Source organism: Planococcus sp. TJ-307 (genome assembly GCF_058268435.1).
Map to the genome: position 1 here is coordinate 1 of NZ_JBZDOJ010000007.1, position 55,463 is coordinate 55,463.

The following is a 55,463-nucleotide window of genomic DNA, read 5'->3' on the forward strand; positions in this document are numbered from 1 at the left end:
TTCGCGGTCCGAAGACGCGCGATTCGCTCGTGATCTGCATAACGCTGATCAGTAGTTTTGCGCGGGCCGTTTTGCGCGGCCGTTGCGTTTTGTTGACGTTTTGCTGTTCAGTTTTCAAGGTTCAATTGGTGTGCCGCCGTTTCGTTTATGTTGTTCGTTGTTGCTTGGCGACTTTTATTATATTAAAGCATGTTTATATCTCTGTCAACACTTTCATGAAAGTTTTTAATGAAAGTGAGTTTTTCCTTCTGTACTCACTGCGCATGCTACCTGATTGACTCTTTTCTCCCTTACTCCCACCAGCATTCTCTTACTATTCAACTGTTTTTCCCAAGACATAAAAACCATTCCTCCGCCGGCCTGAAGCCTGCAGAGGAATGGTTTTATTTTTTGGAAACTGTCTGTGTTTGTGCTTTTCTTGCTGCGCGCCGCTCTTCCAGTTTCTGTCGGTCGACATCTGATTGGGCATTGTATTTCGGCAATACCAATAGCTGATACGCATTTACTGCCAAGAATGGAAACAGCAATAAAGTAACCCAGCTGTCGATATTCCCTTCTTCCACCATTAATGCTGGCAGCCATTCTACCGTCGTGATCACAATCATGAAAAATAATGCAGAAATAAATGTTTCTTTGTTGGTCCACTTCGCTTTCAAGTAAGCTGTCACGACTCCAGTAACGATAAGAATCGTCAACAAAGTCCCATACAGCCAAACCTGCTCAGTTGTTTCCGCATTTGGCGCGAAACGGAATAAAATCAAATCGGTAATAACCACGCCAATAATCAAAAGCTGAACCCAGTTCCACAAACGCAATGTCCGGAAAATATTCATCCCTATTTGATGTACCGTCAAGTAAGCAAAGAAACACAGCTGGCTAATAATGCTCATCGTTAGTCCGATAATGACCAACCAGATGAACCCTGCCAGAAACTCGCCCCACTCACCCGCATGAAACGGTTGAGCAAATACATCATCCCAGCGAACAAATAACCCGAGCACTCCGGTGACGACTCCACCTATTAAAAGAGCTTTTAAAAAAAACTTAACCCAATTTCGTATTGTCAATTGAATGCCTCCGTTATTTAAAGTCCTTCTAAGATTGTACCAACCGGCTATTGAAAAATCCATTCACCATGCACGACAGATTGTGAACAAAACTTGAAAGTCGACGTTTTGTTGCGGATTCGCCATATCCTGTTGCGCTTTGCCCAAAATAAAAGCCCGAAAACCAGTTAAGGTTTCCGGACTGTTTTCGTTTTTATTTTTTATCGGCAAACTGCTTAAGCACTTGTTGCGCGATATCTTCGTAAATTTTGCCTGTCGGATGATCCTCAAGATAAACAGACGGTGCAAAGTCTTCTTCGTTCCAGTCTGGCTGGCCGAGTGGAATCTGTCCGAGCAGCGGCGTTTGCAATTCTTCTGCAAGTTTTGGTCCGCCGCCTTGTCCAAACAAGTATTCTCTCTTGCCGGTCTCTTTGCTTTCGAACCATGACATGTTTTCGATAACACCCAATACTTCGTGGTCGGTTTGAAGTGCCATCGCCCCTGCACGTGCTGCAACAAATGCAGCAGTCGGGTGAGGTGTCGTGATGACGATTTCTTTGGAAGCCGGAAGCATTTGGTGAATGTCGAGCGCGACGTCCCCGGTGCCAGGCGGCAGATCCAATAGAAGGTAATCCAAATCTCCCCACTCTACATCGCGGAAAAATTGGTCAAGCACTTTGCCGAGCATTGGACCACGCCAAACGACTGGCATATTGTCTTCCACGAAAAAGCCCATGGAAATGACTTTTACACCGAATCGCTCAACCGGAATGATCGTTTGTCCGCGGACAACCGGTGATTTGTCGATACCCATCATATCCGGCACGCTGAATCCGTAAATATCGGCATCAATCAAGCCAACTTTTTTCCCGAGACGCGCTAAGGCAACTGCCAAGTTAACCGATACAGTAGATTTGCCGACGCCGCCTTTACCGCTGGCGATTGAAATAAACTCAACTTTATTAAGTGGAGACAATAAATCCTGTGCTTCTGATTCGTTTGCGGTTCCGCGGAACTGTGCCAACGCCTCAGGCGGAAGCTCTTCAAAACGGATGCCAACAGATCCGGCCCCCGCTCCTTTCAAAACCTCAACAACTTTCATTTGCAGCTGCATTTGTTCAGGCGTGTTGGTTTTGGCAATCGCCAATTTAACGCTGACGTGATTCTTCTCTTCTTTGATCGTTACGGACGTGATGCCGTTTGTTTCAGTTAACGATCTATGTAAAAACGGATCTTCTAGCGTTCCGAGTAATTCGCGTACTTGTACTTCAGTTACCATATCGATACACTCCCTATCCATTTTGCTCACCATAAAGTATAGCACAGTAAATCTAATTTTTAATCTATTCGGGCTTACAGGAAAAATGAAAAACCACTCTGCTCCAGGGGTTATAAACGATTCGGCAAAGTGGCATTTTATATAGACGAGTGAGACAGCGCAAAATCCAGGCTATGAATCCAGCTTCAACATATCGTTTTCATCGTACGTAAAGTCAGGGCCCCATGCCACTTCCCAGTAGTAGCCGTCTGGATCTGTGAAATAACCGGAGTAGCCGCCCCAAAAAACTTCTTTTGGTTCTTTGACGATTTTTCCGCCAGCCGCTTTAGCCAGGGCCATTGTCTGATCCACCTCTTCTTTGGATTTCACGTTGTACGCCAAGGTAATGCCCGAAAATCCGGTGCCGCTCGGCGGGTTGTTGTCGTCAATATCTTTTGCCAAATGCTCCAGTGGGTACAACTCCAATTTTGTGCCCGATGAGTTAAAAAATACAATTTCAGGATTGTCGCCTTTTTCTGCTGTTTCAAACCCTAGCCCGTCTCTGTAAAACTTTACTGAGGTTCTCATGTCTTTGACTCCCAAGCAAATTAAGTTAATTCGATTCATTGCCAACTCACTCCTTTGACTTTCTTTCTATTTTACCTGTTCACACCTGCATTTGAATACAAAAAAACACTTTCCGAATTTCTTCGGAAAGTGTTTTGGAAACGAAAATCGAAATTAACGTTTTGAGAACTGAGGTGCGCGACGTGCTGATTTAAGACCTGGTTTCTTACGTTCTTTCATACGTGGGTCACGTGTTAACAACCCAGCAGATTTCAACGCAGGACGGTAAGCAGGGTCTACAGTAAGTAGAGCGCGTGCGATACCATGACGGATTGCTCCGGCTTGGCCTGTGAATCCACCGCCGTTTACGTTTACAAGGATGTCGTAGCTTCCTAGAGTATCCGTAGCAACTAGTGGCTGTTTGATGATTTGTTGTAATGTTTCGTAAGGAACGTAGTCCGCTACGTCACGTTTGTTGATTGTAATTGTGCCGTCACCCGGTACTAACCGTACGCGAGCTGTTGAGTTTTTACGACGACCTGTCCCAATATATTGAACTTGTGCCAAAGGTGTATCCTCCTCTAATTTACTAATGTATTATCCGCGAAGCTGGTAGTTTTCTGGTGTTTGTGCTTGGTGGTTATGTTCTGGGCCAGCATAGACATGCAGCTTTCTGAACATTTGGCGTCCTAGAGAGTTCTTTGGAAGCATCCCTTTGATAGCCAATTCAAGCATTTTAGTTGGGTATTTTGTGCGCATTTCAAGTGCAGTACGCTGTTTCAATCCACCGCTGTATTGTGTGTGGCGGTAGTAGATTTTGTCAGTAAGCTTTTTACCTGTAAGGTGAATCTTTTCAGCGTTGATGATGATCACGTGATCACCAGTGTCAACGTTTGGTGTGAATGTTGGTTTGTATTTCCCGCGTAAGATTGAAGCGACTTCAGAAGCTAAACGTCCAAGAGTTTGCCCTTCTGCATCGACAACTAACCATTTACGCTCTACTTCGTGACCCTTAGCCATGAATGTTGTACGCATGTATATTGTCCTCCTAATAAATCGTCTGTTTTTGAATTCTTTTACAGTGTTCCGCTGTTCCGTTTTTTCGTTATCCCTAAACACAAATAACCTTCCGGGGCATATCGTGGGGGTAATGAAAATACCATACATCATGTTATAACGCCAGCGCTAAAAAGTCAAGGGGTTTTCTAAAAACACCAGGAAAAGTTGCTTCAGCTCTTATACATCACGTTTTCCAGGTACAGTCCATGCGCTGCCGCTGTTTTTCCGGCAGCATCCCGCTCCGCTGCAGACACAATTCGTCCCAGCTCTTCGGCCTTTCTTTTGCCGATGCCAACTTCCGTCAATGTCCCTGCAATAATCCGCACCATGTTATACAAAAAGCCCGAACCTTCAATGACCATATGCAGCTCATTGCCGTGCTCCTCAAAATCCACACGCCATATCGTGCGCACTTTGTCGACTACAGCCGTATTTGCGGCACAGAAACTCGAAAAATCATGTGTGCCGATCAAAGACTGTGCAGCCGTCCTCATCGCCTCTACATCAAGCGCCTGCTTCGTGTGCACCATGTAATTGCGCGTGAATGGGCTGATAATCGCGCTGCGGTCCCATTTGTAGCGATAAGTCTTGCCGGTCGTGTGGTAGCGCGCGTGAAAAGACGAATCCACTTCTTCGATCGAATGGACCCGGATATCTTCCGGCAACAACACGTTCAAAGCTTTTAGCCAGCCGCTTGCAGGAATGGAAAACTCCGTATCAAAATGGATGACCTGTCCTGTAGCATGCACTTTGGCGTCAGTCCGCCCACTTGCTACAACCTGGGTCTCCCTGCCTTTGTGAATGGTTTTCAGCACTTTCATTAATTCAACTTGAACCGTACGCGACTCCGGCTGCACCTGGTAACCCGCAAATCCGGAACCGTCATAGGAAATGGTCGCTTTTAATCGTTTCATCACGTTCTCTCCTTATACCCGGAAATACCACAGCATGCCCGCGAGTCCTGCCAGTACCAACAGACTCAGGCTATCCACAAAACGCCAGTCCAACTGGCGATAACGCGTCCTGCCTTCGCCTCCCCGGTATCCACGGACTTCCATCGCTGTAGCCAAGTCTTCCGCCCGTTTAAAGGCGCTGACGAACAATGGGATCAATAGCGGCACGACGGCCTTGATGCGCTCTTTCATCGGCCCTGAGCCGATGTCTGAGCCTCTCGCCATCTGTGCTTTGAGGATCTTGCCCGTCTCGTCCATCAAAGTCGGGATAAACCGCAAGGAAATGGACATCATCAATGCCAATTCATGCACCGGCAGCTTGACTCGTTTGAATGGGCCAAGCAGTACTTCAATGCCATCAGTAATGGAAATCGGCGACGTCGTCAAAGTCAGAATGCTGGTGATGAATACCAACACAAGGAAACGCACCGAGATGAATATTCCCTGCCGCAGTCCTTCTTCGTAAATTTCAATAAACCCAATGTCCAACAATAAATCGCCTTCACGCGTAAAGAAAATATGCAGCAAAAAGGTGAAAATCAATAGAATAAAGACCGGCTTCAATCCATTTATCAAGAAATACAAACGAATTTTAGACAGAAACACAACCAATAACGTGAATCCCAGCAAAATGCCGTAAGTCACTGCACTATTGGCAATAAAGACAATGGCGATAAACACAAAGACAAACGAAATTTTTGCTCGCGGATCCATTTGATGAATGATCGAATTGCCCGGAATAAAACGGCCAAAAATCATTTTCTCCATCATTCGGAATCACGCCCTTCCAATAAAGCCAAAGCGATGTTCTTAGCCAAAGCTTCTTCCGTCAATGAAATGGCACCAAGCTTGATGCCAGCCTTCGCCTCAAATTTCCGCTGCAGACGGATTGTCCGCGGCGGTTCCAAGCGATAATCACCCAATTGCTCTTCATTGGAAAAGATCTCCTCAGGCTCTCCAGTGACCACACAGTGGCCATTGTGCATAATGGCCACACGGTCTGCGTAACGCGCCGCATCTTCCATGCTATGGGTCACCAATACCGTTGTCAGGCCTTTTTGGATATGCAACCGGTGGAACAAGTCCATGATTTCACGGCGGCCGCGCGGATCGAGTCCAGCGGTTGGTTCATCCAGCACCAGCACATCCGGTTCCATTGCCAGAACGCCGGCAATGGCGACACGCCGCATTTGTCCGCCTGACAAATCAAACGGGGATTTCGTCAATACTTCTGGAGGCAATCCAAGCTGTTCGACCAGCTCGTGCGCACGGCGGCTTGCTTCTTCTTCCGGCACGCCGTAATTCAACGGGCCGAACATAATATCCTTCAATACGGTCTCGTCAAACAGCTGCTGTTCGGGAAATTGAAAGACAATCCCGACTTGGCGGCGAACATCGCGCAAATTTTTCGCTTTTACGCCCGCTTCGATTTTGCGTTCGCCAATCATAACTGACCCTTCTGTCGGCTTTAGCAAAGCATTGAGATGTTGAAGCACCGTCGATTTGCCCGATCCCGTATGTCCGATAATTGCTGTATAGGAACCAGAAGGGATATGAAGAGACACATCCGTCAACGCCCGCTTTTCAAATGGCGTGTCTTTTGCGTAACTGTACCCTACTCCCTGGAGTAATATGTCCATAGGTCATCCACCAATTCGTCTTCTGTCATATGTTCCGCTTCGAGCTCGACGCCAGCTTCCCGCAGCAAATGCGTCATGCGCATCGCAAACGGCAAGTCCAAGCCTAAAGTCGTCAGTTCATTGCCGGAAAGAAACACAGCTTCCGGTGTACCTTCCAACTGCTTGTGTCCCGCATTCATGACTAGGATCCGGTCAGCCATTGCGGCTTCTTCCAAGTCATGCGTGATCGAGATGACCGTCAGACCCGTCGCTCTTCGAAGTTCACGGATGGTTTCAATGACCTCCATGCGCCCTTGCGGATCGAGCATGGACGTCGCTTCATCCAGTATCAACAGGCGCGGACGAAGTGCCAGAGCACCTGCTATCGCCACACGCTGCTTTTGGCCGCCCGATAAATGATGAGGTTCGTGATCGAAATAAGCTTCCATTTTCACCTGGTGCAACGCCTCTTTGACACGCAGCACCATCTCAACATGCGGCACGCCATTGTTTTCCAACGCAAACGCCACATCGTCTTGGACCGTCGCCCCGACAAATTGGTTGTCTGGGTTCTGAAATACCATGCCCATTTGCGAACGGATGTCCCACAGGCTGTCTTCAGCCATCAAGCGGCCCATCGCAGACACTTTGCCGGCTTGTGGAAACAATAAACCGTTCATCAATTTGGCGATGGTTGATTTTCCTGACCCGTTATGGCCCACTAAGGCAATCCATTCGCCGTCTTGAATGGCAAATGACAACTCCCTTACAGCCGGTTTCACCGTGTCATCTTCTGGTGCATATGTAAATGTCACATTTTCAAATGACAATATGTTCGAATTCATCTCAGCTGACCTCCTCTAACACTTGCTCTGCTATTCTCTACTCTACTGGGTTTCAACAGCTTTTGTAAAACGGTAAATAAATAAAAAAAGCGCGCACCTCATTCAGAGAAATGCGCTTTTCTGTCTCTATGGCTTCCCCGGTTGCTTAAGCCAGGGTTGAATGAGGTGCGTAGAGCTAGACGAGACGCCGCCTTTCGGCTCGCTCATCATAACACTCAGCTTTTCATATTGTCGTATAAATCATAATGCTAAAAGAAGAGGGCTGTTGACCCCCTTCAAGTAAATCAATTATGCCTCGGCATAATTGCGTCCGGATTTTGAATTGCGCTAGCGCAATTAATTCCTTTCAAAATCCGTGACATCCGCCGGAGGCTTTAATTTGAATCTATTGATTCAAATTAAACCAATTCGATAATAACGATAGGTGCGCCATCTCCGCGACGAGGCCCCATTTTCATGATACGAGTGTAACCGCCTTGACGGTCAGCGTAACGTGGTGCAACATCATCAAACAATTTCTGCAATGCATACGTTGTTGTTTCGTTGCCTTCAGCGTCTGCAGTTGTTACCAACTCACGGCGCATCCATGCTGCTGCTTTACGGCGAGCGTGAAGATCTCCACGTTTACCAAGCGTAATCATTTTTTCTACAGTCGAACGCACTTCTTTCGCACGAGCTTCAGTCGTTTGAATGCGTTCATGTACGATTAAGTCTGTTGTAAGGTCACGTAATAGTGCTTTACGTTGAGAACTTGTACGTTGAAGCTTTCTCATTGAAGTTTCCCTCCTTTGTTGAATAGTTCGGATCCGATCTCAACACTCAGTCTTCTTTGCGAAGGCCGAGTCCTAAATCTTCCAATTTCACTTTAACTTCTTCAAGTGATTTGCGTCCGAGGTTGCGTACTTTCATCATGTCGTCTTCCGACTTGCTTGCCAGTTCGTGTACCGTATTGATACCCGCACGTTTTAAGCAGTTGTAAGAACGAACCGAAAGATCAAGTTCTTCGATGGTCATCTCCAACACTTTTTCTTTTTGGTCTTCTTCTTTTTCAACCATGATTTCAGCCGTTTGTGCCTCATCTGTTAATCCCACGAAGATATTTAAATGCTCAGTAAAAATCTTTGCACCAAGTGCAATTGCCTCTTTAGGACCAATGCTGCCATCTGTCCAAACATCAAGAGATAATTTATCGAAATGAGCCAGTTGACCCACACGAGTGTTTTCCACTTGGAAATTAACGCGTGAAACTGGAGTGTAAATAGAGTCAATCGGGATAACGCCAATCGGAAGATCTTCACGTTTGTTCTGATCTGCACGGGCATATCCACGGCCTCTGTTTGCATACATGCGCATACGCAAGTGGCCGTTTTTAGCGATTGTTGCAATATATAGATCCGGATTCAGAATTTCCACGTCACTGTCGTGCGTGATATCTGCAGCCGTAACCGTTCCATCACCTTTTACATCAATTTCAATGACTTTTTCTTCGTCAGAGTAAATTTTCAAAGCCAGCTTCTTGATATTCAAAATAATCGTTGCTACATCTTCTTCTACACCTTCGACAGTGGAGAATTCATGCAGTACGCCATCAATTTGAATGGAAGTAACAGCTGCGCCAGGTAAAGATGAAAGTAAGATTCGACGTAAGGAGTTTCCTAAAGTGGTTCCATATCCACGCTCAAGAGGTTCAATAACAAATTTGCCGAATTTGGCATTGCTATCGATCTCAACCGTTTCAATCTTTGGTTTTTCTATTTCGAGCATTCAGTTTACCCTCCTTCAAAACGTCGGTTTTTTTTCGCTTCATCAAAGAATTCGATAGTCACAGACTTTCGCTACGATTCAGAACCCATCCAGTAAGTCGTGATGTTCAAAAATCCTATTCAGATTAACGATTATACGCGACGGCGTTTTGGCGGACGGCAACCGTTGTGAGGTACAGGAGTTACATCTTTGATAGCTGTAACTTCTAGTCCGGCAGCTTGAAGCGCACGGATTGCAGCTTCACGACCTGAACCAGGACCTTTAACTGTAACTTCTAGAGTTTTAAGACCGTGTTCGATTGATGTTTTTGCAGCAGTTTCAGCAGCCATTTGAGCAGCGAAAGGAGTAGATTTACGTGAACCTCTAAATCCTAGAGCCCCTGCACTTGACCATGAAACAGCGTTACCCTGCATATCAGTGATAGTAACGATTGTGTTATTGAATGTTGAGCGGATGTGAGCAATACCAGATTCGATATTCTTTTTCACACGACGCTTACGAGTTTGTTGTTTACGTGCCATGTTAAGAAGAAACCTCCTTTACTGATTATTTTTTCTTGTTAGCTACAGTTTTACGAGGACCTTTACGCGTACGCGCATTGTTCTTCGTATTTTGACCGCGAACAGGTAGTCCACGACGATGGCGGATCCCTCGGAAGCTAGCAATTTCCATCAAGCGTTTGATGTTCATTGAAACTTCACGGCGTAGGTCACCTTCGATTTTGTATTGATCTAATTGTTCACGGATATTGTTCAACTCATCTTCTGTAAGATCACGAACGCGTGTCTCTTCAGAGATACCAGCAGCAGAAAGAACTTTCTGTGCAGTTGTTTTACCAACACCGAAAATGTATGTTAATGAAATAACAACGCGTTTGTCGCGCGGAATGTCAACACCAGCAATACGTGCCATGTGTGCGATGCACCTCCTTCAAATTAGCCTTGTCTTTGTTTGTGTTTCGGATTTTCACAGATTACCATTACTTTACCGTTTCTGCGAATAACTTTACATTTTTCACAGATCGGTTTTACAGATGGTCTCACTTTCATCTAACCCAACCTCCTTAGTAGTCCGGAGTGCAAAAGATTATTTAAAACGGTATGTGATACGACCGCGTGTTAAATCATAAGGAGAAAGTTCCACTGTCACTTTATCTCCTGGCAGAATGCGGATGAAATGCATGCGAATCTTGCCTGATACGTGCGCAAGAATCGTATGGCCGTTTTCCAATTCCACTTTAAACATCGCGTTAGGCAAAGTCTCAACGACAGTTCCTTCGATTTCAATTACATCGTCTTTCGCCATCGACCCAGTCTCCCTTCTGTATACAAATCAGGTTCTCATCTTCAAACAGTATTTGCTGATTGAATAGTAATACTACATTCATTCACAAGAAATGCATGAGTGACATTCGAAAGACATTCTCCGAGTCCCGCAATACGCGGGCCGGGGTAAATCCGGCAAAGCCAGTCTGTCTCATGTATCCTCGACTGCCCGGACTGCTTTGGATGAGTTCCAAACCCGTTACACAGATGCTTCCACGAAACTCATTATACTAGGTTCGATGCGCAATTGCACTAAAGCGCATTTTGCATCAACTTTCATACCCTGAGTCTTGTTTGCTTTTGCAGCTCTCGAAAATTGAAAATTCATATCTCCGGTGCTCCTTAAAGCCACATGGAGGCAACTAACTGCGCCCGGCGCCGGGGATTAGCCTCGGTCGCCCTTTAGAAGAGCATCAATGTCAGCAAATACTTTTTGAATGTCCTGCTGTCCATCTATATTTTGCAGCACGTTTTTGCTTTCATAGAAATCAAGAAGCGGCTGCGTTTGTTGCATATTTACTTCTAAACGCTTAGTGACGGTTTCAGGCTTATCATCTTCACGCTGGTAGAGTTCTCCGCCATCTTTGTCGCACACGCCAGCTGTTGCCGGTGGGTTAAACACAGTATGGTAAGCAGTTCCACAAACTTTACAGATCCATCGGCCTGTTAAACGTGCAATTAATTCGTCTTGTTCGACTTGGATATTTACGACATGCTCGATTCGCTTATCAAGATCGGCCAAAAGAGATTCCAACGCTTCTGCTTGAGGAACTGTTCGTGGAAAGCCATCTAATAAGAAGCCCTCTTCACAATCCTTTTCGCTTAGTCGTTCCCGGACAATGCCGATAGTCACTTCATCGGGCACTAGAGCACCTTGATCCATGAATGATTTAGCTTTCAAGCCCAGCTCCGTTCCACCTTTTATAGCAGCTCGGAACATGTCACCTGTAGAAATATGAGGGATGTCGTACTTCTTAACAATTTCGTCTGCTTGAGTACCTTTTCCGGCACCTGGCAAACCCATTAATACGATATTCATACGTTTTCCCCCTCAAACAATTGGACAAGAGACGCTTTCACGTCCCTCTAGATCCCACTGATTATTTCATAAAGCCTTTATAATGACGTTTTACAAGCTGAGATTCCAATTGTTTCATCGTTTCAAGTGCTACCCCAACAACAATCAATAAACTTGTTCCGCCGATTTGCGCCGATTGCGGTAAATTCGCAATGTTGATGAAGAAAATCGGTAGAATAGCAATGACTGCAAGGAAGATGGCACCGACGAATGTCAATCGGTATAACACACTTGTTAAATAATCCTGCGTATTTTTACCCGGACGGATTCCCGGAATATATGCGCCTTGCTTTTTCAAGTTATCCGACACGTTCTCAGGATTTACCTGAATAAATGCGTAGAAGTACGTGAATGCTACGATCAACGCGACATAAATGATCATGCCGACAGGGCGCGTATAATCAAACGTATTCGTAATCGCTTCTGTAAACGCGTTGGCACCAAAGAAAGAAGCAATGGTTTGCGGCGTAATGATAAACGCTACTGCAAAGATTACCGGGATAACTCCGGCCGCGTTCACTTTCAAAGGTAAATGCGTTTGCTGCCCACTTGTTGTCTGGCCACGGCCAGCAACGCGTTTTGCATACTGAATCGGTATTTTACGCAACGCTTGTTGAACGTAAATGACCAAAACCGTAATGGCAACAACAGCTAATGCAAGCAATGCCATGATGGCAATATTGATCGGAAGCTGATCTCCAGCTCCTTCAATCTGCTGTGCATATAATTGATTCACAGCGCCTGGTACTGCAGCGACAATCCCTGCGAAGATGATAATCGAAATACCGTTCCCCACACCTTTTGCCGTAATCTGCTCACCAAGCCACAGTAGAAACGCCGTACCAGCAGTCAATACAATGGCGATGACAACATACGTTGAAATCGAGTCGTTCTGGATTAAAGAACCGCCGTACATTTGGTTAAACCCATAAGACATACCGATTGCTTGAATAAAGGCAAGAACGATTGTGAAGTAGCGAGTGAATTGAGCAAGTTTCCGTCTTCCGACTTCACCTTGTTTCGCCCACTCTGCAAATTTCGGTACAACATCCATCTGCAATAATTGCACGATGATTGACGCTGTAATGTAAGGCATAATTCCCATCGCTAAAATCGAAAAGTTAGCAAGGGCACCTCCACCGAAAGTATTTAAGAATCCGACCAGACCCATCTGGTCAGTAGCTTGCAAAACCGAAGCGTCAACATTCGGTACTGGAACAAAAGTTCCAATACGGAAAATGATGAGCATCAGTAATGTAAAGAATATTTTATTTCGAATATCAGTCACGCGCATAAAATTAGAGATTGTCTGAAACATTAAACCACCTCGGTTTGTCCGCCAGCAGCTTCAATCGCTTCTTTAGCTGATCCAGAGAATTTGTGAGCTTTTACTGTCAATTTCTTTTCCAAGCTACCATTGCCGAGAATTTTAATTCCAGAACGTTCATTGCTCACAACACCTGTTTCAATCAACAATGCAGGTGTAACTTCTGTGCCTTCGTCGAAACGATTTAACACTTCGATGTTCACGACTGCATAGTCTTTACGGTTAATGTTGGTAAATCCACGTTTTGGCAAACGACGGAACAAAGGGTTTTGACCACCTTCAAATCCAGGGCGAACACCGCCGCCTGAACGTGCGTTTTGACCTTTATGACCTTTACCTGATGTTTTACCAGTACCTGAACCGATACCGCGTCCGATACGCTTTCTCGAGCTGCGTGAACCTTCTGCCGGTTTTAATTCATGAAGTTTCATTTGGTTGGCACCTCCTTCTATAGAAATCCGTAATTAAACTTCTTTGATAGTTACTAAGTGAGCGACTTTATCAAGCATTCCGCGAACGGCTGCATTGTCTTGGTGCTCAACAGTTTGGTGCATTTTGCGCAATCCCAATGATTGAACAGTTTTACGTTGTGGCGGTTTAGCACCGATCACAGATTTTGTGAGGGTAATTTCCAATTTAGTTGCCATGTGATTTTCCCTCCTATCCTAACAGTTCTTCTATTGATTTGCCGCGAAGTTTTGCAACTTCATCAGCACTTTTCAATTGAGTTAAACCGTTAATAGTTGCACGTACCATGTTGATTGGTGTGCTTGAACCTAGAGATTTAGATAAAATATCTTGTACCCCAGCTAATTCAAGTACCGCACGAACAGGTCCGCCAGCAATTACACCAGTACCCGGAGAAGCAGGTTTGATTAGGATTTGGCCTGCGCCAAAACGACCAATTACTAAGTGTGGAGTAGTACCTTTAACCATTGGTACTTCAATAAGGTTTTTCTTCGCATCTTCGATGGCTTTGCGGATAGCATCTGGAACTTCTTGAGCTTTACCAGTACCAAAACCAACATTGCCATTTCTGTCGCCTACAACAACTAAAGCGGAGAAACGGAAACGACGTCCACCTTTTACAACTTTAGCTACGCGATTGATTGTAACTACGCGTTCTTCAAGTTCAAGTTTGTTTGGGTCAATACGACTCATGAAATGTGTCCCTCCTTCTTTTTAAAATTGTAAACCATTTTCGCGTGCAGCTTCTGCTAATGCTTTTACGCGTCCATGATATAAATAACCACCGCGGTCGAAAACAACCGATTTCAAGCCGTTTTCAGTAGCGCGTTTTGCGATTGTTTCGCCGACTTTAGCTGCCGCTTCCACGTTGCCAGTTGATTCTACTGAGAAATCTTTCTCCATAGATGATGCACTTGCAAGTGTAACGCCATTCGCGTCGTCGATCAATTGAGCATAAATATATTTATTTGAACGGAATACGTTTAAACGCGGGCGTTGTGCTGTACCCGTAATTTTAGAACGTACGCGTGCATGACGTTTTTTACGAGATGCGTTTTTATCGAGTTTCGTAATCACTGAGGTCACTCCTTTCAGCCTGCCTAAGCAGCATTATTTACCTGTCTTACCTTCTTTGCGGCGAACTGCTTCTCCTTCGTAACGAATACCTTTGCCTTTATACGGCTCTGGTGGACGCGTTGCGCGGATGTTAGAAGCAAGAGCTCCAACACGTTCTTTATCAATGCCTTTAACAATGACTTTTGTGTTAGCTGGAACTTCAACTGTGATTCCTTCTTCCGGTGTGAATTCTACCGGGTGAGAGTAACCAACGTTAAGAACCAATTTTTGTCCTTGCAATTGAGCACGGTAACCGACACCAACTAGTTCAAGTGAACGTTGGAATCCTTCTGAAACTCCAGTGACCATGTTCGCTAGCAAAGCACGAGTTGTACCGTGGTTTGTGCGGTGATCTTTAGAATCTGAAGGACGTGTCAATGTTAGCACGTTATCTTCTTGTGCGATTGTAATATCTTGGTTAAATGTGCGAGTCAACTCGCCTTTAGGGCCTTTAACAGTTACGGTATTCTTGTCTCCAAGAGTTACGGTAACGTTAGCAGGCACCTCGATTGGTTTTTTACCTACACGTGACATTCTGTTGCACCTCCATTCGCTTGTTGCTTATTACCAAACGTATGCTATGATTTCTCCGCCGATTTGTTTCGCGCGGGCTTCTTTATCAGTTACCAAACCTTGTGATGTTGAGACTAAAGCGATTCCAAGACCGTTTAGTACACGTGGCACCTCATTAGTTTTAGCGTAAACACGTAATCCTGGTTTTGAAATGCGTTTCAATCCAGTAATAACGCGTTCGTTGTTTGCTCCGTATTTAAGGAAAATCCGGATCATGCCTTGTTTATCATCTTCAACATATTCTACGTCACGAACGAAACCTTCACGCTTAAGGATTTCAGCGATGTCTTTTTTCACATTAGAAGCCGGAAGCTCTAATTTCTCGTGACGAACCATGTTTGCGTTACGAATGCGTGTCAGCATATCTGCAATCGGATCTGTCATTGTCATTACTTTTACCTCCTTCCCAAATTAGGGGATTACCAGCTGGCTTTTTTGACGCCAGGAATTTGTCCCACATATGCAAGTTCACGGAAACAAATACGGCAAAGTTTAAATTTGCGTAATACTGAATGCGGACGTCCGCATCGTTCACAGCGTGTGTACTCTTGTACTTTAAACTTTGGCGTGCGTTTTTGTTTTGCGATCATAGATTTTTTAGCCACGTTTACGCCTCCCTCACGTTTACTTTTGGAACGGCATTCCGAATTGTGTTAATAACTCACGAGCTTCTTCATCAGAGTTCGCAGTTGTTACAATTACGATGTCCATACCGCGTACTTTGTTCACTTTATCATAATCGATTTCAGGGAAGATTAACTGTTCTTTCACGCCAAGTGTGTAGTTACCGCGTCCGTCGAACGATTTGTTCGATACGCCACGGAAGTCACGTACACGTGGAAGTGAGATAGCAATCAATTTATCCAGGAAGTCGTACATACGCTCTCCGCGTAGTGTAACTTTACATCCGATAGGCATACCTTCACGAAGACGGAAGCCAGCGATCGATTTCTTAGCTTTAGTAATAACTGGTTTTTGACCAGTGATCGTTTGTAATTCTTCAACAGCAGAGTCAAGTGACTTCGTGTTTTGAACAGCTTCGCCTACACCCATGTTGATGACGATTTTGTTTACTTGGGGTGCCTGCATTACCGATTTATATTCAAACTTGCTCACTAGAGCAGGAGTGATTTCATTCACATATTTTTCTTTTAGGCGGTTCATGTGTGTACCTCCCTTCATTCAGGAATTTTATTTATCTAATTTTTCGCCGGATTTTTTTGCAACACGAACTTTTTTACCATCTTCAACCTTATATCCTACACGAGTCGGCTCGCCGGATTTAGGGTCAAGTAACATTACGTTAGAAACGTGAATTGCTGCTTCTTGGCTGACAATTCCACCTTGTGGGCTTGCCTGGTTCGGTTTTGTATGCTTTTTGATGATGTTTACACCTTCAACAAGCACACGGTCTTTCTTAGGTAAAGCAGTCAAAACAACACCTGTTTTGCCTTTGTCTTTGCCTGAGATTACCTTAACTGTATCGCCTTTTTTAACATGCATTCTGTCGCACCTCCTTGGTATGGCACATTGATTTATTAAAGAACTTCAGGAGCAAGTGATACGATTTTCATGAAGCTGTTATCGCGAAGTTCGCGGGCAACAGGTCCGAAAATACGAGTTCCGCGTGGACCTTTGTCGTCACGGATGATGACACATGCATTTTCATCAAATTTGATATAAGTACCGTCTTTACGGCGAGCTCCGCTTTTCGTGCGAACGATGACAGCCTTAACGACTTCACCCTTCTTAACAACGCCACCTGGTGTTGCTTTTTTCACGGTACAAACGATTACGTCTCCGATGTTTGCAGTCTTGCGACCAGAACCACCAAGTACTTTAATCGTTAGTACTTCACGAGCACCCGAGTTGTCTGCAACTTTTAAACGACTTTCCTGTTGGATCACTTAGGTAACCTCCCTCCGGAATTTCTTAGGTTCCGAAATTATTTAAATTAAATGATAACCGCTTTTTCTACAATTTCCAATACGCGGAAACGTTTTGTAGCTGATAACGGACGAGTTTCCATGATGCGAACTACGTCGCCCATTTTCGCTTCGTTTAGCTCATCATGAGCTTTATATTTCTTAGAGTATTTTACACGTTTGCCATAGAATGCGTGCTTCTTTTGAGTTTCAACCATTACTGTAACGGTTTTGTCCATTTTGTCAGACACAACACGGCCTGTGTATACTTTGCGTTGGTTACGCTCAGTCATACTTGCAAACCTCCTCTCGATTTATCAGTTATTGCCACTGAGTACTCTTTCGTGAATCACAGTTTTCATACGGGCAATCGCTTTACGTACTTCGCGGATGCGAGCAGTGTTTTCTAATTGACCAGTAGCCAATTGGAAGCGAAGGTTGAAAAGCTCTTCTTTCAGTGATTTCACTTTTTGTTCAATCTCAGCAGTGGTTAGGTCACGGATTTCATTAGCTTTCATTCGATTCACCACCAATTTCTTCGCGTTTGATGAACTTCGTTTTGATCGGAAGTTTGTGAGATGCTAGGCGCAATGCTTCGCGTGCCACTTCTTCAGATACTCCACCAAGTTCGAACATGATTTTACCAGTTTTGACAACGGCTACCCAGCCTTCAGGTGAACCTTTACCAGATCCCATACGAACCTCTAGAGGCTTTTTCGTATATGGTTTATGAGGGAAAATTTTGATCCAGACTTTACCGCCACGTTTCATGTAACGAGTCATGGAAATACGTGCTGCTTCGATTTGACGGTTAGTGATCCAAGATGATTCTAAAGCTTGGAGACCAAATTCGCCGAATGCGATTTCTTTACCGCCTTTAGCTTCCCCGCGCATCTTGCCTCGGTGCTCTCTACGATATTTAACGCGTTTAGGCATTAACATATTATTTGCCTCCTTCCTCAGATTTCTTCTTAGTTGGAAGGACTTCACCGCGGTAGATCCATACTTTTACGCCAAGCTTACCATAAGTTGTGTCTGCTTCAGCATGCGCATAATCAATGTCAGCGCGAAGTGTATGGAGCGGAACAGTACCTTCACTGTAGTGTTCAGCACGCGCAATGTCAGCGCCGCCTAGACGTCCAGATACTTGAGTTTTGATTCCTTTAGCGCCAGAACGCATAGTGCGTTGGATTGCTTGTTTTTGTGCACGACGGAAAGATACTCGGTTTTCCAATTGACGTGCAACACTTTCAGCAACCAATCTTGCATCAAGGTCAGCTCTTTTGATTTCGATAATGTTGATGTGTACACGCTTGCCAGTCATAGAGTTCAGTTGGTTGCGAAGTACTTCTACTTCAGATCCACCTTTACCAATTACCATACCTGGTTTCGCAGTGTGAATTGTTACGTTAACACGGTTTGCAGCGCGTTCAATTTCAATTTTAGAAACTGAAGCTTCTTTCAAACGTGCTTCAACATATTCACGGATTTTAATATCTTCGTGAAGAAGTGTCGCATAATCTTTCTCAGCGTACCATTTAGATTCCCAATCACGAATGATTCCGATACGCATCCCAATTGGATGTATTTTTTGTCCCACGAATTATCCCTCCTTCTTGTCAGATACCACTAGTGTGATGTGGCTTGTGCGTTTATTAATCGCGCTTGCGCGTCCCATTGCACGTGGACGGAAACGTTTAAGTGTTGGTCCTTCGTCAACGAATACTTCACTGATGACCAAGTCATTCAGATCCATTTCGTAGTTGTGTTCAGCGTTAGCAGCTGCAGATTTCAATAACTTCTCAACAACAATAGATGCTGCTTTCGGAGTGTGGTTTAAAATCGCAACAGCTTCGCCAATTTGCTTGCCTCGGATTAAATCTACTACTAAACGGACTTTACGAGGAGCAATACGTACTGTTCTAGCGACAGCTTTTGCTTGCATGGGGAAATCCTCCTCTCAATTAACGTCTTGTTTTCTTATCGTCTGCACCATGACTAGCGTATTTGCGTGTTGGTGCGAATTCGCCTAGTTTATGGCCCACCATGTCTTCAGTCACGTATACAGGGATGTGCTTACGACCATCGTATACTGCGATTGTTTGTCCGATGAATGTCGGGAAAATTGTAGAACGGCGAGACCAAGTTTTGATCACTTGTTTTTTCTCAGAGTCCTTTTGTGCTTCAACTTTTTTCATAAGATGATCATCAACAAAAGGTCCTTTTTTCAAGCTGCGGCCCATGTGGGATCCTCCCTTCGTGATCGCACCACGGTTCTTTTGACGAACCGTAGCGGAATCAAATTATTTTTTACGACGACGCACGATAAATTTATCTGATTTGTTCGTTTTCTTGCGTGTTTTGTAACCAAGAGTTGGTTTACCCCAAGGAGACATTGGTGATTTACGTCCGATTGGCGAGCGTCCTTCACCACCACCGTGTGGGTGATCGTTCGGGTTCATTACAGATCCGCGGACTGTTGGGCGATTGCCCTTCCAGCGGTTACGTCCTGCTTTACCAATGTTGATCAATTCGTGTTGCTCATTTCCTACTGCACCGATAGTTGCGCGGCAAGTAGCAAGAATCATGCGAACTTCGCCTGATTGCAAACGAACTGTTACGTATTTTCCTTCTTTACCCAATACTTGAGCTGAAGTTCCTGCAGAACGAACTAGTTGTCCGCCGCCGCCTGGCTTCAATTCGATGTTATGGATTGTAGAACCCATTGGGATGTTAGACAACGGCAAAGAGTTACCCGCTTTGATGTCTGCTTCAATACCTGACATAAGTTGAGTTCCAACTTCGACTCCTTTAGGAGCGAGGATGTAACGTTTCTCACCATCAGCGTAATGAATCAATGCGATGTTCGCAGAACGGTTAGGATCGTACTCGATTGTAGCAACGCGTCCTGGAATGCCATCTTTGTTACGTTTGAAATCGATAACACGGTATTGACGTTTATGTCCACCACCGTGATGGCGTACAGTTATTTTACCTTGGTTATTACGGCCGCCCTTGCGCTTTACAGGTCGTAAAAGCGATTTTTCAGGTTTGTTCGTAGTGATTTCAGCGAAATCTGAACTCGTCATGTTACGACGACCGTTAGTGGTAGGTTTATATTTTCTTATCCCCACGTTGTTTCCCTCCTTCTTTAATAGTTCTTTAAGAACTTATAGAAATTAAATTTCGAATAGCTCGATGTCTTTAGATTCAGCAGTCAATTTAACAATCGCTTTGCGGCGTTTGTTTGTGTATCCTGCGTGTTTGCCCATGCGCTTGAATTTCCCTTTGTAGTTCATGATGTTGACTTTCTCAACTTTCACGCCAAAGATCTCCTGCACTGCTTGTTTAACTTGTGTTTTGTTTGCGCGAGTGTCCACTTCAAAAGTGTACTTTTTCTCTGCCATTACTTCAGATGATTGCTCAGTAATGACTGGACGTTTAATTACATCACGTGCTTCCATTAACTAAGCACCTCCTCAATTTTCTCAATCGCTGCTTTTGTCATAACAATTTTGTCATGTCCAAGCAAGTCTAGTACGTTAATGCCATCTGCTGCTACAACTGTCATTCCGTGAAGGTTACGTGCAGATTTTGCAACGTTCTCATCAAGGTCAGCAGTTACGAACAAAGCTTTTTTGCCAATTGAAAGATCTTGGATCAACTGGTTGAAAGATTTTGTTTTCGGTGCATCAAATGTCAATCCTTCAAGTACCATCAGGTTTTCTCCGATTACTGCAGATGAAAGTGCAGAACGTAGAGCTAAACGACGGACTTTCTTAGGAAGCTTATAGCTATAGCTACGTGGAGTTGGTCCGAATACGATACCGCCTCCGCGCCATTGTGGTGAACGGATCGACCCTTGACGAGCACGTCCAGTTCCTTTTTGACGCCATGGCTTTTTACCACCACCAGCTACTTCAGAACGGTTTTTTACTTTATGGTTACCTTGACGAAGTGAAGCGCGTTGAGACACTACTGCGTCAAATAACACTGATTCATTTGGTTCGATACCGAATACATAGTCGTTCAATTCGATGTCGCCCACTTGTGAACCTGTTTGATTTAATAAAGCTACTTTAGGCATTTTTGTTTCCTCCTTTCTCTAAAAAATTATTATTTCGCTTTAATTGCCGTTTTAACACGGATCAATGCTTTGCGAGAACCAGGAACATTACCTTTAATAAGAAGCAGGTTACGTTCAAGATCTACTTTCACGATCGAAAGGTTTTGAATCGTAATTGTTGTGCCACCCATTTGACCAGGTAATTTCTTCTGTTTGAATACGCGGTTAGGAGCAACCGGACCCATTGAACCAGGACGACGGTGGTAACGTGAACCGTGACTCATTGGTCCGCGAGATTGTCCGTGGCGTTTAATAACACCTTGGAAACCTTTACCTTTTGTTGTTCCTGTGACATCTACTACATCGCCTTCTGCGAATACATCTACTTTGACTTCTTGACCAATCTCGTAATCAGCTAAGTTTACATTGCGAAGTTCGCGAATGAAGCGCTTAGGAGCAGTGTTTGCTTTTGCTACGTGTCCTTTAGAAGGTTTGTTTGAAAGCTTTTCGCGCTTATCTTCAAAACCTAATTGGATTGCTTCGTAGCCGTCTACCTCAACTGTCTTCTTTTGAAGTACTACGTTTGGAGCAGCTTCAATAACAGTTACAGGGATTAAATCACCGTTCTCAGCAAAAACTTGCGTCATACCGATTTTTCTACCTAAGATTCCTTTGGTCATGTTGTCACACCTCCTGTGGTTATTTTATGTTTTTTCTATTTCGTTTACCGATTAAAGTTTAATTTCAATGTCAACGCCTGACGGTAAATCAAGTTTCATTAACGCATCAACAGTTTGTGGTGTCGGGTTAACGATATCGATTAGACGTTTGTGTGTGCGCATTTCAAATTGCTCACGAGCATCTTTGTACTTATGGACAGCACGTAAGATGGTGTAGACCGATCTTTCAGTCGGCAACGGTATCGGACCCGATACGCTTGCACCTGAACGTTTTGCGGTTTCTACAATTTTCTCGGCAGACTGATCAAGAATTCTGTGATCATATGCTTTTAAACGGATACGAATTTTTTGTTTTGCCATTATTTTCCCTCCTTTTCGCCTATTTTTGATAGACATTCTCCACGAAAATTTTCCAATCACTCGCCATGGCAAAGCGGCCGGGTGTATCGGTAACCTCTCGCTTCATCGCAGTCAAAGACCAACATTCACCATTATACAAAAGAAAAAAGAATTCCGCAAGGCTTTCCACGAAATTCTTTTCAATTCGCTTTTATTAGTATAACAGGATATTTTAGAACTTCAAGTCCGACGGGAATAGTCCGAACATTTCGAGCTTATCCCAATAACATCACAGCAACCCAACCGAAAATTACCAAGGGAATATTGTAATGGAGGAAGGTCGGAACACAAGTATCCCAGATGTGATTGTGCTGTCCATCGACGTTCAGTCCGGCAGTCGGCCCAAGCGTTGAGTCAGAAGCAGGAGATCCCGCATCACCCAATGCGCCTGCGGTACCAATCAAGGCGATGATCGCCATGGTCGAAAATTCGAACTCCAAGCTCAACGGAACAAAGATAGCAGCAATGATTGGAATCGTCGCAAACGATGAGCCGATGCCCATCGTTACGAACAAACCGACGACAAGCATCGCCAGTGCTGCGAGACCCTTATTGCCAGCAAACAGATCCGAGACGCTTTCAACGAGCGGCTCGACGGCTCCAGTCGCTTGTATGACTGATGCAAAGCCATTGGCGGTAATCATGACAAAGCCGATAAATGCCATCATGCGCATGCCTTCTGTAAGAACGTCGTCGGCTTCACGCCATTTCATTGCACCAAAGACATACAGCACAAGAATTCCGGCCAGTGCACCAATAATCATCGAGTCTGTCTGGACCTGGGCGTATAAAGCCGCGATCAAGGCCACAATCGTGACGATCACATCTTTTAATGATGCTGTCTTTTTCAGAGTTCCTTCTATAGTAGAAGTTGTTTTACGGTAGTCTCTCGGCTTGCGATACGAAACAAACACCGCAATGATCAAGCCGACCAACAAGCCAGCTACCGGAATGGCCATTGCTTTCGGAATGTCTGCCATATCGATAGTAAGCCCTGCAAGCTGCATCTGCGTAAAGACTATCTCATGGAAAATTAGGCCAAAGCCATATGGCAACAGAATATATGGTGCTGTCAGACCAAATGTCAGGACAGCCGCAATCAGCCGGCGGTCAATTCGCAATTCATTTAAAATGTACAAAATTGGTGGAACCAATAAAGGAATAAAAGCAATGTGGATTGGAATCAAGTTTTGCGAGAAGATGGCCATTGCTAAAAGTGCAATAATGATGAGAGCTTTTGCTAGATTTTCCCGTGTCGCCTCTCCGTCTTTGTTGACCAGCTTCAAAACGCCTGACACAAGCAGCTCCGGTATGCCCGTCCGCGAAATCGCTACGGCAAATCCACCGAGCATGGCATAGCTGAGCGCAATGGTCGCACCCTCGCCTAATCCTCCAGTAAATGATGTTAATGTATCGGTAAATGATAATCCACCGCTTAATCCACCTGCAAGTGCGCCAATCAGTAAGGCAAAGACGACATTCACACGCAACAAGCTCAATACGAGCATGACTAAGACAGCGATAACAACTGCATTCATAAATAAACTCTCCTTTAGTTTGCTAAAGCGTTAAAGTACACACTTTAAATTAACAAATGCTGAAATGCTTGTCAACAGCCTGCAAGTGATTGGCTTATAGACAAAAAAGTCCAAAAATAAAGACCCTTCACAACTTGCGTAAAGGGCCGTCTAGTTAAGGGTTGTCCTATTGTTTTGCTGCATTCTATCAAGTCCGGCTCTGTCTTTCTTCATAAGCCGCAATATAGGCGTCGTATTGGAATGTTAATGCAATCTCATCCCAGCCTTTTAACAGCATTTCTTTCCAGTAAGGATCGATTTCAAATTCATAGTGCGTGCCGTCCTGGGCTGTGACCGTCTGATCTTCCAAACTGATTTCCAATTTGAATTCCTGACGCTGCCCTTTGTCGATCAGTTCATTGACTTCCTGATCTTTTAAGCGGATCGGCAAGATCCCATTTTTCACGCAGTTGTTATAGAAGATGTCTGCATAGCTGGGAGCGATGACTACGCGGAATCCGTAATCCAAAATCGCCCACGGAGCATGTTCACGAGAAGAACCGCAGCCGAAATTTTCTTGTGCAACTAAAATTTCGGAGCCGTTAAATCGGGGGTCGTTCAAAACAAAGTCTTCTATCGGTGACCCATCAGCATGAAAGCGCCAATGATAAAACAAATATTTGCCGAATCCCGTTCGTTCAATGCGCTTTAAAAATTCTTTTGAGATGATTTGGTCGGTATCTACGTTTTTGCGTTCAAGCGGTGTTAAGACGCTTGAGATGTTATTAATCGGCTTCATCGTTTGGCCTCCTCATTTCTGCCTGTCATGCGGATGGTACGGGCTCTTTCATGTAATTGCGAACATCCGTCAGATGGCCTTCGATCGCAGCGGCTGCCGCCATTACAGGACTCACCAAATGTGTCATCGATCCCGCTCCTTGGCGTCCTTCAAAATTCCGGTTAGACGTGGATGCGCAGCGTTCGCCAGCAGGCACCGAGTCTTCATTCATCGCCAGACACATGCTGCATCCGGTTTCGCGCCACTCAAAGCCAGCTTCAAGAAACACTTGATCCAGTCCTTCCTGTTCTGCAGCACGTTTGACCGTTTCAGATCCAGGAACGACAATCGCCGTAACCGCTGGATGCACTTTCTTGCCTTTGATGATTTCACTGGCTGCACGCAAGTCGCCAAGACGGGCATTTGTGCAGGAGCCAATAAAGACATGCTGAATATCAATCGACGAAAGCGGAGTGCCTTCTTCCAAATGCATATAAGCCAAAGCTTGCTTCAACGCATCTTTATCTGACTGCTTGTTGTAATCCGCGGCGGATGGAACCCGTTCCGCGATGCCTGAACCCATTGAAGGATTCGTACCCCATGTGACGAATGGGGAAATTTCATCTGCATGAATCGTTACTGACGTGTCGTACTGCGCACCTTCGTCTGTCGCAAGAGCCAGCCACCGAGCTGCTTCTTTTTCAAACGCATCGCCTTCAGGCACATGTCTGCGCCCTCTTAAGTATTCCACCGTCGTTTGGTCCGGACTGATCAGCCCTGCGCGTGCGCCGGCTTCAATCGACATATTGCAAATGGTCATCCGCTCTTCCATCGACAATCCACGGATGGCTTCTCCTGTATATTCCATAATATGCCCGGTTCCCATATCGATGCCAAATTTCGAAATAATGGCTAGGATGACGTCTTTGGAAGACACACCAAAGCCCAGCTTGCCGTCAATCCGCACTTCCATCGTTTTCGGCTTTGATTGCCAGAGCGTTTGGGTGGAAAGGACGTGCTCGACTTCACTCGTACCAATGCCGAATGCCAAAGCGCCAAAGGCTCCGTGTGTCGAAGTATGGCTGTCTCCGCAGACAATGGTTTTACCGGGTTGCGTCAAACCCAATTCCGGTCCGATAACGTGGACAATCCCCTGGTCCGGATGATTAATGCCGGCAAGCGGAACACCAAATTCATCGCAATTGTCCTGCAAGGTCTTAATTTGTTTCCGTGAAATCGGATCGGTGATGGTTTCCCGGTTGCGTGTTGGCACGTTATGGTCCATGGTCGCAAAACAAAGATCCGGCCGGCGGACTTTTCGTCCATTCAACCGAAGCCCTTCAAACGCTTGCGGGGATGTCACCTCATGCAATAAATGAAGATCGATGTATAGCAGGTCCGGCTTTCCTTGCTCTTCAAAGACGATATGTTGTTCCCAAATTTTTTCGATAATTGTTTTTGCCATGCGAACCGCTCCTTTCACTTACACATAAGAATACATGATGTGTTCTGATACAAATTCTCTTTCCAGCTCTTCCACAACTTTAGTGACAAATCGATCGGTTGAAACTACGCGTTTTCCTTCTCCAGCCAGATCTCCTGTGCAATAGCCATCTTCCAAAACGTCCATGACAGCTTTTTCAATGGCTGCCGCTTCTGTGTGAAGACCGAATGAATGCTTAAGCATCATAGCAGCAGACAAAATCGCGGCCGATGGATTCGCTTTGTTTTGCCCTGCAATATCCGGTGCCGAACCGTGTACGGGTTCGTAAAGGCCGAAGCCGTCTGAACGGATGCTGGCAGACGGCAGCATGCCAAGCGAGCCGGTGATGACCGAAGCTTCATCACTCAAGATGTCACCGAACATGTTCTCGGTTACCACCACATCAAAAGCACGTGGATCGGTAATGAGCTTCATTGCTGCTGAATCGACCAGCATATGCTCTACTTCGATATCCGGATACGCTTTTCTCCGCTCTTCCACAACTTCGCGCCATAGTTTGCTGGTTTCCAATACATTGGCTTTATCAACTGACGTTACTTTGCCTCTTCGTGTACGGGCAATTTCAAACGCCTGATTGACGATCCGCTCGATTTCTTCTCTCGTATAAACCAAGGTGTCCACTGCTGATTTTTCAGATCGGCGTTTCGGTTCCCCGAAATACAAGCCGCTGGTCAATTCACGGACAATAACCATGTCCACTTCTTTCGCCACCTCTTCTTTTAACGGAGAAGAAGCAAGCAATGCCGGCACCGCTTTAACCGGACGGATGTTGGCGAACAAGTCGAAATGCTTCCGGATGTTCAAAAGCCCTTTTTCCGGACGCAAGTGAGCCGGATTGTCGTCCCATTTCGGTCCGCCGACTGCACCGAGGAGAATTGCATCGCTGGCATCACAAACATCAATGGTTTGCTGAGGCAGCGGGTTATCGAATTGATCAACCGCCGTTCCTCCGATCGCTGCATGCTTTAAATGAAAAGTATGTCCATAACGCATTGCAATGGATTGCAGCACTTTTACCGCTGCATCTGTTACTTCTGGTCCGATTCCGTCTCCTGGCAATACCGCTATTGTTTTTTTCATTTTAAATTCCTCCTCTTTCGATCTGTTCGTTCTTACACTGCAGACATTCGGACTTTCTTTCCGACTTGGACAATTTGGCGATTAACTGCATTCAAATATGCTTTTGCTGTTGCCTCCAGGACATCCTGTGCAACGTCTCGGCCGGTAACCGTCTCTCCGTTATAGCTCATATTGATAACCGCTTCGCCTAAGGCATCGCGCCCTTTGCCGATAGATGTTACCCGGTAATCTAGAATATGGACTTTGCCTTCGACAATTCGTTCCAATGTGTTGAAGATTGCTTCAACCGATCCAGCTCCAGTTGCAGCTTCGCTAATCAATTCACCATTCGGGTGATAAGCAGAAGCGGTAGCTGTTGGAATATTTGCCGTGCCATATTGCACTTGCACACTTTCCAACTTGTAAACCGGTGTTTCGGTATCGTGGATCTGCTGGTCCGTTAGCAATACGTATAGATCGTCTTCTATAATTTCTTTCTTGCGGTCTGCTAATTTCTTAAACTCGATAAATGCATTGTTCAGCTTTTCATCCGTTAAATCAAAGCCCATTTTGACGGCGCGGTCTTTAAAGGCATGGCGCCCGGAATGTTTGCCCAGCACCAATTCGGTTGCTGCATCGCCAATCAATTCCGGTGTAATGATTTCATAAGTCAATGGATTCTTTAGCATGCCGTCCTGATGGATGCCGGATTCATGGGCAAATGCATTTTTCCCGACAACAGCTTTGTTCGGCTGGATCAAGCTTCCTGTCAACTGGCTGACCAATTGGCTTGTGCGCTTGATTTCATGAAGGTTGATGCCCGTCTCGATATTGAAGATCTGTTTGCGGATATGCAAAGCGACTGCAATTTCTTCCAGTGCCACGTTGCCGGCGCGCTCTCCGATGCCGTTGATGGTTCCTTCAATTTGAGTGGCGCCATTTTCAATCGCAGCCAACGTGTTGGCTGTTGCCATTCCCAAATCATTATGGCAATGCGCGGACAGCTTCACTTTTTCGATTCCTGCTACGTTTTCAGTCATGTATTTGAACATCGCTCCGTATTCTTTCGGTGTAGCATAGCCGACTGTATCCGGCAGGTTAATGGTCGTGGCCCCTGCTTCAATGACTTTACGAATAATGTGAGCGAGGAATTCTGGGTCTGAACGGGAAGCATCTTCCGCTGACCACTGGACCAACGGGAAGAACTTGCGCGCGTATTTGACAGATTCCACAGCCAGTTCAACTACCTGTTCGGGTGTTTTAAATAGTTTCGTTTCCATATGGATTGGCGAAGTAGCCAAAAAGATGTGAATATGCGGCTGTTCCGCTCCTTTCAGCGCTTCCCATGTTCGGTCAATATCACCTTGCATCGAACGGGCCAGCCCCGTTACGATGGAATTCTTCACCGTGCCTGCGATTCGCTGCACAGCGTCAAAGTCTCCTGGAGATGAAGCAGGAAACCCTGATTCGATAATCGTCACTCCCAGACGTTCAAGCTGGCGGGCGATTTCGATTTTCTCTGCTGTATTCAAGTTGATCCCGGCCGACTGTTCTCCGTCTCGCAATGTCGTATCGAAAATATCAATTTGTGACATTGGCAGCCACCTCTTTTTGTTTGGTTTTTTTGCCTTCGTTAACGAATGGCATCATCGCACGCAATTCACGTCCAACTTGTTCGATTTGATGAGCTTCTTCCGCTTTTTCGATCGCCGTGAATTCCGGGCGGTTCAACTGGTTTTCAAGCAACCAGCCTTTTGCAAACTTTCCTGTTTGGATATCCGTCAACACATCTTTCATGCGGGCTTTTGTATCTGCATCGACAATGCGCGGTCCTGAAACAAAATCTCCCCATTGAGCCGTGTCGGAAATGGAATAGCGCATTCCTGACAATCCACCTTCATACATCAAGTCAACGATCAGCTTTAATTCGTGCATACATTCGAAATACGCAAGTTCCGGTTGGTATCCGGCTTCGACCAGTGTTTCAAAACCTGCTTTCACAAGCGAAGTCACGCCGCCGCAAAGAACGGCCTGTTCTCCAAATAGATCTGTTTCGGTTTCTTCTTTGAATGTTGTTTCCAAAACGCCCGCGCGTGTAGCTCCGATTCCTTTCGCGTAAGCAAGCGCCACTTCCTGAGCTTGGCCCGAAACATCTTGATGGATGGCAATCAATCCTGGAACGCCAGCGCCCGCTTCGTACGTACGGCGGACAAGATGGCCAGGGCCTTTTGGAGCTACCAAGAAGACATCTACGTCTTCAGGCGCAACAATTTGGTTAAAGTGAATATTAAAGCCGTGTGCGAAAACCAATGATTTTCCGGCTGTTAAGGACGGTTTGATTTCGGCGTTGTAAATTTGCGTTTGTTTTTCATCCGGTACTAAGATCATGATGACATCTGCTGCTTCTGCCGCTTCTTTGACAGTAGCCACTTTCATGCCATCATTTTTAGCCTGGTCAAATGATTTGCCCGGACGCACACCAACGATTACGTCAAAACCGGATTCTTTCAAGTTTTGAGCATGTGCGTGGCCTTGAGAACCATACCCGATCACTGCAATTGTCTTTCCTTTAAGTACCTCTTCGTTTACATCTTGGTTATAATACATTTTCGCCATTTTTAATTTCCCCCTTGAGTTTGGTTTTTATAGGATGTTCAATTGCGGTGCTTGTGCTTTTTGTGTTTCTCTGACAAAGGCGGATACCCCGGTTCGGGTCAGCTCTTTCACACCATAAGGCCGCATCAGATCAATAAATGCTTCAATTTTTTCAGGATTGCCTGTCACTTGGAACGTGGTGACATTTTTGCTCATATCCACCACTGTCGCCCGAAACGGTTCAACAATGCTGAGAATTTCGTTTCTCAGTGGCGGAGGGACGACTACTTTAACCAGTGCCAGCTCTCTCATTACGATTGCCTTATCCGTAATATCATTTACTTTGATGACATCAATTTGCTTTTGCAGCTGTTTCAACAACTGCTCCAGTTTGCCCTTATCTTCCACATTGACCACAAATGTCATTTTCGACATGCCAGGCTGCTCGGTGTGGCCAACCGAAATGCTTTCGATGTTGAACTGCCGTTTCATCAGCAATCCAGTCACTCGGTTCAGCACTCCGCTTTGGTTGATCACAGTAGTTGTAATGACTCGTTTCATTCGCCTTTCACTCCGATCATCTCATTCAAGCCTTTGCCTGGTGCAACCATCGGATAAACAGACTCCAGCTGCACCACTCGGCAATCAATCAAGACTGGCTCGTTTGAATTAAATGCTTCTGCGAAAACCGCTTCTGCTTCTTCCATCGTCTCCACTTTATAGCCTTTAATGTCGTACGCTCCAGCCAGTTTCACAAAATCAGGCTGAACCGGAATTAACGACTGAGAATAACGCCCTTCGTAGAATGTTTCTTGCCACTGTCTTACCATTCCCAAGCTTTGATTGTTTAGGATGACAATCTTGACCGGAAGCCGCAATTCCTGAAGCAAAGACAGTTCCTGCAGCGTCATTTGGAAACCAGCGTCTCCCACAATGGAAATAACCAGTTCTTCGGGTTTTGCCAATTGCGCACCGATCGCTGCCGGGAAGCCAAAGCCCATAGTGCCAAGTCCGCCTGATGTTACCCAGCTATGCGGATTGTTAAAGCGGTAATATTGAGCCGCCCACATCTGGTGCTGGCCCACATCAGTAGTTACCACTGCATTTCCTTGCGTCAACCGGTGAATCAATTCAACCGCCTGCTGCGGAAGGATTCCTTCACGGCCTTTCAAATGGTATTGAAGTGGGTACTCCGTCTTGTTGCCCGATAGCTCCATTAACCAATTAGCAGTTTCTGGACTTCTAAATGGTTGGTCGAGCAGCTGAAGCAATGCTTCTTTGGCATCCGCTACAATCGGGATGGCCGTCGGTACGTTTTTGCCGATTTCTGCTGGATCGATGTCAATATGGATCACTTGGGCATTTGGAGCAAAGTGGGCAAGATTCCCGGTCAGCCGATCATCAAAGCGAGCCCCGATATTTAAAAGTACATCGCAATCACAAATTGCAGTATTGGCGGTATAGGTTCCGTGCATTCCCGCCATTCCCAGGAATAGCTCGTGCTCGCCTGCTATACTTCCCAACCCCAGCAATGTGTTTGTGATTGGAATTTGATGTTTTTCAGCGAACGCCTTCAGCTCTTCTGTCGCCTGCGCTGCGAGTATCCCAGCTCCAGCTAATATCAATGGCTTTTTCGCCTGTGACAGGACTTGTGCTGCCTTTTGGATTTGCAGGAAATTCGGACTCGTTGTTGGCTGATACCCCGGCAGGTGAAGCGCCTCTTCTTCTGTATTGGATAAGAATAGTTCAGTTGCAATATTTTTCGGTACATCGACCAGAACCGGTCCTGGACGTCCAGTGGAGGCGATGTAAAAAGCCTCTTTGATAATTCTTGGCAAATCCGCAACTTTCTTCACTTGATAATTGTGCTTCGTAATCGGTTGGGTGATGCCGATAATATCCGCTTCCTGAAAAGCATCGGTGCCAATTACTGAAGTTGCAACTTGCCCTGTAAAGATGACCAATGGCAAGGAATCCAACATGGCATCTGCTATTCCCGTGACTAAGTTCGTTGCACCAGGACCCGATGTGGCAAGTACAACGCCAGGTTTTCCAGATACTCTTGCATATCCCTCGGCTGCATGGATGGCACCTTGTTCATGTCTGGCCAATATATGGCGTATCGGATTCTTGTGCAGGGCATCGTAAATTGGTAGCACCGCGCCCCCTGGATATCCAAAAATCATTTCTACACCTTGGCCTTTTAACGATTGAATCAGTACATCTGCACCACTGCCTGTTAGCTGCTGTTTCACTTCTTCTCTAACCTGTACGTTTACTTCCAATCCTTCCGCCTCCTTTTCTTAGTCTCCGGTGGAATAAAACAAAAAAGCTTTTCCATCCCTACACAAAGAAACATGTTCTTCGCATAGGGATGAAAAAGCTTCATGGTACCACCCTAGTTCACTGCGCAACCGCAGCCTCATGGATAAGCAACGCTTATCCGTTGTTAACGATGCCTCTATCTTGCAAGTCACCGGGACTACCTAAACAGCCGAAGCTTTTCAGTGATCCACTCAGAGGGGATGTCGCAAATGGTTGTATTGCCGGCTTCCACCTGTGCCGGCTCTCTGTGAATACAGCTTCCATTTACTTTAACCTCGTCATTGAGTTGAACTTCTATTTGATTGGTATGGTTATTGTTTTAGACTACATTTAGCTGATCGCCGTATACTTTTACACCATCATTTTGAACAAGTTCTCTAAACGATTCAAGCAAATCATTTGTTACCGGACCCGGCTTGCCTTCACCGATTACGCGGCCATCTACTTTCACAACTGCAATAACTTCCGCAGCAGTTCCTGTCAGGAACACTTCATCTGCTACATAAACATCATGCCTTGTAAAAACAGCTTCCTGCATGTCGTAACCTTTTTCAGCGGCAACATCCATAATGGCATTTCGCGTAATTCCTTCAAGCGCCCCAACGTAGCCTGGAGGCGTCAGCAACTTATTCTTACGGACAATGAAAATATTGTCCGCTGAACCTTCAGCAACATATCCTTGATCATTCAGCATAAGTGCTTCAGAAACACCCGCTAAATGCGCCTCAAGCTTAACTAAAATATTGTTCATATAATTTAACGATTTAACTTTCGGACTTAACACGTCGGCACGGCTTCTGCGTGTTGCGACCGAGACAATTTCGATTCCCGTTTCATACATCGCTTTCGGAAACAGCGATAACGGTTCGGCAATGACAATTACACTCGGATTAGAGCAACTGTAAGGATCCAGCCCTAAGTTCCCAACTCCTCGTGAAACAATGAGGCGAATGTAGGCATCCTTAAACTTATTTTCTCTTAGCGTCTGTACAACAATTTGAGTCATTTCCTCAAAAGTGTGGGGAATCTCGAGCATCACAGATTTTGCTGAATCGTAAAGGCGCTCTAAATGCTCTTCCAGCCGAAAGACATTTCCGTTATAAGAACGGATTCCTTCGAATACACCATCACCGTATAAAAAACCGTGATCATAAACTGAAATTTTAGCGTCTTCTTTTTTAACGAATTCACCATTTAAATAAATTACTTGTTCGCTCATGATGTCCACTTCTTTCTCGAAAGTTTTATAATATGCAATATATCGAATTCTGTTTGTATCTTGTAAATTGTTGCTATCATATCGCCTATTCCGAAGTGTGTCAATCAACTTCTTGCTACTTTTTCGTAAATTTTGAATATTCATAAATTATGTATCCGTTTTCATTGTTGCTGCTATTGGGGTTTGAAGATATTTTAAAAAGTTAGAATATTTTATGAACAACAATCCTTTTGTGGTGTTTTTCTTGTGTATTTTGATGTTTACGCAAAAAAAGACCCTGTCTCATTAAATGAGACAGGGTCTTAAATCAACACTCAGCTGTTATTACTTAGTGATTGTAGCAACAACGCCAGCGCCTACAGTACGTCCACCCTCACGGATAGAGAACTTAGTTCCTTCTTCAAGTGCGATAGGAGAGATTAGAGAAACGATCATTTCGATGTTATCTCCAGGCATAACCATTTCTACACCTTCAGGAAGGTTACAAACGCCAGTTACATCAGTTGTACGGAAGTAGAACTGTGGACGGTAGTTTGTGAAGAATGGAGTGTGACGTCCACCCTCTTCTTTTGAAAGAACATAAACTTCAGCTTTGAACTCAGTGTGTGGAGTAATTGTGCCTGGTTTAGCCAATACTTGTCCACGTTGTACGTCGTCACGAGAAACTCCGCGAAGAAGTGCACCAATGTTGTCGCCAGCTTCAGCATAGTCAAGCAATTTACGGAACATTTCTACACCTGTTACAGTAGTAGATTTTGGCTCTTCAGTAAGACCAATGATATCAACGTTATCACCGATTTTGATCTGTCCGCGTTCAACGCGTCCAGTAGCAACCGTACCACGGCCAGTGATTGAGAATACATCCTCAACAGGCATCATGAATGGCTTGTCAGTATCACGTGGTGGAGTTGGGATATAGCTATCAACTGCATCCATCAATTCAACAATTTTGTCTTCCCATTCTGCTTCGCCTTCAAGAGCTTTAAGAGCAGATCCTTTGATGACAGGAATGTCATCGCCAGGGAAGTCATATTCAGATAGAAGATCGCGGACTTCCATTTCAACTAGTTCAAGAAGTTCTTCGTCATCTACCATGTCGCATTTGTTCATGAATACTACTAGGTAAGGAACACCAACTTGACGTGAAAGAAGAATGTGCTCACGAGTTTGTGGCATTGGGCCATCAGCAGCAGATACTACTAAGATCCCGCCGTCCATTTGAGCAGCACCAGTGATCATGTTTTTAACATAATCGGCGTGTCCAGGGCAATCTACGTGTGCATAGTGGCGTGATTCAGTTTCATACTCAACGTGTGAAGTATTGATTGTGATACCGCGCTCTTTTTCTTCAGGTGCGTTGTCGATTTGAGCGTAAGAACGTGCTTCCCCGCCTGATTTTTTAGCAAGAACTGTAGCGATTGCTGCAGTCAAAGTTGTTTTACCATGGTCAACGTGACCAATTGTACCAATATTCGCGTGCGTTTTCGAACGATCAAATTTAGCTTTTCCCATTAGAAAAATCCTCCTCAAAATGTAAGTGAATGTTCGTTTGAAGTGCCGAAATGATAGGGCCCTATCATTCCGAGCATACAAACTATTTATACGTTATTAAAGATCAAAATTCAATTATTGACCTTTATTTTTTTTGATAATTTCTTCAGAAATTGATTTCGGTACTTCTTCATAGTGGTCGAAGTGCATTGAGAACACACCGCGGCCTTGCGTGTTTGAACGCAATGAAGTCGCATAACCGAACATTTCTGCAAGAGGTACCATAGCACGAACAACTTGCGCGTTTCCGCGAGCGTCCATACCTTCTACACGGCCTCGGCGTGACGTAATGTCACCCATGATATCTCCAAGGTATTCCTCAGGGATAACAACCTCAACACGCATAATTGGCTCAAGAAGAACCGGACGTACTTTTGAAATTGCATTTTTAAGTGCCATAGAAGCAGCAACTTTAAATGCCATCTCATTCGAGTCAACATCATGGTAAGATCCGTCGAACAAACGAGCTTTGATATCGATCAAAGGATATCCGGCGATAACACCGTTGTCTAGAGAGTCACGAAGACCCGCTTCAACTGCTGGGATGTATTCACGTGGAACAACACCACCAACGATACCATTTTCAAATTCAAAACCTGCTCCTTCTTCGTTTGGAGAAAACTCAATCCAAACGTGTCCAAATTGTCCGCGTCCACCAGATTGGCGTACGAATTTACCTTCAACTTTAGCAGACTCACGGAATGTCTCACGGTAAGATACCTGAGGTGCACCCACGTTAGCTTCTACGTTGAACTCACGGCGCATACGGTCAACTAGGATATCAAGGTGAAGTTCACCCATACCCGCGATGATTGTTTGGCCAGTTTCCTGGTCAGTGTGCGCACGGAATGTTGGATCTTCTTCTTGCAATTTCGCAAGGGCTTGACCCATTTTGTCTTGATCCGCTTTTGACTTAGGCTCCACAGAAAGTGAAATAACAGGTTCTGGGAAGACCATACGTTCAAGGATAACCTGATGTTTCTCGTCGCTTAAAGTATCACCAGTCGATGTATCTTTAAGGCCGATAGCAGCAGCGATGTCTCCGCAATATACTTCAGCGATTTCTTCACGGGAGTTTGCGTGCATTTGCAGAATACGTCCTACGCGCTCACGCTTGCCTTTAGAAGAGTTCTGAACATATGAACCGGATTTAAGAGTTCCAGAATACACACGGAAGAAAGTTAACTTCCCTACATATGGATCTGTCATTACTTTAAACGCAAGCGCAGAGAATGGCTCGTCTTCGCTAGGTTTACGCAATACTTCTTCATCCGAATCAGGAAGAACACCAGTCATTGGTGGTACATCAAGTGGAGATGGCAGGTAATCAATTACTGCATCAAGCATTAATTGAACCCCTTTGTTTTTAAATGCAGTTCCGCAAACCACTGGGTAAAACTCAACGTCTAGTGTTCCTTTACGGATACCAGCTTTAAGTTCTTCTGTCGTGATTTCTTCCCCACCAAGGTATTTTTCCATCAAGTCTTCGTCAAGCTCAGCAACAGCTTCCACTAATTTAGTGTGCCATTCTTCAGCAAGCTCTTTGTACTCTTCAGGAATATCACCTTCAGTAATTTCAGTTCCCAAATCGTTTGCGTAGAAGCGTGCGTTCATTTCAACAAGGTCAATAATTGCTGAGAACTCGTCTTCTGCACCGATTGGCAATTGGATCGGGTGAGCATTAGCTTGCAGGCGATCGTGCAACGTGCCTACAGAGTAAAGGAAATCAGCACCGATTTTATCCATTTTGTTAATGAACACGATACGTGGAACGCCGTATGTTGTAGCTTGACGCCAAACTGTTTCAGTCTGTGGCTCAACACCTGATTGAGCATCAAGAACTGTAACAGCGCCATCAAGTACGCGCAACGAACGCTCAACTTCAACTGTGAAGTCTACGTGTCCTGGAGTATCAATAATGTTAACACGGTGGTTTTTCCATGAAGCAGTTGTTGCAGCAGACGTGATGGTAATTCCACGTTCCTGCTCTTGCTCCATCCAGTCCATTTGAGAAGCACCTTCATGCGTTTCCCCAATTTTGTGGATTCTACCAGTGTAATATAAAATACGCTCCGTAGTAGTCGTTTTACCAGCATCAATGTGTGCCATGATCCCGATATTACGTGTTTTGTCTAAGGAGAACTCTCTAGCCATGTTGTTTTTCTCCTTCCGTTTCGGATTAAGATGTTAAAAACATCTCGAAAGAAATTACCAGCGATAGTGAGCAAACGCTTTGTTTGCTTCCGCCATTTTATGAATATCTTCACGTTTTTTAACAGCTGCACCAGTGTTGTTAGCAGCATCTAAAATTTCATTAGCCAAACGCTCTTCCATTGTTTTCTCTCCACGAAGACGTGAATAGTTTACAAGGTAGCGAAGACCTAGAGTTGTACGGCGTTCAGGACGAACTTCAACCGGTACCTGGTAGTTTGCACCACCAACACGGCGAGCGCGTACTTCAAGAACTGGCATAACGTTAGTCAATGCTTGTTCGTATACTTCAATTGGATCTTTACCGCTGCGTTCTTTAACTAACTCAAACGCTCCGTATAGGATCTTTTGTGAAGTACCTCTTTTTCCGTCAACCATCATTTTATTAATTAAGCGTGTCACCAATTTCGAATTATAAATTGGATCTGGCAACACGTCACGTTTAGCTACAGGACCTTTACGAGGCATGTATGTTCCTCCTTTCAACGAAATCTCTTCGTTAAATTAACTTATTATTTTTTTACTTTAGGACGTTTAGTTCCGTATTTAGAACGGCTTTGCATACGGCCGTTTACGCCAGCTGTATCAAGTGCTCCACGTACGATATGGTAACGCACACCCGGTAAATCTTTTACGCGTCCGCCGCGAAGAAGAACTACACTGTGCTCTTGAAGGTTGTGGCCTTCTCCAGGGATGTAAGCATTAACCTCGATTTGGTTAGTCAACCGCACACGAGCATATTTACGCAATGCCGAGTTTGGTTTTTTTGGTGTCATCGTACCAACACGAGTACATACTCCACGTTTCTGTGGTGATGTCACGTTAGTTTGAGACTTTTTAAAGCTGTTGTACCCTTTGTTTAGCGCTGGTGAACCTGATTTCGTGCTTTTTGGTTTACGAGGCTTGTTAACTAATTGGTTAATTGTAGGCATCGATTTTTCCTCCTCTCAAAAGGTGTTCTAATACCACATATCCAGGTGGTTCATTTTTGGGTAAAAAACAAAGTCTTTGTGTTTTACACAAAAACTGTTATCCAGTAATCGCCACAGCAGCTGCACCGACATTAATGCCATATGCTTTGCCAAGCTTCAATCGTGAATCTGCAAATTCGATCCGAATACCTTTTTCTAAGGCTAGTTGGATAATCTGTTCGGTCATTCGATCGTCCGCGTCTTTTGCCACTATTACTTCTTGGACAATGCCGCTTTTTAATGCTTTTACTGTCTGCTTTGTACCGATGATTATTATACTTGCCTGTTTTACTTTTTCATTAGACATTTGCATATCCTCCAAAGTGTCAGACCGTTAACCATCAACCCTCAACATATTATCATTCAATGACAATACTGTCAACTGAATTCTTAAAAAATCCCGGGGAGACTGTTGCAAGTTCCCCCGGAATCCAACTATCTATTTTATGACTCGGTACCGACAATTTCCTGCTTCGCTGCTTTTTCGCTTTGAGCAATCTTAATTTGGCGGTAACGCTGCATTCCTGTTCCAGCTGGAACAAGTTTACCGATAATAACGTTCTCTTTCAATCCTAACAGTTCATCACGTTTTCCTTTGATCGCTGCATCCGTTAAGACGCGAGTCGTTTCCTGGAATGATGCGGCTGATAGGAATGATTCTGTTTCAAGTGAAGCTTTTGTAATCCCTAGAATTACAGGACGGCTTGTTGCTGGCAAGTTGCCTTCCAGCACCGCTTTAACATTGGCTTCAGTAAATTGGTGAATATCCAAAAGTGAACCTGGCAGCAATTCAGTATCGCCGGCTTCAATAACGCGAACTTTACGGAACATTTGACGAACCATAACTTCTACGTGCTTATCGCCGATTTCTACCCCTTGCATGCGGTATACTTTTTGAACTTCTTTCAATAGGTACACTTGAACAGCTTGAACATCTTTTACTTGAAGCAATTGTTTCGGATCAATTGAACCATCCGTCAATACTTCGCCGCGAACGATGGCATCATCAACTTGTACCTTGATGCGCGCATTGTAAGGAGCCAGGTATTTGCGTGTTTCAACTTCACCTTGAATTGTTACTTCCTTCTGGCCTTCGCGAATTTCATCAATTTCAGTAACGGTACCTGTAATTTCTGAGATAACTGCTTGGCCTTTCGGATTACGCGATTCGAAAATTTCCTGGATACGCGGAAGACCTTGAGTAATATCGTCTCCTGCAACCCCGCCTGTATGGAATGTACGCATCGTAAGCTGAGTTCCTGGCTCACCGATTGATTGAGCGGCAATAATACCTACTGCTTCGCCTACTTCAACTTCGTCGCCAGTTGCCAAGTTCGTGCCGTAGCATTTCTTACAAACGCCGTGTTTCGTATTGCATGTAAACGCAGAACGAATGGTCACTTCTTTAATGCCCGCTTCAAGAATAAGACGGGTCAAATCTTGTGTAATCAATTCGTCTTTCGCTACAATGATTTCTTTTGTTTCCGGATGGCGGATTGTTTTCTTCGCATGACGGCCAACGATACGCTCATCAAGCTCTTCAATCACTTCAGTGCCTTCCATCAACGCCCCTACCAGCAAGCCTCTGTCAGTGCCGCAGTCGTTTTCGCGGACAATTGCATCTTGTGCAACATCTACCAGACGACGCGTCAAGTAACCAGAATCGGCTGTTTTCAGTGCTGTATCGGCAAGACCTTTACGAGCACCGTGAGTAGAGATGAAGTATTCTAGTACGGTCAATCCTTCACGGAAGGACGATTTAATCGGAAGTTCGATGATGCGCCCAGCCGGGTTGGCCATGAGTCCGCGCATACCCGCAAGCTGGGTAAAGTTGGATGCATTACCACGCGCTCCGGAATCACTCATCATAAAGATTGGATTCAAGTTATCAAGAGATGCCATCAGTTTGCTCTGAATGATATCTTTTGCACTGCTCCAATACGAAATGACGCGTGCATATCGTTCTTCTTCTGTAATCAATCCGCGACGGAATTGCTGCATAACTTTATCTACATTTGCTTGTGCATCGACCAAAATTTCTCCCTTGTCCGGAAGAACTACGATATCCGCCACACCAACAGTGATGCCGGCTTGTGTCGAATACTTGAATCCAAGGCTCTTCATGCGGTCAAGCATTTTAGATGTTTCCGTAATGTGGAAACGTTTAAATACTTCTGCAATGATTTCCCCAAGAATTTTCTTCTTGAACGGTGTCACAAGCTCCGCTTCTTCAATGTGCTTGCGAATATCAGTCGTTGTTGCAACGAAGTATTTCGCTGGTGTTTCCACCTGCAGATTGTAGTCGGTTGGTTCATTGATGTACGGGAATGACTTCGGCAGAATTTCATTGAAAATAATTTTACCGACAGTTGTCAATAAAAGCATTTTGTTTTGTTCTTCTGTGAACGTCGGGTTGTTGACGGCTCCAGCTTGGATTGCAATGCGTGTATGCAAATGCACATGGCCTGTTTGATAAGCGATCATGACTTCTTCAGGTCCTGAGAAAGTCGCGCCTTCTCCTGTAGCACCTTTGCGCTCAAGCGTTAAGTAGTAGTTTCCTAAAACCATATCCTGAGATGGTGTTACAACAGGTTTTCCGTCTTTTGGATTCAAAATGTTTTGAGCTGCAAGCATCAATAATCTAGCTTCTGCCTGTGCTTCGGATGATAGAGGTACGTGAACAGCCATTTGGTCACCATCAAAATCGGCATTGTATGCAGTACATACAAGCGGATGAAGACGGATCGCTTTACCTTCAACTAGTGTCGGTTCAAATGCCTGGATACCCAGTCTGTGAAGTGTCGGTGCTCGGTTCAATAGAACCGGGTGCTCCTTGATGACATCTTCCAATACATCCCAAACTTCAGAATGAAGACGTTCGATTTTGCGTTTTGCACTCTTGATGTTGTGGGCCAATCCACGTTCAACCAATTCTTTCATAACGAACGGCTTGAACAATTCGATAGCCATCCCTTTCGGCAAACCACATTGATACATTTTCAGGTTAGGTCCAACTACGATAACTGAACGGCCTGAGTAATCAACTCGTTTACCAAGAAGGTTCTGACGGAAACGCCCTTGTTTCCCTTTCAGCATATGAGAAAGAGATTTCAACGGACGGTTACCTGGTCCTGTGACCGGACGACCGCGACGGCCGTTATCGATCAACGCATCAACAGCTTCTTGAAGCATGCGTTTTTCGTTCTGTACGATGATACTTGGTGCACCAAGATCCAACAAACGTTTCAGGCGGTTGTTCCGGTTGATTACGCGGCGATAGAGGTCATTTAAATCGGAAGTCGCAAAGCGGCCGCCATCTAATTGAACCATCGGGCGAAGTTCAGGTGGAATAACAGGAAGAACGTCAAGGATCATCCAATCAGGATTGTTTCCTGAATTACGGAATGACTCAACCACTTCAAGGCGTTTGATCGCACGTGTGCGGCGTTGGCCTTGAGCCGTTTTCAACTCTTCTTTTAGGGAATCCGTTTCGCGCTCAAGATCAATTTCCTGCAACAGGCGTTTGATTGCTTCAGCACCCATGGCAGCTTGGAATTTCTTGCCAAACTTATCACGGTACGCACGGTATTCTTTTTCAGAAAGAAGCTGTTTCTTTTCAAGCGGTGTATCCGCAGGATCGATTACTACATAAGAAGCAAAGTAAATAACTTCTTCAAGTGAGCGTGGAGACATATCCAAGATAAGTCCCATACGGCTCGGAATTCCTTTGAAATACCAAATGTGCGAAACAGGAGCTGCTAATTCGATATGCCCCATGCGTTCGCGGCGAACTTTAGAACGTGTGACTTCAACGCCACAGCGATCGCAGACAACGCCTTTATAACGGACACGCTTGTATTTACCACAATGGCATTCCCAGTCTTTTGTAGGACCGAAAATACGTTCACAGAACAAACCATCTTTTTCAGGTTTCAGTGTACGGTAATTGATTGTTTCTGGCTTTTTGACTTCTCCATAAGACCATGAGCGAATTTTATCGGGTGACGCTAATCCGATTTTCATATACTCAAAATTATTAACATCTATCAAGGAGCCTACCTCCCTTTTGTCTCGAGTTTCTGTACGGCTCTTCCTCGGTAATGGCTAAGTGAATAAATGGAGAACGGCCGGTTACAGCCGTTCGAATCCAATAGTTATCAATCAATTGTTCCGACCGGTGCTTCTGCATCTGCAATCGGCAGGATATTCAATGAATCAGCAGGCTGAAGATCTTCTTCTTCATCCAAATCGCGCAACTCAATTTCTTCATCGTCAATCGTTAACATCTTAACGTCCATACCTAAACTTTGAAGCTCTTTGATCAAAACTTTAAATGATTCCGGTACACTTGGCTCCGGTACACTTTCACCTTTGACAATTGCTTCATAGGTTTTCACGCGTCCGACTACATCATCCGACTTCACCGTCAGGATCTCTTGCAATGTATGTGCAGCACCATATGCTTCAAGTGCCCATACTTCCATTTCACCAAAACGCTGTCCGCCGAATTGTGCTTTACCACCCAATGGCTGTTGTGTAACCAATGAGTAAGGTCCAGTTGAACGGGCATGCAATTTATCATCAACCATGTGGGCAAGTTTGATCATGTACATGATCCCTACAGACACACGGTTATCGAATGCTTCACCAGAACGGCCGTCATAAAGAATCGTTTTGCCATCGCGTGGCATACCCGACTCTTCCATTGTTTCCAGAACATCTTCTTCATTTGCTCCATCAAATACTGATGAGGCCATGTGAATTCCGAGTGAACGGGAAGCCATTCCGAGATGCAGCTCAAGTACCTGACCGATGTTCATACGAGATGGTACACCAAGCGGGTTCAACATGATGTCGACCGGTGTGCCGTCTGGCATGAATGGCATATCTTCTTCAGGCAGAATTCTTGAGATAACACCTTTGTTTCCGTGGCGTCCAGCCATTTTATCGCCGACAGAGATTTTACGTTTTTGAACGATATATGCACGTACCAGCTGGTTTACACCCGGTGGCAGTTCGTCGCCGTCTTCACGGTTGAAGATTTTAACATCCAATACAATACCGCCAGCGCCGTGAGGCACCCGCAATGAAGTATCGCGCACTTCACGTGCTTTTTCACCGAAAATGGCATGAAGCAGACGTTCTTCGGCAGTCAATTCCGTAACACCTTTAGGAGTTACTTTACCAACTAGAATATCTCCATCTTTTACTTCAGCACCCACGCGGATAATTCCTCGGTCGTCCAAGTTACGCAATGCATCTTCCCCAACGTTCGGGATATCGCGCGTAATTTCTTCCGGCCCAAGTTTTGTATCACGTGAATCGGATTCGTACTCTTCGATATGAACAGAAGTGTAGACATCGTCTTTCACTAAGCGTTCACTCATGATGATCGCATCTTCGTAGTTAAAGCCGTCCCAAGTCATGAAGGCAACCAGTACGTTTCTTCCTAATGCCATCTCTCCGCGTTCCATTGAAGGTCCGTCAGCTAAGATATCACGTCTGGAAACACGGTCTCCGACTTTAACGATAGGACGCTGGTTATAACTTGTTCCTTGGTTGGAACGGACGAATTTCTGCAATCTATATGTGTCAAGGTCGCCTTTGACTTCATTGCCATCCACAACTTCAATGCGGCGGACTGAAATTTCTTTAGCTTCCACATATTCCACAATGCCATCATTTTTTGATACTACAGCTGCACCAGAATCGCGTGCTGCCAAGTGTTCCATCCCAGTTCCTACAAAAGGAGCTTCTGGGTTTAACAATGGAACTGCTTGACGCTGCATGTTCGCTCCCATCAATGCTCGGTTGGAGTCATCGTTTTCAAGGAACGGAATACAGGCTGTTGCTACTGAAACCACTTGCTTCGGAGAAACATCCATGTAATCGATGCTGCCGCGCTTATACACGGTGTTTTCACCGCGGAAACGTGCAACAACGCCTTCTTCGACAAATGAACCATCGTCATTTAACTTCGAATTGGCCTGAGCCACTACATAGTTATCTTCTTCATCGGCAGTTAAATAATCAATATGTTCTGTAACTACGCCAGATTCAGCATCTACACGGCGATAAGGAGTTTCAATGAAACCGAACTTATTCACTTTCGCAAATGTGGAAAGCGTATTGATCAAGCCAATGTTCGGGCCCTCAGGTGTTTCAATTGGACACATGCGGCCGTAGTGGGAATAATGAACGTCACGAACTTCAAAGCCTGCGCGCTCACGCGTTAAACCACCGGGTCCAAGCGCCGATAGACGGCGTTTGTGCGTCAATTCAGCTAATGGATTGGTTTGATCCATAAACTGTGAAAGCTGAGAGCTGCCGAAGAACTCTTTAATTGATGCAATAACCGGACGGATATTGATCAATTGCTGAGGAACGATTGCCTGTGTGTCATTGATGGACATACGCTCACGAACCACACGCTCCATACGGGACAAACCGATACGGAACTGGTTTTGGAGCAATTCACCTACTGAACGCAGACGACGGTTACCAAGATGATCGATATCATCCGTGTTTCCGACACCGTAAAGAAGGTTAAAGAAGTAACTAATAGAAGAAATAATATCAGCCGGTGTTACGTGCTTGATTTTATCTTCTATATAAGCGTTGCTGATAACCGTAATTTCTTTTTGGTCTTCATTGTTTGGCGCGTAAATTTTGATCGACTGCAAGGTAACTTCACCTTCCAAGACACCACCTACTTGGGAAACGGTATGGAAACCAACTCCATTTTCCAAGTTTGGAATCAAGCGATCAAGTACACGGCGGTCAATCAGTGTGCCTGCTTCAACTAGAATTTCGCCCGTTTCAGGATCTGCCAATGTTTCAGCAATCGTTTGATTGAAAAGACGGTTCTTGATGTGAAGCTTTTTGTTCATTTTGTAACGGCCGACATTAGCCAGATCATAGCGTTTTGGGTCGAAGAAACGTGAATACAATAAGCTCTTCGCGCTTTCAACTGTTGGCGGCTCACCAGGGCGCAGGCGTTCGTAAATTTCAAGAAGCGCTTTTTCTGTGCTCTCTGTGTTGTCTTTTTCAAGCGTGTTTTGAAGGAATTCGTTATCTCCAAGCAAATCAATGATTTCTTGGTCAGATCCGAAGCCAAGCGCTCTCAAAAGAACCGTTACTGGCAATTTACGTGTGCGGTCAATTCTGACATACACGACATCTTTCGCATCTGTTTCATATTCCAACCATGCGCCACGGTTTGGAATAACAGTTGCTCCAAAGCCTTTTTTACCATTTTTATCTGTCTTGTCATGGAAATAAACACTTGGCGAACGAACTAACTGAGAAACGATGACGCGTTCTGCGCCGTTAATGACGAAAGTACCAGTTTCTGTCATTAATGGGAAGTCACCCATGAAGACATCCTGCTCTTTCACTTCATCTGTTTCTTTGTTGTGCAGACGTACTTTAACGCGCAAAGGTGCCGCATAAGTTACGTCACGCTCTTTCGATTCATCGACTGGATACTTCGGTTCCGCGAGACTGTAATCAACAAACTCGAGTGAAAGATTTCCTGTGAAATCTTCAATCGGCGAGATATCCCGGAACATTTCACGTAGCCCTTCTTCAAGGAACCACTCGTAAGATGACGATTGAATTTCAATCAAGTTCGGAAGATCCAGCACTTCACTGATTCTCGAAAAACTTCTGCGTTGACGATGTTGACCGTACTGAACTAGTTGACCTACCAACTTATTCACCCCTCAATAAAACGATTATAGGTCTTTGCGATTTCCACAATATAGTGTATGATATCGAAAAGACAAAAAGAAAACGAGACTAGAGTTCAGCCCATTTTCGGTTTACACGTGATTAGCTCTGTCGCCATGCCAAGCCCGAAAAAGGGCAAACGACCTCAAAATAATAAATTTTGCATTTCATTATAATAACACAGGCATTTTGTCAAGTCAAACTTTTCTGGCCTCAAAAATAAAGTAACCTTTCTTCTTATCGACCACTCTGACTTCTCCGAAAAGCTCTTCCAGCTTCACTTGCGTAGAAGGGGCACCTTGCTTTTTCTGGATAACCACCCACAACGATCCGCCATCCGCTAACTTTTCAGCTGCCTCTTCATAAAAACGAAAAATAGTTTCTTTGCCTGCCCGAATCGGCGGGTTTGTTAAAATCGCCGAAAAATCCGCCTGTTCAACAGCACCCAATCCATCACTTTCGTAAATCAGGGCATTGGAAACGTCATTTTTTTCAACATTTGTCTTTGCCAATTCGATGGCTCGTGTATTGACGTCGACCATATGCACTTGTTTTTGAGGAAATGCTTTTGCAATCGCCATTCCGATTGGGCCGTAACCACAGCCAACGTCCAGCACCGGCCCATCGATCTCCGTTTGTTCGAATGTCTCGATCAATAAACGAGAGCCAAAATCAACTTCGCTTTTGCTAAAAACGCCTGTGTCGGTCTGGAAGCGGAATTTTTCGCCGCGCAACATGTCTGTCCACTCTCGAGGATTGCTTTTTGTTTGAGGATTTTTGGAATAATAATGTTGAGACATATAAAGTCCTCCTTGCGTTTGCCTTATTATGAGCAGATGCCCGTATGAAAATGAATTAAAAAAGAAGAAAAGCCCGTCGGTATACACTGACGAGCTTTCCTTTCATTTTGATAAAGTCATTAAATTACTTAACTTCTACTGATGCGCCAACTTCTTCAAGTTTGCCTTTGATTTCTTCAGCTTCTTCTTTAGTAGCGCCTTCTTTGATTGCTTTAGGAGCTTCATCTACAAGAGCTTTCGCTTCTTTAAGACCAAGACCAGTTACTTCACGTACTGCTTTGATTACTTTGATTTTTGAATCGCCAGCAGAAGTAAGAACTACGTCGAATTCTGTTTGCTCTTCTTCAACAGCAGCGCCGCCGCCAGCAGCAGCAACAGGAGCAGCAGCAGTTACGCCGAACTCTTCTTCGATTGCTTTTACTAGGTCGTTAAGTTGAAGAACTGTCATTTCTTTGATTGCGTCTAAGATTTGTTCTTGTGTCATTATAATTTCCTCCTATTGATAGGTAATTTTTTTGTCGTACTAGCCGGCTAACTTATTAAGCGCCTTGTTCTTCTTTTTGATCTGCAACTGCTTTTGTTGTAGCTGCAAAGTTGCGGATTGGAGCTTGTAGTACGCTGAGTAGCATAGATAGCAAACCTTCGCGTGATGGAAGTTCTGCCAATGCTTTTACATCTTCAGCAGATGCAACAGCACCTTCGATGACACCCGCTTTGATTTCAAGCGCGTCGTTTGTTTTAGCGAAAGTATTGATGATTCTCGCTGGTGCGACTACATCTTCGTTAGAAAATGCAATTGCGTTTGGTCCTGTAAAGTGTTCGTTGATTGCTTCAAGTCCGTGCATTTCTGTCGCACGGCGAGTCATTGAGTTTTTGTAAACTTTAAACTCAACACCTGCTTCACGAAGCTGTTTACGAAGTTCTGTTAATTGTGCAACGTTCAATCCACGGTAATCAACAACAACAACCGAAGCTGCAGCGCCGAACTTATCAGCGATTGTTTGCACGACAACTTTTTTCGTTTCAACTGCTTTGCTCATTTTGGCACCTCCTATAGATTTTTCATTTATACCGTCCATAAGAAAAGCCTCTGGTCCATTACAGACACAGAGGCATAAAATCAGCATCAAAAAGATGTTTACTGAATTCATCATGTCCTCGGCAGGGATAAATTAAGCGGCTTGCGCCCCTGCTGTCTGCGGTACAAATGGGTATTTCACAACTCCGCTAGTATAGCAGAGCGGAAATACGATGTCAATATCTTATTTAGCAACTACTTTAGATGGATCTACTTTAACAGCAGGCCCCATTGTAGTAGTAACGTTTAACGATTTGATGTACGTACCTTTAGCAGAAGCTGGCTTCGCTTTTTGTACTACGTCATAGATTGCTTCCAAGTTTTCAGCAAGTTTGCTGTCATCAAAAGAAACTTTCCCGATTGGCGCGTGGATGATACCTGTTTTGTCTGCACGGTATTCCACTTTACCAGCTTTGATTTCCTGAACAGCTTTTGTTACATCAAATGTAACTGTGCCTGTTTTCGGGTTAGGCATTAAGCCTTTTGGCCCTAAAACGCGTCCAAGTTTACCAACTTCACCCATCATGTCAGGAGTTGCAACGATCACGTCGAAGTCAAACCATCCTTGTTGGATTTTTTGGATGTATTCAGCGTCGCCTACGAAATCTGCGCCAGCTGCTTCAGCTTCTTTTAGTTTTTCGCCTTTAGCGAAAACCAAAACGCTTTGAGTTTTACCAGTTCCGTTTGGAAGTACTACTGCCCCACGGATTTGCTGGTCGTTCTTACGCGTGTCAATTCCTAGACGGAAAGCCACTTCTACTGTAGCGTCAAAGTTCACTGTGCTTGCTTTTTTCGCAAGTTCGATCGCTTCTTTCGCTTCGTATTGTTTTGAACGGTCGATCAATTTTGCTGCATCTTGCAGCTTTTTGCCTGTTTTAGCCATTTTAAACGTCCTCCTTGTTGTGGTATAACGGAATGAACCTCCCACGATTAAAGGCTGCGCGGCTCATGATGAACTGCGCAACCCATCCAAAAACAACTGCTAGAATTAGTCTTCGATTGTAATGCCCATACTGCGAGCAGTACCTTCAACCATCAACATTGCAGCTTCTACTGAAGCAGCATTTAGATCTGGCATTTTAGTTTCTGCGATTTCGCGAACTTTGTCGCGTTTCACAGTCGCTACTTTATTGCGGTTCGGTTCGCCTGAACCTGATTCAATACCGGCTGCTACTTTTAATAGAACAGCTGCGGGTGGAGTTTTCGTAATGAATGTAAATGAACGATCTTCAAATACTGAAATCTCAACTGGAATGATCAGTCCTGCTTGATCCGCCGTACGCGCGTTGAACTCTTTACAGAAGCCCATAATGTTAACACCTGCTTGACCCAATGCTGGACCAACTGGTGGCGCTGGATTAGCTTTTGCTGCAGGTATCTGCAATTTTACGACTTTAACAACTTTTTTAGCCACGAAACACACCTCCTTAAGTCCGTGATGTGGTAATAGGGTTTCCCCTCCCACTCAATATCTGTCTGTCAACGATGTTGATAGAATTAGCTAAATTGTACAGATTGTCCTATGACAGTCTGACCTATGAAATAATACCATTAATAAATCAGAATAGCAAGGGGCTTTTATACTTTTTGAACTTGTTCGAAATCAAGTTCCATTTTGGTTTCACGGCCGAAGATATCAATCGACACTTTCACTTTGCCTTTTGTATCATCAATCTCTTCCACTTTCCCTTGGAAGTTGGCGAATGGCCCTTCCATCACTTCAACTGTATCGGCAACCGCAAAGTCAATATCCACTTTGCGTTCTGTCATGCCCATCTGTTTCAGGATGAAATCGACTTCTTCATCGAGCAATGGCGTCGGTTTCGCTCCTCCGCCTGATGAACCGATAAACCCTGTAACACCTGGTGTGTTTCTCACCACGTACCAAGATTCATCTGTCATAATTAACTCAACCAACACGTAACCCGGGAAGGTTTTGCGCATGACGGTGCGTTTCTTGCCATCTTTGAAATCTGTTTCCTGCTCTTCTGGAATTATCACGCGGAAGATCAAATCTTCCATACCCATTGTTTCTACACGCTTTTCCAGGTTTGCTTTAACTTTGTTTTCATAACCGGAATAGGTGTGGACTACATACCAATTTTTTTCCATATTCGTGCGGACTAGACGTCCATCCCTCCTTTTTTACCAAATGAAAAAACCCGTTCTCATAGAATCACGGGCTATTTTTATGCATTATTCTTGTTGAATGACTTATAGCGCTAAGAACCAGCGGAATACTTCCGAGATGCCTGCGTCGATCACTGCGAAAAAGAGAGCCATGAAAATACAAGTAGAAAGAACAACGATCGTGTACCGAGTCAGTTCTTTTCGTTTCGGCCAGCTGACTTTACGCATTTCCGAAACGACATTTTTAAAGAAATCACCAATGTTACCCATTGTTTAAAAAACCTCCGAATTTCAAAATCACTCTATATCGTCCGGCATTCAGTTAAAATTCATATCGTTTGTTTATGCACGGTATGCCCATTGCAATGAGCACAGAATTTTTTGAGTTCCAAACGTGTGCTGGATTCCGCTTGCGCAGGAACCGTATAATTGCGGGATGCACATTTCGAGCAGCTTAAAACAATTTTTTTAGCCATGTTATCACCTTATTCAAGTTTACAGCTTTTTCAAGGTTATCACCTTAAAACAGACCTGTCAACCGCGCGTCAAGAGCTCGGCATCTCATTGATCTGCAAGTGGCGCTCCAGTTTTCGCTTGACCCGCTGCAAAGCGTTGTCAATTGATTTCACATGCCGCTCCAGCTTTTCCGAAATCTCCTGGTAGGATTGGCCGTCCAGATAAAGGGCTAGCACTTCGCGCTCCAGCTCACTTAACACTTCCCCCATCTTCTCTTCCATATACTGAAACTCTTCATTATGGATGATCAAATCCTCTGGGTCGTCCACGCCGTTTCCAGTCAATACATCCATCAATGTCCGGTCAGACTCTTCATCATAAATCGGCTTGTCCAAGGACACATAAGAATTCAACGGAATATGCTTTTGGCGTGTTGCTGTTTTGATGGCAGTGATAATCTGCCGGATAATACAGAGTTCTGCAAACGCGCGGAATGAAGACAATTTATCACTTCGAAAATCCCGAATCGCCTTGTATAAGCCGATCATGCCTTCCTGGATAATGTCTTCCTTATCCGCACCGATCAAGAAATACGACCGGGCTTTCATTCGAACAAAAGGCCTGAATTTGGTAATCAAAAAATCCAATGCTTCCGTGTTGCCACTGTGGACTAAACTGACAAGTTCCTCATCTGTCATGTCGGTGAATCGTTGGGGCTGAACTTGCTCATGATTTTCCACGGGTGATCCCTCCGATTGCGTGAGCCTCGATATGTTCAGTATACAGGAAGAAAAAAATGAGCGTCAACCGTTCATTTCAAGCCTCTTCGCCATTTTTCGAAAATTTCGGCTACTTCACCGGACAGCGGTATTTTTGAAATGCCGCGCTGCTCCTGGATTTCTTTTACTTTTTTAGTGATGTTCGCCTGTATCTCAATCATTTCAATTTCCAGTTCACGCGCCGAAATTCGCAAGGCGCCTTTGCCGAAAATAACCCATTGCTCTGTTAAATCCGAAGTTGCTACATATATTTGATCGCGGCGATTGTTTAAACTCGCCACCAGTTTTTCAATCCGTTCATCTGCTGTTTCGCTTTCTTTTGTGAAAATGACTTCAACATCGTGGTGCAGATTTTTAGCTTCGATGCCCGGAACAAGATGGGCATCAAACACAATAATGACGCGCCACCCTTTGTAGCTCCGGTATTCAGCCAGCCGCTCAATGAGGCGGTCCCTGGCGTTTGCCAATTTATCTTTTTTCAATTGCTGCAGTTCAACCCAGTCACCAATGATATTGTATCCATCAACCAGCAGAATATTCATGGCATTAAACCAGTGGATTGCGCTTTCTGTAAACTTCGTACATCAACAAACTTGCAGCCACAGAAGCGTTCAATGAAGTGACGTGGCCAACCATTGGCAATTGGTAAAGAAAATCGCATTTGTCACGCAAAATCCGGCTCATGCCTTTGCCTTCGCTGCCGATAATGACTGCAAGCGGAAGTGCAGCATCCATTCTCCGGTAATCGACCGACTCTTTGGCGTCTGTTCCGGCGATCCAAAGACCCCGCTTTTTCAGCTCATCGACGGTCTGCGACAAATTATTGATGCGCACAACCGGTACGTGTTCAATGGCGCCTGTCGAAGCTTTTGCTACCACACCTGTCAGCCCAACAGCCCGGCGCTTCGGAATAATCAATCCATGAACACCAATTGCATCGGCAGTTCGCATAATAGAACCCAAATTATGCGGGTCTTCCAATTCGTCCAAGATCAGGAAAAACGGATCTTCATTTTTTGCTGCAGCTGCCTCAAACAAATCATCCAAGCTTGCGTAATTATAAGCGGCCACTGCTGCTGCAATGCCTTGGTGATTGGTATCCGTCAGTCCGTCAATTTTCTTTTTCGGTACCGACTGGACGATGACGCCTTTGTCTTTTGCCAATTGCAGCAATTCAGTAATGCCCTTTTTCTGGACGCCTTCTGCAATCCAGATTTTATTGATGTCCCGGTCTGCACGCAACGCTTCCAAAACCGGGTTCTTGCCGCCGATTATTTCCGGTGCCAACTCTTCTTCAGTCATCTCAATACGCCTCCCTGCTCTTCAACAATTCCAATCGCATAGGAAATGATTTCGTCCACACGCGCTTGCTCTTCTTTCAAATATAGCCAGCCCAACACCGCTTCAAAAGCGGTGCTGAAATTATAGGTCTGCACATCGGTATTTTTCGGGACAGATCCGGACTTGGCATTACGCCCACGTCTCATGATCGCCAGTTCTGCTTCTGTTAGGAAGTTTTCTTCTGTCAGCCGCTTTAAGACCATCGCCTGTGCTTTGGCAGAAACGAAGGTAGTCGATTGGCGGTGCAGGATGTTTGGTTTGGCACGGCCTGAACGCAACAAATGCTCACGGATAGACTGCTCATAAACGGCATCGCCCATATAGGCAAGAGCCAATGCATTTAGTTGATCGACATCGTTTTTTCGTAAAACGTTCACTGCATTACCCTCGCTTCCAGCGTGTACCTTGTGCTGTATCTTCCAAAATGATCTTTTTCTCTTTGAATAAATCACGAATTTCATCCGCGCGTGCAAAATCGCGGTTTTTGCGCGCTTCAATTCGCTCTGCCATCAAAGCTTCGACTTCTTCGTCCAATAATTCTTCTTGCTGGTTGAATGGTACGCCTAAAACGCCGGCCAACTCATCGAATACGGCAATAAACGTTTCCAATACGGTTGTTGCTGTTTGTTTTTCCAATAAATACGTATTCGACAGACGCGATAAATCGAAAAGGCTGGAAATCGCATTTGCGGTATTAAAGTCATCATCCATCGTTTCAATAAATGCTGTTTTGATGGCTTCGATCTTATGAATCCAAATATCGGAGTGATCGCCAAGGTCGGCCGACGTGCCTAACCGGTGCTTCAAATTGCCATAAGCCGTGCGCAGGCGCTCCAGTCCAGCAACGGCATCTTCCACCAGCTGCTGCGAATAATTGATTGGGTGGCGGTAATGAACCGATAGCATAAAGAAACGCAGTACTTGTGGATCCATTTCTTTCAAGATGTCATTGACCAAAACAAAATTATTCAGTGACTTCGACATTTTTTCATTATCAATATTAATATACCCATTATGCATCCAATAACGCGCAAACGGTTTGCCAGTAAATGCTTCAGATTGAGCAATTTCATTTTCGTGATGCGGGAAAGTCAAATCCTGTCCGCCTGCGTGGATATCAATGGTGTCACCCAAATGTTCGCGGGCCATGACCGAGCATTCAATGTGCCAGCCCGGACGCCCTTTGCCCCATGGGCTATCCCATGAAATTTCTTTCGGCTTAGCCGCTTTCCACAGAACGAAATCCAGCTCATCTTCTTTTTTATCGCCCGTTTCAATGCGTGCGCCAATTTTCAGTTCATCAACCGACTGATGCGACAATTTGCCGTAGCCTTCGAATTTACGGGTCCGATAGTAAACATCTCCTTGTGACTCATAAGCATAGCCTTTTTCAATCAACGCCTCGATAAAGTCGATGATTTGCACCATATGATCGGTTACGCGCGGATGAACATCTGCTTCTGCACAGCCGAGCGCTGTCGTATCTTCAAAATAAGCCGCAATAAACCGCTCCGCAATTTCCGGAACTTCCTGGCCGAGTTCATTCGCGGCTTTGATCAATTTGTCGTCGACATCCGTAAAATTTGAAACATATTTCACATCATAGCCACGGTATTCCAAGTGGCGGCGTACTGTATCGTAGACGATAACAGGGCGCGCATTGCCGATGTGAATGTAATTGTAAACCGTTGGTCCGCAGACATACATTTTTACTTTTCCTTCTTCTAAAGGAATAAACTTTTCTTTTTGCCGTGATAAAGTATTAAAAATTTGGATGCTCATAAACGTTGTCCTTCTTCCTGTCTAACTTTTTTTAATTCGTCAATTTCATATTGCAACCTGGCAATTTTCGCCTCCATGCTTTCGCATTTGTCCATAACAGGATCCGGCATATTTTGATGGTTCAAATCGCGTTTTACTTTAACGCCGTTTTGAATCACCACTTTGCCCGGAATTCCGACTACCGTTGAATTCATCGGTACGTTCTTCAAAACCACCGATCCCGCTCCAACTTTCGAGTTGGCTCCGATGACAATCGATCCCAACACTTTGGCGCCGGTTGCAACCAGAACATTGTCTTCCAATGTCGGATGGCGTTTCCCGCGTTCTTTTCCAGTACCGCCTAACGTGACGCCTTGGTACAATGTCACGTTGTCGCCAATCTCACAGGTTTCCCCGATGACCACACCCATTCCGTGGTCAATAAAGAAACGGCGGCCAATGACAGCCCCTGGATGAATTTCAATGCCTGTGAAAAAGCGGCTCAACTGCGAAATGACACGGGCAATAAAAAATAATTTGTTCTTAAAGAAGAAATGCGCCAAACGATGTGCCCAGATGGCATGCAGACCCGAATAGGTTAAGATGACTTCCAAATAGTTACGGGCTGCTGGATCTTGTTCGAAAATGACATCAACATCATCTTTCAATAACTTAAACATGTCTCTCGCTCCCTTTCTGCTCCAAAATAAAAAGCGCCCCTGTCATCTAAATGACAGAGACGCATAGTTGCGCGGTTCCACTCTGATTAAAAGAACAATGAGTTCTTTTCTCTCGAAGGCCCGTAACGCAGGCAAAACGTCTGGTCTACTTGATTCGACTCAGCACTCGGAGAGGCATTTCGATGCAGCAGCGGCCCAGATCCCTTTCAGCCGGTGGGGATCTTCTCTAAAGGGCGTGCTGCATGTACTTCTTCCCGTCAACGTTTTTATTAATGGTAAATTCATTTTACACCGTTAGCGCAATAAGTCAATGTTACGCACTCGCATATTGGGAAACGCGGGCAATGGCTTTGTCTTTCCCTAATAGAGAAATAGAATCCGGCAATTCCGGTCCGTGCATTTGTCCGGTGATCACCACGCGGATTGGCATGAACAAGTTTTTACCTTTATGACCCGTTGACTTCTGGACGGCTTTTATTGCTGCTTTGATTTCCGCAGGCTCAAAGTTTTCCAATGAAGCCAATTGCTCTTTGAATGCCGTCATCACTTCAGGAACTTGCTCAGCAGCCAAGATTTCTTTTTCGGCTTCTCCATACGTTAATTCCTCAGTGAAAAACTGCTCGGAAAGTTCGGTGATTTCTGCACCGTAGCTCATTTGGTCATGATACAACGCAACCAGCTTGTTTGCCCATTCGGCTTGCTCCGGCGTCATTTCTTCCGGCAGTTTGCCTGCTTTTTGCAAATGCGGAAGAGACAGCTTCACTACTTCTTCGATCGGCAATTGCTTAATGTACTGGTTGTTCATCCACATTAGTTTCTGCTTATCGAACATTGATGGCGATTTAGACAAGCGTTCGACATCAAAAATACGAATCAGTTCTTCTTTCGAGAAGATTTCTTCTTCGCCTT

General features: G+C 44.8%; 69 protein-coding genes and 2 other annotated features (1 of these 71 running past the window's edge). All 69 genes read right to left on the minus strand.

Annotated features, from left to right (window positions below; genetic code table 11):
- Positions 1-383: 383 nt before the first annotated feature.
- Positions 384-1,067, minus strand: coding sequence for a KinB-signaling pathway activation protein (locus tag AC4EHK_RS17550; RefSeq protein ID WP_490980052.1), 684 nt, complete (start codon positions 1,065-1,067; stop codon positions 384-386).
- A gap of 193 nt (positions 1,068-1,260) precedes the next feature.
- Positions 1,261-2,325, minus strand: a complete 1,065-nt coding sequence (locus AC4EHK_RS17555) for an Mrp/NBP35 family ATP-binding protein (RefSeq protein ID WP_490980053.1) — start codon at positions 2,323-2,325, stop codon at positions 1,261-1,263.
- A gap of 171 nt (positions 2,326-2,496) precedes the next feature.
- Positions 2,497-2,931, minus strand: coding sequence for a VOC family protein (locus AC4EHK_RS17560; protein WP_490980054.1), 435 nt, complete (start codon positions 2,929-2,931; stop codon positions 2,497-2,499).
- 114 nt (positions 2,932-3,045) lie between these two features.
- The gene (gene rpsI / locus AC4EHK_RS17565; RefSeq protein ID WP_490980055.1) at positions 3,046-3,438 is read right to left on the minus strand and encodes a 30S ribosomal protein S9; all 393 of its coding nucleotides are present in this window, start codon (positions 3,436-3,438) and stop codon (positions 3,046-3,048) included.
- 30 nt (positions 3,439-3,468) lie between these two features.
- Positions 3,469-3,906: a 50S ribosomal protein L13 gene (rplM, locus tag AC4EHK_RS17570; RefSeq protein ID WP_142830577.1), complete on the minus strand. Its 438-nt coding sequence runs from the start codon at positions 3,904-3,906 to the stop codon at positions 3,469-3,471.
- A gap of 194 nt (positions 3,907-4,100) precedes the next feature.
- Positions 4,101-4,844 (minus strand): tRNA pseudouridine(38-40) synthase TruA, encoded by a 744-nt coding sequence (truA, locus tag AC4EHK_RS17575; RefSeq protein ID WP_490980056.1) that lies wholly within the window; start codon positions 4,842-4,844, stop codon positions 4,101-4,103.
- A 12-nt stretch (positions 4,845-4,856) separates the two neighbouring features.
- Entirely contained in the window at positions 4,857-5,654 is a 798-nt protein-coding gene (locus AC4EHK_RS17580; protein ID WP_490980057.1) for an energy-coupling factor transporter transmembrane component T family protein, read from the minus strand.
- Positions 5,651-6,523: an energy-coupling factor ABC transporter ATP-binding protein gene (locus AC4EHK_RS17585; protein WP_490980058.1), complete on the minus strand. Its 873-nt coding sequence runs from the start codon at positions 6,521-6,523 to the stop codon at positions 5,651-5,653. The genes AC4EHK_RS17580 and AC4EHK_RS17585 overlap by 4 nt, the downstream gene beginning before the upstream one ends.
- Entirely contained in the window at positions 6,499-7,347 is an 849-nt protein-coding gene (locus AC4EHK_RS17590) for an energy-coupling factor ABC transporter ATP-binding protein (RefSeq protein WP_490980059.1), read from the minus strand. The genes AC4EHK_RS17585 and AC4EHK_RS17590 overlap by 25 nt, the downstream gene beginning before the upstream one ends.
- Positions 7,348-7,745: 398 nt before the next feature.
- The gene (gene rplQ, locus AC4EHK_RS17595; protein ID WP_008432531.1) at positions 7,746-8,120 is read right to left on the minus strand and encodes a 50S ribosomal protein L17; all 375 of its coding nucleotides are present in this window, start codon (positions 8,118-8,120) and stop codon (positions 7,746-7,748) included.
- Between the two features lie 46 nt (positions 8,121-8,166).
- The gene (locus tag AC4EHK_RS17600; RefSeq protein ID WP_490980060.1) at positions 8,167-9,111 is read right to left on the minus strand and encodes a DNA-directed RNA polymerase subunit alpha; all 945 of its coding nucleotides are present in this window, start codon (positions 9,109-9,111) and stop codon (positions 8,167-8,169) included.
- A gap of 131 nt (positions 9,112-9,242) precedes the next feature.
- A complete protein-coding gene (gene rpsK / locus AC4EHK_RS17605; RefSeq protein WP_006828953.1) occupies positions 9,243-9,632 on the minus strand; it encodes a 30S ribosomal protein S11 in 390 nt (129 codons plus the stop codon).
- 25 nt (positions 9,633-9,657) lie between these two features.
- Positions 9,658-10,023, minus strand: coding sequence for a 30S ribosomal protein S13 (gene rpsM / locus AC4EHK_RS17610; protein WP_006828952.1), 366 nt, complete (start codon positions 10,021-10,023; stop codon positions 9,658-9,660).
- A 23-nt stretch (positions 10,024-10,046) separates the two neighbouring features.
- A complete protein-coding gene (gene rpmJ / locus AC4EHK_RS17615) occupies positions 10,047-10,160 on the minus strand; it encodes a 50S ribosomal protein L36 (protein WP_006828951.1) in 114 nt (37 codons plus the stop codon).
- Between the two features lie 37 nt (positions 10,161-10,197).
- On the minus strand, positions 10,198-10,416 hold the full coding sequence (infA, locus tag AC4EHK_RS17620) for a translation initiation factor IF-1 (protein ID WP_006828950.1): 219 nt from the start codon (positions 10,414-10,416) through the stop codon (positions 10,198-10,200).
- A gap of 405 nt (positions 10,417-10,821) precedes the next feature.
- On the minus strand, positions 10,822-11,475 hold the full coding sequence (locus tag AC4EHK_RS17625; protein WP_142830565.1) for an adenylate kinase: 654 nt from the start codon (positions 11,473-11,475) through the stop codon (positions 10,822-10,824).
- A gap of 61 nt (positions 11,476-11,536) precedes the next feature.
- A complete protein-coding gene (secY, locus tag AC4EHK_RS17630; RefSeq protein WP_490980061.1) occupies positions 11,537-12,832 on the minus strand; it encodes a preprotein translocase subunit SecY in 1,296 nt (431 codons plus the stop codon).
- Complete coding sequence (rplO, locus tag AC4EHK_RS17635) at positions 12,832-13,272, minus strand: 50S ribosomal protein L15 (protein ID WP_490980062.1); 441 nt, start codon at positions 13,270-13,272, stop codon at positions 12,832-12,834. Before rplO ends, secY begins: the two co-directional genes overlap by 1 nt.
- A gap of 33 nt (positions 13,273-13,305) precedes the next feature.
- Positions 13,306-13,488, minus strand: a complete 183-nt coding sequence (gene rpmD / locus AC4EHK_RS17640) for a 50S ribosomal protein L30 (protein ID WP_006828946.1) — start codon at positions 13,486-13,488, stop codon at positions 13,306-13,308.
- Positions 13,489-13,501: 13 nt separating this feature from the next.
- Entirely contained in the window at positions 13,502-14,002 is a 501-nt protein-coding gene (gene rpsE, locus AC4EHK_RS17645; protein WP_142830560.1) for a 30S ribosomal protein S5, read from the minus strand.
- A gap of 21 nt (positions 14,003-14,023) precedes the next feature.
- Complete coding sequence (gene rplR, locus AC4EHK_RS17650) at positions 14,024-14,386, minus strand: 50S ribosomal protein L18 (RefSeq protein ID WP_490980063.1); 363 nt, start codon at positions 14,384-14,386, stop codon at positions 14,024-14,026.
- Positions 14,387-14,419: 33 nt separating this feature from the next.
- Positions 14,420-14,959: a 50S ribosomal protein L6 gene (rplF, locus tag AC4EHK_RS17655; RefSeq protein ID WP_490980064.1), complete on the minus strand. Its 540-nt coding sequence runs from the start codon at positions 14,957-14,959 to the stop codon at positions 14,420-14,422.
- 30 nt (positions 14,960-14,989) lie between these two features.
- Positions 14,990-15,388, minus strand: coding sequence for a 30S ribosomal protein S8 (gene rpsH, locus AC4EHK_RS17660; RefSeq protein ID WP_006828942.1), 399 nt, complete (start codon positions 15,386-15,388; stop codon positions 14,990-14,992).
- A 29-nt stretch (positions 15,389-15,417) separates the two neighbouring features.
- The gene (gene rpsN, locus AC4EHK_RS17665) at positions 15,418-15,603 is read right to left on the minus strand and encodes a 30S ribosomal protein S14 (RefSeq protein ID WP_006828941.1); all 186 of its coding nucleotides are present in this window, start codon (positions 15,601-15,603) and stop codon (positions 15,418-15,420) included.
- Positions 15,604-15,622: 19 nt separating this feature from the next.
- Positions 15,623-16,162 carry a 50S ribosomal protein L5 gene (gene rplE / locus AC4EHK_RS17670; protein WP_191716881.1) on the minus strand — a complete coding sequence of 180 codons (540 nt, stop codon included), beginning with the start codon at positions 16,160-16,162 and terminating at the stop codon, positions 15,623-15,625.
- A 27-nt stretch (positions 16,163-16,189) separates the two neighbouring features.
- Positions 16,190-16,501, minus strand: coding sequence for a 50S ribosomal protein L24 (gene rplX / locus AC4EHK_RS17675; protein ID WP_142830551.1), 312 nt, complete (start codon positions 16,499-16,501; stop codon positions 16,190-16,192).
- A gap of 35 nt (positions 16,502-16,536) precedes the next feature.
- A complete protein-coding gene (gene rplN / locus AC4EHK_RS17680; protein WP_006828938.1) occupies positions 16,537-16,905 on the minus strand; it encodes a 50S ribosomal protein L14 in 369 nt (122 codons plus the stop codon).
- Between the two features lie 47 nt (positions 16,906-16,952).
- A complete protein-coding gene (rpsQ, locus tag AC4EHK_RS17685) occupies positions 16,953-17,216 on the minus strand; it encodes a 30S ribosomal protein S17 (protein ID WP_008432511.1) in 264 nt (87 codons plus the stop codon).
- Positions 17,217-17,240: 24 nt separating this feature from the next.
- Positions 17,241-17,441 (minus strand): 50S ribosomal protein L29, encoded by a 201-nt coding sequence (gene rpmC / locus AC4EHK_RS17690; protein ID WP_006828936.1) that lies wholly within the window; start codon positions 17,439-17,441, stop codon positions 17,241-17,243.
- Entirely contained in the window at positions 17,431-17,865 is a 435-nt protein-coding gene (gene rplP, locus AC4EHK_RS17695) for a 50S ribosomal protein L16 (RefSeq protein ID WP_142830549.1), read from the minus strand. Before rplP ends, rpmC begins: the two co-directional genes overlap by 11 nt.
- Position 17,866: 1 nt before the next feature.
- On the minus strand, positions 17,867-18,523 hold the full coding sequence (gene rpsC / locus AC4EHK_RS17700) for a 30S ribosomal protein S3 (protein WP_049694551.1): 657 nt from the start codon (positions 18,521-18,523) through the stop codon (positions 17,867-17,869).
- Positions 18,524-18,526: 3 nt separating this feature from the next.
- Positions 18,527-18,868, minus strand: a complete 342-nt coding sequence (gene rplV / locus AC4EHK_RS17705; RefSeq protein ID WP_006828933.1) for a 50S ribosomal protein L22 — start codon at positions 18,866-18,868, stop codon at positions 18,527-18,529.
- Between the two features lie 19 nt (positions 18,869-18,887).
- Positions 18,888-19,166 (minus strand): 30S ribosomal protein S19, encoded by a 279-nt coding sequence (gene rpsS, locus AC4EHK_RS17710; protein WP_006828932.1) that lies wholly within the window; start codon positions 19,164-19,166, stop codon positions 18,888-18,890.
- A 60-nt stretch (positions 19,167-19,226) separates the two neighbouring features.
- Positions 19,227-20,057 carry a 50S ribosomal protein L2 gene (rplB, locus tag AC4EHK_RS17715; RefSeq protein WP_490980065.1) on the minus strand — a complete coding sequence of 277 codons (831 nt, stop codon included), beginning with the start codon at positions 20,055-20,057 and terminating at the stop codon, positions 19,227-19,229.
- 45 nt (positions 20,058-20,102) lie between these two features.
- Entirely contained in the window at positions 20,103-20,387 is a 285-nt protein-coding gene (rplW, locus tag AC4EHK_RS17720; protein WP_006828930.1) for a 50S ribosomal protein L23, read from the minus strand.
- The gene (rplD, locus tag AC4EHK_RS17725) at positions 20,387-21,010 is read right to left on the minus strand and encodes a 50S ribosomal protein L4 (RefSeq protein ID WP_146559454.1); all 624 of its coding nucleotides are present in this window, start codon (positions 21,008-21,010) and stop codon (positions 20,387-20,389) included. Before rplD ends, rplW begins: the two co-directional genes overlap by 1 nt.
- A 29-nt stretch (positions 21,011-21,039) precedes the next feature.
- A complete protein-coding gene (rplC, locus tag AC4EHK_RS17730) occupies positions 21,040-21,669 on the minus strand; it encodes a 50S ribosomal protein L3 (protein WP_142830543.1) in 630 nt (209 codons plus the stop codon).
- Between the two features lie 51 nt (positions 21,670-21,720).
- Complete coding sequence (rpsJ, locus tag AC4EHK_RS17735; protein ID WP_006828927.1) at positions 21,721-22,029, minus strand: 30S ribosomal protein S10; 309 nt, start codon at positions 22,027-22,029, stop codon at positions 21,721-21,723.
- Between the two features lie 254 nt (positions 22,030-22,283).
- Complete coding sequence (locus AC4EHK_RS17740) at positions 22,284-23,606, minus strand: Na+/H+ antiporter family protein (RefSeq protein ID WP_490980066.1); 1,323 nt, start codon at positions 23,604-23,606, stop codon at positions 22,284-22,286.
- 187 nt (positions 23,607-23,793) lie between these two features.
- Positions 23,794-24,384, minus strand: a complete 591-nt coding sequence (gene leuD, locus AC4EHK_RS17745) for a 3-isopropylmalate dehydratase small subunit (RefSeq protein WP_490980067.1) — start codon at positions 24,382-24,384, stop codon at positions 23,794-23,796.
- Between the two features lie 25 nt (positions 24,385-24,409).
- A complete protein-coding gene (leuC, locus tag AC4EHK_RS17750; RefSeq protein WP_490980068.1) occupies positions 24,410-25,828 on the minus strand; it encodes a 3-isopropylmalate dehydratase large subunit in 1,419 nt (472 codons plus the stop codon).
- An 18-nt stretch (positions 25,829-25,846) separates the two neighbouring features.
- Positions 25,847-26,947, minus strand: coding sequence for a 3-isopropylmalate dehydrogenase (leuB, locus tag AC4EHK_RS17755; RefSeq protein ID WP_490980069.1), 1,101 nt, complete (start codon positions 26,945-26,947; stop codon positions 25,847-25,849).
- A 32-nt stretch (positions 26,948-26,979) separates the two neighbouring features.
- The gene (locus tag AC4EHK_RS17760; RefSeq protein WP_308788700.1) at positions 26,980-28,521 is read right to left on the minus strand and encodes a 2-isopropylmalate synthase; all 1,542 of its coding nucleotides are present in this window, start codon (positions 28,519-28,521) and stop codon (positions 26,980-26,982) included.
- Positions 28,508-29,542, minus strand: a complete 1,035-nt coding sequence (ilvC, locus tag AC4EHK_RS17765; RefSeq protein ID WP_490980070.1) for a ketol-acid reductoisomerase — start codon at positions 29,540-29,542, stop codon at positions 28,508-28,510. Before ilvC ends, AC4EHK_RS17760 begins: the two co-directional genes overlap by 14 nt.
- Before the next feature lie 27 nt (positions 29,543-29,569).
- Positions 29,570-30,082, minus strand: a complete 513-nt coding sequence (gene ilvN, locus AC4EHK_RS17770; RefSeq protein WP_490980071.1) for an acetolactate synthase small subunit — start codon at positions 30,080-30,082, stop codon at positions 29,570-29,572.
- Positions 30,079-31,806: a biosynthetic-type acetolactate synthase large subunit gene (ilvB, locus tag AC4EHK_RS17775; RefSeq protein WP_490980072.1), complete on the minus strand. Its 1,728-nt coding sequence runs from the start codon at positions 31,804-31,806 to the stop codon at positions 30,079-30,081. Before ilvB ends, ilvN begins: the two co-directional genes overlap by 4 nt.
- Positions 31,807-32,165: 359 nt before the next feature.
- Positions 32,166-33,065, minus strand: a complete 900-nt coding sequence (ilvE, locus tag AC4EHK_RS17780; protein WP_490980073.1) for a branched-chain-amino-acid transaminase — start codon at positions 33,063-33,065, stop codon at positions 32,166-32,168.
- A 324-nt stretch (positions 33,066-33,389) separates the two neighbouring features.
- Positions 33,390-34,577: an elongation factor Tu gene (gene tuf, locus AC4EHK_RS17785; protein ID WP_490980074.1), complete on the minus strand. Its 1,188-nt coding sequence runs from the start codon at positions 34,575-34,577 to the stop codon at positions 33,390-33,392.
- A gap of 114 nt (positions 34,578-34,691) precedes the next feature.
- Positions 34,692-36,770, minus strand: a complete 2,079-nt coding sequence (gene fusA / locus AC4EHK_RS17790) for an elongation factor G (protein WP_490980075.1) — start codon at positions 36,768-36,770, stop codon at positions 34,692-34,694.
- Positions 36,771-36,824: 54 nt separating this feature from the next.
- On the minus strand, positions 36,825-37,295 hold the full coding sequence (gene rpsG, locus AC4EHK_RS17795; RefSeq protein WP_008432480.1) for a 30S ribosomal protein S7: 471 nt from the start codon (positions 37,293-37,295) through the stop codon (positions 36,825-36,827).
- Between the two features lie 44 nt (positions 37,296-37,339).
- Positions 37,340-37,759 carry a 30S ribosomal protein S12 gene (rpsL, locus tag AC4EHK_RS17800; protein ID WP_142830518.1) on the minus strand — a complete coding sequence of 140 codons (420 nt, stop codon included), beginning with the start codon at positions 37,757-37,759 and terminating at the stop codon, positions 37,340-37,342.
- 97 nt (positions 37,760-37,856) lie between these two features.
- Positions 37,857-38,105, minus strand: a complete 249-nt coding sequence (locus AC4EHK_RS17805) for a ribosomal L7Ae/L30e/S12e/Gadd45 family protein (RefSeq protein ID WP_490980076.1) — start codon at positions 38,103-38,105, stop codon at positions 37,857-37,859.
- Between the two features lie 137 nt (positions 38,106-38,242).
- A complete protein-coding gene (gene rpoC / locus AC4EHK_RS17810; protein WP_308788695.1) occupies positions 38,243-41,848 on the minus strand; it encodes a DNA-directed RNA polymerase subunit beta' in 3,606 nt (1,201 codons plus the stop codon).
- Between the two features lie 107 nt (positions 41,849-41,955).
- Positions 41,956-45,510, minus strand: coding sequence for a DNA-directed RNA polymerase subunit beta (rpoB, locus tag AC4EHK_RS17815; RefSeq protein WP_490980077.1), 3,555 nt, complete (start codon positions 45,508-45,510; stop codon positions 41,956-41,958).
- 216 nt (positions 45,511-45,726) lie between these two features.
- Positions 45,727-46,329 carry a class I SAM-dependent methyltransferase gene (locus tag AC4EHK_RS17820; RefSeq protein WP_490980078.1) on the minus strand — a complete coding sequence of 201 codons (603 nt, stop codon included), beginning with the start codon at positions 46,327-46,329 and terminating at the stop codon, positions 45,727-45,729.
- A gap of 124 nt (positions 46,330-46,453) precedes the next feature.
- The gene (rplL, locus tag AC4EHK_RS17825) at positions 46,454-46,813 is read right to left on the minus strand and encodes a 50S ribosomal protein L7/L12 (RefSeq protein ID WP_490980079.1); all 360 of its coding nucleotides are present in this window, start codon (positions 46,811-46,813) and stop codon (positions 46,454-46,456) included.
- 55 nt (positions 46,814-46,868) lie between these two features.
- Positions 46,869-47,369, minus strand: coding sequence for a 50S ribosomal protein L10 (rplJ, locus tag AC4EHK_RS17830; RefSeq protein WP_490980080.1), 501 nt, complete (start codon positions 47,367-47,369; stop codon positions 46,869-46,871).
- A gap of 31 nt (positions 47,370-47,400) precedes the next feature.
- Positions 47,401-47,549: a sequence feature (ribosomal protein L10 leader region), on the minus strand.
- A gap of 42 nt (positions 47,550-47,591) precedes the next feature.
- Complete coding sequence (gene rplA / locus AC4EHK_RS17835; protein WP_490980081.1) at positions 47,592-48,290, minus strand: 50S ribosomal protein L1; 699 nt, start codon at positions 48,288-48,290, stop codon at positions 47,592-47,594.
- A gap of 105 nt (positions 48,291-48,395) precedes the next feature.
- Positions 48,396-48,821 carry a 50S ribosomal protein L11 gene (gene rplK / locus AC4EHK_RS17840; protein WP_006828906.1) on the minus strand — a complete coding sequence of 142 codons (426 nt, stop codon included), beginning with the start codon at positions 48,819-48,821 and terminating at the stop codon, positions 48,396-48,398.
- Positions 48,822-48,985: 164 nt separating this feature from the next.
- Positions 48,986-49,519, minus strand: a complete 534-nt coding sequence (gene nusG / locus AC4EHK_RS17845) for a transcription termination/antitermination protein NusG (RefSeq protein ID WP_142830501.1) — start codon at positions 49,517-49,519, stop codon at positions 48,986-48,988.
- A gap of 102 nt (positions 49,520-49,621) precedes the next feature.
- The gene (gene secE / locus AC4EHK_RS17850; protein ID WP_146559415.1) at positions 49,622-49,807 is read right to left on the minus strand and encodes a preprotein translocase subunit SecE; all 186 of its coding nucleotides are present in this window, start codon (positions 49,805-49,807) and stop codon (positions 49,622-49,624) included.
- 59 nt (positions 49,808-49,866) lie between these two features.
- Positions 49,867-50,013, minus strand: a complete 147-nt coding sequence (rpmG, locus tag AC4EHK_RS17855; protein WP_490980082.1) for a 50S ribosomal protein L33 — start codon at positions 50,011-50,013, stop codon at positions 49,867-49,869.
- A gap of 69 nt (positions 50,014-50,082) precedes the next feature.
- On the minus strand, positions 50,083-50,733 hold the full coding sequence (gene sigH, locus AC4EHK_RS17860) for an RNA polymerase sporulation sigma factor SigH (protein ID WP_490980083.1): 651 nt from the start codon (positions 50,731-50,733) through the stop codon (positions 50,083-50,085).
- Positions 50,734-50,804: 71 nt separating this feature from the next.
- Positions 50,805-51,314 carry an NYN domain-containing protein gene (locus AC4EHK_RS17865; RefSeq protein WP_490980084.1) on the minus strand — a complete coding sequence of 170 codons (510 nt, stop codon included), beginning with the start codon at positions 51,312-51,314 and terminating at the stop codon, positions 50,805-50,807.
- 4 nt (positions 51,315-51,318) lie between these two features.
- Complete coding sequence (rlmB, locus tag AC4EHK_RS17870) at positions 51,319-52,074, minus strand: 23S rRNA (guanosine(2251)-2'-O)-methyltransferase RlmB (RefSeq protein WP_490980085.1); 756 nt, start codon at positions 52,072-52,074, stop codon at positions 51,319-51,321.
- Positions 52,071-52,490, minus strand: coding sequence for a Mini-ribonuclease 3 (locus AC4EHK_RS17875; RefSeq protein ID WP_490980086.1), 420 nt, complete (start codon positions 52,488-52,490; stop codon positions 52,071-52,073). The genes rlmB and AC4EHK_RS17875 overlap by 4 nt, the downstream gene beginning before the upstream one ends.
- 4 nt (positions 52,491-52,494) lie before the next feature.
- Positions 52,495-53,895: a cysteine--tRNA ligase gene (gene cysS, locus AC4EHK_RS17880; protein WP_490980087.1), complete on the minus strand. Its 1,401-nt coding sequence runs from the start codon at positions 53,893-53,895 to the stop codon at positions 52,495-52,497.
- Positions 53,892-54,554 carry a serine O-acetyltransferase EpsC gene (epsC, locus tag AC4EHK_RS17885; RefSeq protein WP_490980088.1) on the minus strand — a complete coding sequence of 221 codons (663 nt, stop codon included), beginning with the start codon at positions 54,552-54,554 and terminating at the stop codon, positions 53,892-53,894. Before epsC ends, cysS begins: the two co-directional genes overlap by 4 nt.
- A gap of 52 nt (positions 54,555-54,606) precedes the next feature.
- Positions 54,607-54,824 (minus strand) — a binding site (T-box leader).
- Between the two features lie 43 nt (positions 54,825-54,867).
- Positions 54,868-55,463, minus strand: partial view of a glutamate--tRNA ligase gene (gltX, locus tag AC4EHK_RS17890; RefSeq protein WP_490980089.1) — the 3' portion only. It continues 868 nt past the right edge of the window; the window shows 596 of its 1,464 coding nt (coding positions 869-1,464); its start codon lies beyond the right edge, outside the window; the stop codon is at positions 54,868-54,870.

What these genes read in the sequence shown, in the direction of transcription:
- AC4EHK_RS17555 (WP_490980053.1), bottom strand. Translation starts at nt 2,325, where the DNA reads ATGGTAACTGAAGTACAAGTACGCGAATTACTCGGAACGCTAGAAGAT.
- AC4EHK_RS17560 (WP_490980054.1), bottom strand. Translation starts at nt 2,931, where the DNA reads ATGAATCGAATTAACTTAATTTGCTTGGGAGTCAAAGACATGAGAACC.
- rplM (WP_142830577.1), bottom strand. Translation starts at nt 3,906, where the DNA reads ATGCGTACAACATTCATGGCTAAGGGTCACGAAGTAGAGCGTAAATGG.
- truA (WP_490980056.1), bottom strand. Translation starts at nt 4,844, where the DNA reads ATGAAACGATTAAAAGCGACCATTTCCTATGACGGTTCCGGATTTGCG.
- AC4EHK_RS17580 (WP_490980057.1), bottom strand. Translation starts at nt 5,654, where the DNA reads ATGATGGAGAAAATGATTTTTGGCCGTTTTATTCCGGGCAATTCGATC.
- AC4EHK_RS17585 (WP_490980058.1), bottom strand. Translation starts at nt 6,523, where the DNA reads ATGGACATATTACTCCAGGGAGTAGGGTACAGTTACGCAAAAGACACG.
- AC4EHK_RS17590 (WP_490980059.1), bottom strand. Translation starts at nt 7,347, where the DNA reads ATGAATTCGAACATATTGTCATTTGAAAATGTGACATTTACATATGCA.
- rplQ (WP_008432531.1), bottom strand. Translation starts at nt 8,120, where the DNA reads ATGAGAAAGCTTCAACGTACAAGTTCTCAACGTAAAGCACTATTACGT.
- AC4EHK_RS17600 (WP_490980060.1), bottom strand. Translation starts at nt 9,111, where the DNA reads ATGCTCGAAATAGAAAAACCAAAGATTGAAACGGTTGAGATCGATAGC.
- rpsK (WP_006828953.1), bottom strand. Translation starts at nt 9,632, where the DNA reads ATGGCACGTAAACAACAAACTCGTAAGCGTCGTGTGAAAAAGAATATC.
- rpsM (WP_006828952.1), bottom strand. Translation starts at nt 10,023, where the DNA reads ATGGCACGTATTGCTGGTGTTGACATTCCGCGCGACAAACGCGTTGTT.
- rpmJ (WP_006828951.1), bottom strand. Translation starts at nt 10,160, where the DNA reads ATGAAAGTGAGACCATCTGTAAAACCGATCTGTGAAAAATGTAAAGTT.
- infA (WP_006828950.1), bottom strand. Translation starts at nt 10,416, where the DNA reads ATGGCGAAAGACGATGTAATTGAAATCGAAGGAACTGTCGTTGAGACT.
- AC4EHK_RS17625 (WP_142830565.1), bottom strand. Translation starts at nt 11,475, where the DNA reads ATGAATATCGTATTAATGGGTTTGCCAGGTGCCGGAAAAGGTACTCAA.
- secY (WP_490980061.1), bottom strand. Translation starts at nt 12,832, where the DNA reads ATGTTTCAGACAATCTCTAATTTTATGCGCGTGACTGATATTCGAAAT.
- rplO (WP_490980062.1), bottom strand. Translation starts at nt 13,272, where the DNA reads ATGAAACTTCATGAATTAAAACCGGCAGAAGGTTCACGCAGCTCGAGA.
- rpmD (WP_006828946.1), bottom strand. Translation starts at nt 13,488, where the DNA reads ATGGCAACTAAATTGGAAATTACCCTCACAAAATCTGTGATCGGTGCT.
- rpsE (WP_142830560.1), bottom strand. Translation starts at nt 14,002, where the DNA reads ATGAGTCGTATTGACCCAAACAAACTTGAACTTGAAGAACGCGTAGTT.
- rplF (WP_490980064.1), bottom strand. Translation starts at nt 14,959, where the DNA reads ATGTCACGTGTAGGTAAAAAACCAATCGAGGTGCCTGCTAACGTTACC.
- rpsH (WP_006828942.1), bottom strand. Translation starts at nt 15,388, where the DNA reads ATGACAATGACAGATCCGATTGCAGATATGCTGACACGCATTCGTAAC.
- rplE (WP_191716881.1), bottom strand. Translation starts at nt 16,162, where the DNA reads ATGAACCGCCTAAAAGAAAAATATGTGAATGAAATCACTCCTGCTCTA.
- rplX (WP_142830551.1), bottom strand. Translation starts at nt 16,501, where the DNA reads ATGCATGTTAAAAAAGGCGATACAGTTAAGGTAATCTCAGGCAAAGAC.
- rpsQ (WP_008432511.1), bottom strand. Translation starts at nt 17,216, where the DNA reads ATGACTGAGCGTAACCAACGCAAAGTATACACAGGCCGTGTTGTGTCT.
- rpmC (WP_006828936.1), bottom strand. Translation starts at nt 17,441, where the DNA reads ATGAAAGCTAATGAAATCCGTGACCTAACCACTGCTGAGATTGAACAA.
- rplP (WP_142830549.1), bottom strand. Translation starts at nt 17,865, where the DNA reads ATGTTAATGCCTAAACGCGTTAAATATCGTAGAGAGCACCGAGGCAAG.
- rplV (WP_006828933.1), bottom strand. Translation starts at nt 18,868, where the DNA reads ATGCAAGCAAAAGCTGTCGCTAGAACAGTACGTATTGCTCCTCGTAAA.
- rpsS (WP_006828932.1), bottom strand. Translation starts at nt 19,166, where the DNA reads ATGGGCCGCAGCTTGAAAAAAGGACCTTTTGTTGATGATCATCTTATG.
- rplW (WP_006828930.1), bottom strand. Translation starts at nt 20,387, where the DNA reads ATGGAAGCACGTGATGTAATTAAACGTCCAGTCATTACTGAGCAATCA.
- rplD (WP_146559454.1), bottom strand. Translation starts at nt 21,010, where the DNA reads ATGCCTAAAGTAGCTTTATTAAATCAAACAGGTTCACAAGTGGGCGAC.
- rplC (WP_142830543.1), bottom strand. Translation starts at nt 21,669, where the DNA reads ATGACCAAAGGAATCTTAGGTAGAAAAATCGGTATGACGCAAGTTTTT.
- rpsJ (WP_006828927.1), bottom strand. Translation starts at nt 22,029, where the DNA reads ATGGCAAAACAAAAAATTCGTATCCGTTTAAAAGCATATGATCACAGA.
- AC4EHK_RS17740 (WP_490980066.1), bottom strand. Translation starts at nt 23,606, where the DNA reads ATGAATGCAGTTGTTATCGCTGTCTTAGTCATGCTCGTATTGAGCTTG.
- leuD (WP_490980067.1), bottom strand. Translation starts at nt 24,384, where the DNA reads ATGAAGCCGATTAATAACATCTCAAGCGTCTTAACACCGCTTGAACGC.
- leuC (WP_490980068.1), bottom strand. Translation starts at nt 25,828, where the DNA reads ATGGCAAAAACAATTATCGAAAAAATTTGGGAACAACATATCGTCTTT.
- leuB (WP_490980069.1), bottom strand. Translation starts at nt 26,947, where the DNA reads ATGAAAAAAACAATAGCGGTATTGCCAGGAGACGGAATCGGACCAGAA.
- AC4EHK_RS17760 (WP_308788700.1), bottom strand. Translation starts at nt 28,521, where the DNA reads ATGTCACAAATTGATATTTTCGATACGACATTGCGAGACGGAGAACAG.
- ilvC (WP_490980070.1), bottom strand. Translation starts at nt 29,542, where the DNA reads ATGGCGAAAATGTATTATAACCAAGATGTAAACGAAGAGGTACTTAAA.
- ilvN (WP_490980071.1), bottom strand. Translation starts at nt 30,082, where the DNA reads ATGAAACGAGTCATTACAACTACTGTGATCAACCAAAGCGGAGTGCTG.
- ilvE (WP_490980073.1), bottom strand. Translation starts at nt 33,065, where the DNA reads ATGAGCGAACAAGTAATTTATTTAAATGGTGAATTCGTTAAAAAAGAA.
- tuf (WP_490980074.1), bottom strand. Translation starts at nt 34,577, where the DNA reads ATGGGAAAAGCTAAATTTGATCGTTCGAAAACGCACGCGAATATTGGT.
- fusA (WP_490980075.1), bottom strand. Translation starts at nt 36,770, where the DNA reads ATGGCTAGAGAGTTCTCCTTAGACAAAACACGTAATATCGGGATCATG.
- rpsG (WP_008432480.1), bottom strand. Translation starts at nt 37,295, where the DNA reads ATGCCTCGTAAAGGTCCTGTAGCTAAACGTGACGTGTTGCCAGATCCA.
- rpsL (WP_142830518.1), bottom strand. Translation starts at nt 37,759, where the DNA reads ATGCCTACAATTAACCAATTAGTTAACAAGCCTCGTAAACCAAAAAGC.
- AC4EHK_RS17805 (WP_490980076.1), bottom strand. Translation starts at nt 38,105, where the DNA reads ATGTCTAATGAAAAAGTAAAACAGGCAAGTATAATAATCATCGGTACA.
- AC4EHK_RS17820 (WP_490980078.1), bottom strand. Translation starts at nt 46,329, where the DNA reads ATGTCTCAACATTATTATTCCAAAAATCCTCAAACAAAAAGCAATCCT.
- rplL (WP_490980079.1), bottom strand. Translation starts at nt 46,813, where the DNA reads ATGACACAAGAACAAATCTTAGACGCAATCAAAGAAATGACAGTTCTT.
- rplJ (WP_490980080.1), bottom strand. Translation starts at nt 47,369, where the DNA reads ATGAGCAAAGCAGTTGAAACGAAAAAAGTTGTCGTGCAAACAATCGCT.
- rplA (WP_490980081.1), bottom strand. Translation starts at nt 48,290, where the DNA reads ATGGCTAAAACAGGCAAAAAGCTGCAAGATGCAGCAAAATTGATCGAC.
- nusG (WP_142830501.1), bottom strand. Translation starts at nt 49,519, where the DNA reads ATGGAAAAAAATTGGTATGTAGTCCACACCTATTCCGGTTATGAAAAC.
- secE (WP_146559415.1), bottom strand. Translation starts at nt 49,807, where the DNA reads ATGGGTAACATTGGTGATTTCTTTAAAAATGTCGTTTCGGAAATGCGT.
- rpmG (WP_490980082.1), bottom strand. Translation starts at nt 50,013, where the DNA reads ATGGCTAAAAAAATTGTTTTAAGCTGCTCGAAATGTGCATCCCGCAAT.
- AC4EHK_RS17865 (WP_490980084.1), bottom strand. Translation starts at nt 51,314, where the DNA reads ATGAATATTCTGCTGGTTGATGGATACAATATCATTGGTGACTGGGTT.
- rlmB (WP_490980085.1), bottom strand. Translation starts at nt 52,074, where the DNA reads ATGACTGAAGAAGAGTTGGCACCGGAAATAATCGGCGGCAAGAACCCG.
- cysS (WP_490980087.1), bottom strand. Translation starts at nt 53,895, where the DNA reads ATGAGCATCCAAATTTTTAATACTTTATCACGGCAAAAAGAAAAGTTT.
- epsC (WP_490980088.1), bottom strand. Translation starts at nt 54,554, where the DNA reads ATGTTTAAGTTATTGAAAGATGATGTTGATGTCATTTTCGAACAAGAT.